Source organism: Vibrio sp. B183 (assembly GCF_000740665.1).
In the GTDB taxonomy this organism is placed as follows: Bacteria; Pseudomonadota; Gammaproteobacteria; order Enterobacterales; family Vibrionaceae; genus Vibrio; species Vibrio coralliilyticus.
In genome coordinates this window covers 230,686-287,490 of the sequence record NZ_JPQB01000010.1, presented here as the reverse complement: position 1 = coordinate 287,490, position 56,805 = coordinate 230,686, and the positions used below count along the sequence as shown (strand labels likewise).

The 56,805-nt window shown below is 45.1% G+C and carries 59 protein-coding genes and 1 pseudogene (2 of these 60 cut by a window edge); 41 read left to right on the top strand and 19 right to left on the bottom strand.

Annotation, left to right across the window (positions count from 1 at the left end; translation table 11 throughout):
• Nucleotides 1-673, bottom strand: the 5' portion of a protein-coding gene (locus IX95_RS12275; RefSeq protein ID WP_038160365.1) for a hypothetical protein. The gene continues 635 nt to the left of window position 1, outside the view; 673 of the gene's 1,308 nt are visible here — the first part of the coding sequence; the start codon lies at nt 671-673; its stop codon lies beyond the left edge, outside the window.
• Between the two features lie 328 nt (nt 674-1,001).
• On the opposite strand from IX95_RS12275, the gene IX95_RS12270 reads away from it, so the two are divergent.
• The 5 genes from IX95_RS12270 (at nt 1,002) to IX95_RS12250 (ending at nt 5,190) form a co-directional block, all read left to right on the top strand.
• Nucleotides 1,002-1,226 carry a ParD-like family protein gene (locus tag IX95_RS12270; RefSeq protein WP_006961764.1) on the top strand — a complete coding sequence of 75 codons (225 nt, stop codon included), beginning with the start codon at nt 1,002-1,004 and terminating at the stop codon, nt 1,224-1,226.
• Nucleotides 1,219-2,001, top strand: a complete 783-nt coding sequence (gene map, locus IX95_RS12265; RefSeq protein WP_200876937.1) for a type I methionyl aminopeptidase — start codon at nt 1,219-1,221, stop codon at nt 1,999-2,001. The genes IX95_RS12270 and map overlap by 8 nt, the downstream gene beginning before the upstream one ends.
• A 179-nt stretch (nt 2,002-2,180) precedes the next feature.
• Nucleotides 2,181-2,879, top strand: a complete 699-nt coding sequence (locus tag IX95_RS12260) for a VC0807 family protein (RefSeq protein ID WP_019276295.1) — start codon at nt 2,181-2,183, stop codon at nt 2,877-2,879.
• A gap of 394 nt (nt 2,880-3,273) precedes the next feature.
• Nucleotides 3,274-4,152: a 6-pyruvoyl trahydropterin synthase family protein gene (locus IX95_RS12255; RefSeq protein ID WP_038160360.1), complete on the top strand. Its 879-nt coding sequence runs from the start codon at nt 3,274-3,276 to the stop codon at nt 4,150-4,152.
• A 357-nt stretch (nt 4,153-4,509) separates the two neighbouring features.
• On the top strand, nt 4,510-5,190 hold the full coding sequence (locus IX95_RS12250; RefSeq protein WP_038160357.1) for a DUF1826 domain-containing protein: 681 nt from the start codon (nt 4,510-4,512) through the stop codon (nt 5,188-5,190).
• Nucleotides 5,191-5,275: 85 nt separating this feature from the next.
• Here the strand turns inward: IX95_RS12250 and IX95_RS12245 are convergent, their stop codons facing one another.
• Nucleotides 5,276-6,835 carry a methyl-accepting chemotaxis protein gene (locus IX95_RS12245; protein WP_038160354.1) on the bottom strand — a complete coding sequence of 520 codons (1,560 nt, stop codon included), beginning with the start codon at nt 6,833-6,835 and terminating at the stop codon, nt 5,276-5,278.
• Nucleotides 6,836-7,156: 321 nt separating this feature from the next.
• On the bottom strand, nt 7,157-7,699 hold the full coding sequence (locus IX95_RS12240) for a nuclear transport factor 2 family protein (RefSeq protein WP_038160351.1): 543 nt from the start codon (nt 7,697-7,699) through the stop codon (nt 7,157-7,159).
• A gap of 149 nt (nt 7,700-7,848) precedes the next feature.
• On the opposite strand from IX95_RS12240, the gene IX95_RS12235 reads away from it, so the two are divergent.
• The gene (locus IX95_RS12235; RefSeq protein WP_038160348.1) at nt 7,849-8,232 is read left to right on the top strand and encodes a winged helix-turn-helix transcriptional regulator; all 384 of its coding nucleotides are present in this window, start codon (nt 7,849-7,851) and stop codon (nt 8,230-8,232) included.
• 52 nt (nt 8,233-8,284) lie between these two features.
• Here the strand turns inward: IX95_RS12235 and IX95_RS12230 are convergent, their stop codons facing one another.
• Entirely contained in the window at nt 8,285-8,956 is a 672-nt protein-coding gene (locus IX95_RS12230) for a type 1 glutamine amidotransferase domain-containing protein (RefSeq protein WP_038160345.1), read from the bottom strand.
• Between the two features lie 117 nt (nt 8,957-9,073).
• On the opposite strand from IX95_RS12230, the gene IX95_RS12225 reads away from it, so the two are divergent.
• Nucleotides 9,074-9,958, top strand: a complete 885-nt coding sequence (locus IX95_RS12225; RefSeq protein ID WP_038160342.1) for a LysR family transcriptional regulator — start codon at nt 9,074-9,076, stop codon at nt 9,956-9,958.
• 656 nt (nt 9,959-10,614) lie between these two features.
• Nucleotides 10,615-11,517: an AraC family transcriptional regulator gene (locus tag IX95_RS12220; protein WP_038160339.1), complete on the top strand. Its 903-nt coding sequence runs from the start codon at nt 10,615-10,617 to the stop codon at nt 11,515-11,517.
• A 76-nt stretch (nt 11,518-11,593) separates the two neighbouring features.
• Here the strand turns inward: IX95_RS12220 and IX95_RS12215 are convergent, their stop codons facing one another.
• Entirely contained in the window at nt 11,594-12,433 is an 840-nt protein-coding gene (locus tag IX95_RS12215) for a class I SAM-dependent methyltransferase (protein WP_038160337.1), read from the bottom strand.
• Between the two features lie 321 nt (nt 12,434-12,754).
• Nucleotides 12,755-13,093, bottom strand: a complete 339-nt coding sequence (locus IX95_RS12210; protein ID WP_038160335.1) for a hypothetical protein — start codon at nt 13,091-13,093, stop codon at nt 12,755-12,757.
• Between the two features lie 546 nt (nt 13,094-13,639).
• Between IX95_RS12210 and cspE the strand changes: the two genes are divergently transcribed.
• From cspE to IX95_RS12200, 3 genes are all read left to right on the top strand, one after another.
• The gene (gene cspE / locus IX95_RS12205) at nt 13,640-13,852 is read left to right on the top strand and encodes a transcription antiterminator/RNA stability regulator CspE (protein ID WP_006958529.1); all 213 of its coding nucleotides are present in this window, start codon (nt 13,640-13,642) and stop codon (nt 13,850-13,852) included.
• A gap of 378 nt (nt 13,853-14,230) precedes the next feature.
• Nucleotides 14,231-14,377, top strand: coding sequence for a hypothetical protein (locus IX95_RS26650; RefSeq protein ID WP_171354889.1), 147 nt, complete (start codon nt 14,231-14,233; stop codon nt 14,375-14,377).
• Between the two features lies 1 nt (nt 14,378).
• Nucleotides 14,379-14,585: a hypothetical protein gene (locus tag IX95_RS12200; protein WP_437114624.1), complete on the top strand. Its 207-nt coding sequence runs from the start codon at nt 14,379-14,381 to the stop codon at nt 14,583-14,585.
• Between the two features lie 138 nt (nt 14,586-14,723).
• On the opposite strand, the gene IX95_RS12195 is transcribed toward IX95_RS12200, so the two are convergent.
• Complete coding sequence (locus tag IX95_RS12195; protein WP_038160334.1) at nt 14,724-15,119, bottom strand: DUF2391 family protein; 396 nt, start codon at nt 15,117-15,119, stop codon at nt 14,724-14,726.
• Between the two features lie 496 nt (nt 15,120-15,615).
• On the opposite strand from IX95_RS12195, the gene IX95_RS12190 reads away from it, so the two are divergent.
• From IX95_RS12190 to IX95_RS25900, 4 genes and pseudogenes are all read left to right on the top strand, one after another.
• Nucleotides 15,616-16,443, top strand: coding sequence for a helix-turn-helix transcriptional regulator (locus IX95_RS12190; protein ID WP_038160332.1), 828 nt, complete (start codon nt 15,616-15,618; stop codon nt 16,441-16,443).
• A 34-nt stretch (nt 16,444-16,477) separates the two neighbouring features.
• Nucleotides 16,478-17,074, top strand: a complete 597-nt coding sequence (locus IX95_RS12185; RefSeq protein ID WP_038160330.1) for a LysE family translocator — start codon at nt 16,478-16,480, stop codon at nt 17,072-17,074.
• Nucleotides 17,075-17,089: 15 nt separating this feature from the next.
• Nucleotides 17,090-17,500 carry a DUF2000 family protein gene (locus tag IX95_RS12180; protein ID WP_038160327.1) on the top strand — a complete coding sequence of 137 codons (411 nt, stop codon included), beginning with the start codon at nt 17,090-17,092 and terminating at the stop codon, nt 17,498-17,500.
• A gap of 148 nt (nt 17,501-17,648) precedes the next feature.
• Nucleotides 17,649-17,999: pseudogene (locus IX95_RS25900) on the top strand (integrase); the annotation flags it as partial.
• Nucleotides 18,000-18,269: 270 nt separating this feature from the next.
• Here IX95_RS25900 and IX95_RS12175 read toward each other — a convergent pair.
• Complete coding sequence (locus IX95_RS12175) at nt 18,270-19,184, bottom strand: LysR family transcriptional regulator (RefSeq protein ID WP_081885432.1); 915 nt, start codon at nt 19,182-19,184, stop codon at nt 18,270-18,272.
• Nucleotides 19,185-19,315: 131 nt separating this feature from the next.
• Between IX95_RS12175 and IX95_RS12170 the strand changes: the two genes are divergently transcribed.
• The 3 genes from IX95_RS12170 to IX95_RS12160 all read left to right on the top strand — a co-directional run bounded on the left by IX95_RS12170 (nt 19,316) and on the right by IX95_RS12160 (nt 20,985).
• Entirely contained in the window at nt 19,316-19,684 is a 369-nt protein-coding gene (locus IX95_RS12170; protein ID WP_038160321.1) for a VOC family protein, read from the top strand.
• 160 nt (nt 19,685-19,844) lie between these two features.
• Nucleotides 19,845-20,396: a GNAT family N-acetyltransferase gene (locus IX95_RS12165; RefSeq protein ID WP_038160519.1), complete on the top strand. Its 552-nt coding sequence runs from the start codon at nt 19,845-19,847 to the stop codon at nt 20,394-20,396.
• 163 nt (nt 20,397-20,559) lie between these two features.
• Complete coding sequence (locus IX95_RS12160) at nt 20,560-20,985, top strand: GNAT family N-acetyltransferase (RefSeq protein WP_038160318.1); 426 nt, start codon at nt 20,560-20,562, stop codon at nt 20,983-20,985.
• A 163-nt stretch (nt 20,986-21,148) separates the two neighbouring features.
• On the opposite strand, the gene IX95_RS12155 is transcribed toward IX95_RS12160, so the two are convergent.
• Both IX95_RS12155 and IX95_RS12150 read right to left on the bottom strand, forming a co-directional pair.
• A complete protein-coding gene (locus tag IX95_RS12155) occupies nt 21,149-21,439 on the bottom strand; it encodes a putative quinol monooxygenase (RefSeq protein WP_038160315.1) in 291 nt (96 codons plus the stop codon).
• A gap of 30 nt (nt 21,440-21,469) precedes the next feature.
• The gene (locus IX95_RS12150) at nt 21,470-22,129 is read right to left on the bottom strand and encodes a nitroreductase family protein (protein WP_038160312.1); all 660 of its coding nucleotides are present in this window, start codon (nt 22,127-22,129) and stop codon (nt 21,470-21,472) included.
• A gap of 236 nt (nt 22,130-22,365) precedes the next feature.
• Between IX95_RS12150 and IX95_RS12145 the strand changes: the two genes are divergently transcribed.
• On the top strand, nt 22,366-22,926 hold the full coding sequence (locus IX95_RS12145; protein ID WP_038160309.1) for an SOS response-associated peptidase: 561 nt from the start codon (nt 22,366-22,368) through the stop codon (nt 22,924-22,926).
• Here the strand turns inward: IX95_RS12145 and IX95_RS12140 are convergent.
• Entirely contained in the window at nt 22,923-23,570 is a 648-nt protein-coding gene (locus tag IX95_RS12140) for a MurR/RpiR family transcriptional regulator (protein WP_038160516.1), read from the bottom strand. The two genes, IX95_RS12145 and IX95_RS12140, sit on opposite strands and share 4 nt — an antisense overlap.
• Before the next feature lie 171 nt (nt 23,571-23,741).
• Here IX95_RS12140 and IX95_RS12135 point away from each other — a divergent pair, with 171 nt between their 5' ends.
• From IX95_RS12135 to IX95_RS12120, 4 genes are all read left to right on the top strand, one after another.
• Nucleotides 23,742-25,145: a PTS fructose transporter subunit IIC gene (locus IX95_RS12135; RefSeq protein WP_038160306.1), complete on the top strand. Its 1,404-nt coding sequence runs from the start codon at nt 23,742-23,744 to the stop codon at nt 25,143-25,145.
• A gap of 80 nt (nt 25,146-25,225) precedes the next feature.
• Entirely contained in the window at nt 25,226-27,847 is a 2,622-nt protein-coding gene (locus IX95_RS12130; RefSeq protein WP_038160303.1) for a glycoside hydrolase family 38 C-terminal domain-containing protein, read from the top strand.
• 15 nt (nt 27,848-27,862) lie between these two features.
• Nucleotides 27,863-29,554: an alpha-amylase family glycosyl hydrolase gene (locus IX95_RS12125; RefSeq protein ID WP_038160300.1), complete on the top strand. Its 1,692-nt coding sequence runs from the start codon at nt 27,863-27,865 to the stop codon at nt 29,552-29,554.
• A 10-nt stretch (nt 29,555-29,564) separates the two neighbouring features.
• A complete protein-coding gene (locus IX95_RS12120) occupies nt 29,565-30,161 on the top strand; it encodes a fructose PTS transporter subunit IIA (protein WP_038160297.1) in 597 nt (198 codons plus the stop codon).
• Between the two features lie 108 nt (nt 30,162-30,269).
• Here IX95_RS12120 and IX95_RS12115 read toward each other — a convergent pair whose 3' ends face one another.
• The gene (locus IX95_RS12115) at nt 30,270-30,827 is read right to left on the bottom strand and encodes a type II secretion system protein (RefSeq protein WP_038160295.1); all 558 of its coding nucleotides are present in this window, start codon (nt 30,825-30,827) and stop codon (nt 30,270-30,272) included.
• Between the two features lie 323 nt (nt 30,828-31,150).
• Here IX95_RS12115 and IX95_RS12110 point away from each other — a divergent pair, with 323 nt between their 5' ends.
• Entirely contained in the window at nt 31,151-31,882 is a 732-nt protein-coding gene (locus IX95_RS12110) for a siderophore ferric iron reductase (RefSeq protein ID WP_038160292.1), read from the top strand.
• On the opposite strand, the gene IX95_RS12105 is transcribed toward IX95_RS12110, so the two are convergent.
• The gene (locus IX95_RS12105; RefSeq protein WP_038160289.1) at nt 31,879-33,084 is read right to left on the bottom strand and encodes an MFS transporter; all 1,206 of its coding nucleotides are present in this window, start codon (nt 33,082-33,084) and stop codon (nt 31,879-31,881) included. The genes IX95_RS12110 and IX95_RS12105 overlap by 4 nt on opposite strands.
• 152 nt (nt 33,085-33,236) lie before the next feature.
• On the opposite strand from IX95_RS12105, the gene IX95_RS12100 reads away from it, so the two are divergent.
• The 8 genes from IX95_RS12100 (at nt 33,237) to IX95_RS12065 (ending at nt 45,266) form a co-directional block, all read left to right on the top strand.
• Nucleotides 33,237-34,004, top strand: a complete 768-nt coding sequence (locus IX95_RS12100) for an ABC transporter ATP-binding protein (protein WP_038160286.1) — start codon at nt 33,237-33,239, stop codon at nt 34,002-34,004.
• A 25-nt stretch (nt 34,005-34,029) separates the two neighbouring features.
• A complete protein-coding gene (locus IX95_RS12095) occupies nt 34,030-34,926 on the top strand; it encodes an ABC transporter substrate-binding protein (protein WP_038160284.1) in 897 nt (298 codons plus the stop codon).
• Between the two features lie 38 nt (nt 34,927-34,964).
• Nucleotides 34,965-36,923 carry a Fe(3+)-hydroxamate ABC transporter permease FhuB gene (gene fhuB / locus IX95_RS12090; protein ID WP_235202630.1) on the top strand — a complete coding sequence of 653 codons (1,959 nt, stop codon included), beginning with the start codon at nt 34,965-34,967 and terminating at the stop codon, nt 36,921-36,923.
• 217 nt (nt 36,924-37,140) lie between these two features.
• Nucleotides 37,141-38,925, top strand: coding sequence for an IucA/IucC family protein (locus IX95_RS12085; protein WP_051912559.1), 1,785 nt, complete (start codon nt 37,141-37,143; stop codon nt 38,923-38,925).
• Nucleotides 38,918-39,838 carry a GNAT family N-acetyltransferase gene (locus IX95_RS12080; RefSeq protein ID WP_038160278.1) on the top strand — a complete coding sequence of 307 codons (921 nt, stop codon included), beginning with the start codon at nt 38,918-38,920 and terminating at the stop codon, nt 39,836-39,838. Before IX95_RS12085 ends, IX95_RS12080 begins: the two co-directional genes overlap by 8 nt.
• A complete protein-coding gene (locus IX95_RS12075; protein WP_038160275.1) occupies nt 39,838-41,622 on the top strand; it encodes an IucA/IucC family protein in 1,785 nt (594 codons plus the stop codon). Before IX95_RS12080 ends, IX95_RS12075 begins: the two co-directional genes overlap by 1 nt.
• Before the next feature lie 52 nt (nt 41,623-41,674).
• Nucleotides 41,675-42,985: a lysine N(6)-hydroxylase/L-ornithine N(5)-oxygenase family protein gene (locus IX95_RS12070; protein ID WP_038160274.1), complete on the top strand. Its 1,311-nt coding sequence runs from the start codon at nt 41,675-41,677 to the stop codon at nt 42,983-42,985.
• A gap of 157 nt (nt 42,986-43,142) precedes the next feature.
• On the top strand, nt 43,143-45,266 hold the full coding sequence (locus IX95_RS12065) for a TonB-dependent receptor (RefSeq protein WP_038160271.1): 2,124 nt from the start codon (nt 43,143-43,145) through the stop codon (nt 45,264-45,266).
• A gap of 55 nt (nt 45,267-45,321) precedes the next feature.
• On the opposite strand, the gene IX95_RS12060 is transcribed toward IX95_RS12065, so the two are convergent.
• Both IX95_RS12060 and IX95_RS12055 read right to left on the bottom strand, forming a co-directional pair.
• Entirely contained in the window at nt 45,322-46,914 is a 1,593-nt protein-coding gene (locus IX95_RS12060; RefSeq protein ID WP_038160269.1) for a BCCT family transporter, read from the bottom strand.
• A gap of 292 nt (nt 46,915-47,206) precedes the next feature.
• Nucleotides 47,207-47,632 (bottom strand): MarR family winged helix-turn-helix transcriptional regulator, encoded by a 426-nt coding sequence (locus tag IX95_RS12055; protein ID WP_019276340.1) that lies wholly within the window; start codon nt 47,630-47,632, stop codon nt 47,207-47,209.
• Nucleotides 47,633-48,031: 399 nt separating this feature from the next.
• Here IX95_RS12055 and IX95_RS12050 point away from each other — a divergent pair, with 399 nt between their 5' ends.
• The 9 genes from IX95_RS12050 to IX95_RS12010 all read left to right on the top strand — a co-directional run bounded on the left by IX95_RS12050 (nt 48,032) and on the right by IX95_RS12010 (nt 54,888).
• Nucleotides 48,032-49,504, top strand: coding sequence for an AMP-binding protein (locus IX95_RS12050; protein ID WP_038160266.1), 1,473 nt, complete (start codon nt 48,032-48,034; stop codon nt 49,502-49,504).
• 9 nt (nt 49,505-49,513) lie between these two features.
• Nucleotides 49,514-49,768 carry an acyl carrier protein gene (locus IX95_RS12045; RefSeq protein WP_038160262.1) on the top strand — a complete coding sequence of 85 codons (255 nt, stop codon included), beginning with the start codon at nt 49,514-49,516 and terminating at the stop codon, nt 49,766-49,768.
• A 50-nt stretch (nt 49,769-49,818) separates the two neighbouring features.
• Nucleotides 49,819-50,196 carry an ectoine synthase gene (locus IX95_RS12040; protein WP_006961648.1) on the top strand — a complete coding sequence of 126 codons (378 nt, stop codon included), beginning with the start codon at nt 49,819-49,821 and terminating at the stop codon, nt 50,194-50,196.
• 36 nt (nt 50,197-50,232) lie between these two features.
• Complete coding sequence (locus IX95_RS12035; RefSeq protein WP_038160259.1) at nt 50,233-52,092, top strand: acyl-CoA dehydrogenase family protein; 1,860 nt, start codon at nt 50,233-50,235, stop codon at nt 52,090-52,092.
• On the top strand, nt 52,089-52,691 hold the full coding sequence (locus IX95_RS12030) for a DsbA family oxidoreductase (protein ID WP_038160256.1): 603 nt from the start codon (nt 52,089-52,091) through the stop codon (nt 52,689-52,691). The genes IX95_RS12035 and IX95_RS12030 overlap by 4 nt, the downstream gene beginning before the upstream one ends.
• Before the next feature lie 67 nt (nt 52,692-52,758).
• Nucleotides 52,759-53,082, top strand: coding sequence for a DMT family transporter (locus IX95_RS12025; RefSeq protein ID WP_200876936.1), 324 nt, complete (start codon nt 52,759-52,761; stop codon nt 53,080-53,082).
• A 49-nt stretch (nt 53,083-53,131) separates the two neighbouring features.
• Nucleotides 53,132-53,527, top strand: coding sequence for a DMT family transporter (locus IX95_RS12020; protein ID WP_006961632.1), 396 nt, complete (start codon nt 53,132-53,134; stop codon nt 53,525-53,527).
• A gap of 93 nt (nt 53,528-53,620) precedes the next feature.
• The gene (locus tag IX95_RS12015; RefSeq protein ID WP_019276346.1) at nt 53,621-54,076 is read left to right on the top strand and encodes a nucleoside deaminase; all 456 of its coding nucleotides are present in this window, start codon (nt 53,621-53,623) and stop codon (nt 54,074-54,076) included.
• The gene (locus tag IX95_RS12010; protein WP_051912557.1) at nt 54,076-54,888 is read left to right on the top strand and encodes a maleate cis-trans isomerase family protein; all 813 of its coding nucleotides are present in this window, start codon (nt 54,076-54,078) and stop codon (nt 54,886-54,888) included. Before IX95_RS12015 ends, IX95_RS12010 begins: the two co-directional genes overlap by 1 nt.
• A 72-nt stretch (nt 54,889-54,960) precedes the next feature.
• Here the strand turns inward: IX95_RS12010 and IX95_RS12005 are convergent, their stop codons facing one another.
• The 4 genes from IX95_RS12005 to fos form a co-directional block, all read right to left on the bottom strand.
• Nucleotides 54,961-55,395: a GNAT family N-acetyltransferase gene (locus IX95_RS12005; protein WP_038160253.1), complete on the bottom strand. Its 435-nt coding sequence runs from the start codon at nt 55,393-55,395 to the stop codon at nt 54,961-54,963.
• Between the two features lie 92 nt (nt 55,396-55,487).
• Nucleotides 55,488-56,252 carry a carbon-nitrogen hydrolase family protein gene (locus tag IX95_RS12000; RefSeq protein ID WP_038160251.1) on the bottom strand — a complete coding sequence of 255 codons (765 nt, stop codon included), beginning with the start codon at nt 56,250-56,252 and terminating at the stop codon, nt 55,488-55,490.
• Nucleotides 56,253-56,290: 38 nt separating this feature from the next.
• Nucleotides 56,291-56,500: a GDCCVxC domain-containing (seleno)protein gene (locus tag IX95_RS27015; RefSeq protein ID WP_081885431.1), complete on the bottom strand. Its 210-nt coding sequence runs from the start codon at nt 56,498-56,500 to the stop codon at nt 56,291-56,293.
• Between the two features lie 50 nt (nt 56,501-56,550).
• Nucleotides 56,551-56,805, bottom strand: the 3' portion of a protein-coding gene (gene fos / locus IX95_RS11995) for a fosfomycin resistance glutathione transferase (RefSeq protein ID WP_019276349.1). It continues 150 nt past the right edge of the window; the window shows 255 of its 405 coding nt (coding positions 151-405); the start codon falls outside the window, past its right edge — the gene reads right to left on this strand; the stop codon is at nt 56,551-56,553.

Sequence of the window (56,805 nt, the reverse complement as noted above, 5' to 3'; positions counted from 1 at the left end):
TCATAATCTTCGAGAAATTGTCTGAGAAATATGCACCTTGACCAAGCATCCCATAGCAACCTGTTTTCGCATTTTTCTTCCCTAGGTCTGGTCTGAACCCTCCACCTGCAATTAAATCACCGATATAAGGTGACGTGCCGTGAAAGAGCATCAACTCGCCATTTCTTCGATTAAGCACCGGTGCACAGAAGTCCGTATATTCTGTGTCATTTTGAAACTTAGACTGGAATTTGGTGGCACCAATTTTATTAGCTGAGTTTTCGCCAAGTGAGTAATTGGTATTGAGAAACGCTTTATATGTCGCTAGCAACTCTTTGTTATAGATGATTTTCAAAGAACGAATCGAGATATTTGCTGACTCTGGAGGTTTAACATCGCCCTTACCTTCTTTCATTCTCCGCGTCATTCTCGAAACGATCATTTCGCTATTTTGAGGGTTGTTTTTCATCTCATAGGCATAGTGCATACGAGCGTTTTCAGCAGTCGGTGAAACAACTTTTCTTGCAGAGATATTTTCGTTAACAAAGTCTTCAACGTGTTTAAGAAAAGGGTGACCACTTGTGAGTTCTAGATAGATATATTTGCCACTTTCTGGCGATTTCCAAGAAGTTTTAATCTCGCCCCAGTAATTTGGAAGCTCAGAGCTTAGATATTTTGCGTAATCGGTAATCATATTCTTCAATACCCCGTCTAGAACTTTACTTTAATCGGTATTTTTTAGATGCGTCTGCTTGCCTAGAGCACCACAGCTGTTGCTCATTTGTCAACCAGTCATTATGTGCGAATACTCCTACACAATATGAACAATAGCGCATTACCAAACCCAGTAAGGAATGAGTGATTCGCTATCAATATCTGGTTAGACCATTAATCCCAAGTAGGAGTATTTTGGTTTGCTATTCAAGGCTCCAAATCCTCTGTTCACCTGATCAGAAATTGGCTTGACGGATTAAGCGAAATATATACAATTAATATACATTTTATATATAAGGCGTATAATATTGGGTATTGTCAAAATTTCAGATGAGCTGCATGAAGAGATCAGAAAAGCCAGCTCCGTGATGTCTCGTTCGATTAACTCTCAGGCAGAGTTTTGGATCAAAATGGGTATGTTGGCAGAGCTACATCCTCAGCTGTCGTTTAATCAAATTATTTCTGACCTGATGAAGTCGGCAGAAGTCTCAGCAGCCAATGTGGCATCAGCGGAAGGGGAAACGGTTGAATAACAGCGTCATCATCAAAACTGCGGCAGAAGCAGAGTTAATGCGTGAATCTGGTCGCCTGCTTGCTGAGGTGTTCCATATGCTGGATAGCTATGTACAACCCGGCGTATCGACAATGGAGATTAACAATAAGGTGGAAGACTTTATTGTTAATGAGTTGAAAGCCCGTCCTACCAGTAAAGGGCAGTATGACTATCAATACGTGTTGAACTCTTCGATCAATGAAGTGGTTTGTCATGGAGTCCCGAAAGCTTCCCAGTTTTTGAAACCTAAAGATATTATCAATCTGGATATCACTTTGGAGAAGAATGGCTTCATTGCGGATTCAAGCAAGATGTACGTGATGCCTGAGGCAACTCCGTTAGCGAGAAAGCTTGTTGAAGTGACCTACATCGCCATGTGGCAGGGAATCAAACAAGTGAAGCCCGGTGCCACTCTGGGGGATATCGGTCATGCGATTCAAAGTTATGCTGAATCCCATGGCTACAGCATTGTTAGAGAATATTGTGGGCATGGCATTGGTCGTGAAATGCATGAAGAGCCTCAAGTGCTTCACTACGGAATCCCCAATCACGGGCTGACTCTAAAAGAGGGCATGGTTTTCACCATTGAACCTATGATCAATCAGGGAACGGCGAGAGTAAAAACAAAGAAAGATGGCTGGACTGTGGTGACCCGTGATAAAAAGTTGTCCGCCCAATCTGAACACACAGTTCTGGTAACCAGTACGGGTTATGAAGTGCTGACGCTGCGAAATGAAGAGAAGTCCTGTGCTTAGCGTTGTGATAGAGTTGACGTGAGTGGGGTTACGTATCATTTGAGTCAATGTATTGGTTGCTTATGTATTTAATAAGTCGTTACACAACTCGACATTTTAGCGCTTTACATCTCGCGCTAAGCAATGAACACTTCCCCCAAAGTAAATAGCAGCCGACATAATAGAGTTAGTAGGAAATTATGAGCAACACGACGGCGAAAAAGTCGAATCCATTATTTGAGATCCTTTTTAACGTATTCATCCCTTCATTCATATTGATGAAGTTTAGTGGTGAAGAGCACCTAGGCACGGCAATGGCGCTTGTGGTCGCTTTGCTTTTCCCTATTGGTTACGGCGGTATGGATCTTATCCGTAATAAGAAGTTCAACTTCATTTCCGCGCTTGGTTTTGTCAGTGTGTTACTGACGGGCGGCATCGGTCTGTTGGAGCTTGATACACGTTGGTTAGCTCTAAAAGAAGCACTGATCCCTGGCCTGATCGGCTTAGCGGTGTTGGGCTCTACTTTCACTCGTTACCCGCTGATGCAGAAGATGCTCTTGAACGACACGGTTTTAAACCTTTCTTTGATCACCAAACGCCTTGAAGAAAACGGTAAATCTCAAGAATTTGAGCGATGCCTGATGTCATCAAACTATCTATTCGCCAGTACCTTTGCGTTTTCTTCTGCGATGAACTATTTCCTTGCAACTTGGATTGTCACCAGCCCTGCAGGCACGCCTGAATTTAACGAAGAGTTGGGCAAGCTCACTTTGTACAGCTATCCAGCCATTGCGATTCCAAGCATGCTGATGATGTTTGGTATTTTTTATTACCTATGGCGTCAAATTCGAGCAATGACTTCCCTGGAAACCGAGCAGATATTCCATACCAACAAGTAGATATCGCATCGGTAGATTCAAGCCGAAGAGCATAGATACCCCCAACAAGCCTGAGCGGATAACCGTTCAGGCTTGTTTTATTTTGGCTGGCGTGAGCAATATTAGAGGTTGAAATATGAGCAGCGAAGTAACAAAGCGGGTTTTCCTCTGATGGCCTAAAATGTAGAGTCTAACCCCGCTTAAGGTGTGGCTGCCTAGAGAATTACATGACTTTTAGCGACTATTGCATAGAGATTGCACTTTTCTTGTGAAAGAGATTCAAAAAAGGTGGACTTCGCAAAGCCGTTGTAACATCCTGCCACTCCAATTCATTCAACCACAAATAATGAGACGAAGTGCCTGCTGAAATGTTAATCAGCCTCCCGTATCTCATTAAAGTAGTAAGGAGTTCAACTTGAACCTATTTGTAAGAGATCTTACCGTTATCGATTCTTCATTCATTTGTGAACACAGAGGCATCGTGGGAGATAGTTGGATTTTAGATGTGACCTTGTCGGGTGAGCTCAATGAAATGAGCATGGTGTTAGACTTTGGCAAGGTAAAGAAACAGATTAAACACCTAGTTGATCTACACGTCGATCACCGCCTGCTGGTGCCGATGAAAAGCGCTGCTGTCGTTCACAACACAAGCAAGCCCGGTTATGCCACACTGGATGTCATGCGTGACAACAAAAGCATCCACCTTCAATGTCCAGACGAAGCTTACTGCTTGATTGATGCAGAAGCGATCACTATCGAAAGTCTGACTGAGCACGTTTATCACATCCTCCGTGATAACCTGCCAAGCAACGTGACGGGACTAGAAATCACACTTCGCCACGAAAATATTACCGGCGCGTTTTATCACTACACTCATGGCCTTAAAAAGCACGATGGTAACTGCCAGCGCATTGCGCATGGTCACCGATCTCCGGTTGAAATATTGGTGGATGGACAACGTGATAATGAGAAAGAAGCGGCGTTCGCAAAACGTTGGGAAGATATCTATTTAGGTTCTGTCGAAGATCAGGTATCTGTAACTAAGCTGAATTTGAGCTCAAGTGCCCAAATTATCTCAGACGAGAGCCATTATGGGTTCCGCTATACTGCGCCACAGGGCGAATTTGAGTTAGCTATCGCGAAGAGTGAAACAGAAATTCTGCCAACTGATACCACAGTAGAACTGTTAGCTGGCTACATCGCTGATCAAGTAAAGCCAAGCCTAGAGTCTAATCAGTCCTTGCAGATCATCGCTTATGAAGGCGTAGGCAAGGGTGCCATGGCGTTCCGCTAGTCGAACTAAGTCGCTTATAGCCCGCTTCGCGTTTCATTTATTACAGCGCATACTCGCTCAACGTTCTCTGGAGAGAAGGTTGAGCATCTCATCTGGCGGGCTTACCTATCTCTCTTCTTGAAGACTAGTGATTGGTTTTCATGCTAATGCCTTTCAAACTCAATGAGTTGCACTCGGCGCCTGCCACCTTTATTTAAAGCTTATACATTCATCTCGGTAAATCTTGGGCCGCAAGCTGTTTTTGTTTTTCTATTTGTTATGTTATAACATTTCAATTGTTATCCTTGCTGCTATCAATCGATAGCAGGCAAGGTTGTAAAAGGAATACGATACGTTTGCCGCATAGGAGGTCATTCAATGAATGCAGTTGTCGCTGAACCGATGGTCATCAGTACCCAAGATACGTCAATTGAGGTGCCCAGTTTCAGTTTAGGGGAGCAACCGACTGTGTTGGGGGACATCTATCAGGACGAGGTCAACATAGCGATTTGGCGACGTCACTTTGATCAGGCATTTGTTGATGATGTAAGCCAATTTGTAGCTGCAAATCCGAATCTCAGCAAATCTCTGACTCTATCGCCAGAATCAGCTTATGAAGCGCTAGATTACGCGACAGATGGCACTGCGTCTAAAAAGCTGTTAGAGAACATGGCCGAGCTGGTTGATATGTTTTGTTATCTGTTCGACATAGAGCAGGCAGGCCTGCGTTTAGCGACACTAAGCGGCGCAATGTGCCCACGTTTTCATGTTGACCAAGTGCCTTGTCGCTTAGTGACCACATACCATGGTGTTGCGACTCAATGGTTACCCAACCACGTACTCGATCGCACAAAATTAGGACGTGGCGCAAACGGACAGCCGGATTCAGTCTCTGGTTTATATCGTCAGGAGTCGGACATTCAGCAGCTTGTTTGCGGTGATGTTGCGTTGCTAAAGGGTGGGAGATGGGAAGGCAATGAAGAGACAGGCTTAGTACACCGCTCGCCTTCGAATGTGTCTGAACAGCCAAGATTACTGATGACGTTGGACTTCGGTTAAGCCGCTTGACGGCAAGCAAATAAAAAAGCCAGTAACGGTGGTTACTGGCTTTTTCGACAGTATCTAGTCGACGGTATGGCGCGGATTAGATTTTGAATGAACCCACATGGCTGTCGAGCACTTGTGAAAGCTCTGCGAGTTGCTGACTGGATTGCTCAAGCTGTTCGCTGGCACTAAGGCCATGTTTCACTGAGTTGCTCACTGTGTCCATGTTCATGTTGATCTCATTGGCCACGGTAGATTGCTGCTCTGTGGCGGTTGCTACTTGCGTATTGATATCCAAAATGGTCATCACTTGGGTGGTGATTTCTTCCAGTGATTGTCGTGCCAATTGAGTTTGTGACGTACCCTGATCAATCAAGGTTTTACTATTGTTCATTGAGCTCACTGCACTTTGAGCTTCGGTTTGCAGTCGATTAATCATCGCATCAATCTCATCGGTCGACTGAGCGGTTTTGGTTGCTAGATTACGTACTTCATCAGCAACAACAGCAAACCCTCGACCAGCTTCACCGGCGCGAGCAGCTTCGATAGCAGCGTTCAAAGCTAATAAGTTGGTTTGCTCAGAAATCCCTCTAATCACATCGAGAATAGAACCAATCGACTGAGTATTATCGGCCAAACTCACGATGATATTCGACGTGCTGTTCATCTCGGTTTCTAAGTTGGTAATAGCTGTGGTCGTGCTCTCGATAGTTTTGTGGCCCTCTTGAGCCTCATTTGTTGCTGTGCTCGCGGCATTTGCGGCGCCAGCGGCATTGGATGCGATTTCATTGACCGTCGCGATCATCTCGTTCATTGATGTCACAACCAGCATGGTTTGTTCGTTTTGCTCTTGTCCTCTGGCAAGTGCATGTTGAGATTGTTGCCGAAGAGCGGTCGCTGAGTTGTTAAGTTCTGCACCAGTACTGACCACTTGAGAAATGATCTCATGGACTTTGTTGACAAAGACGTTGAATGCAGAAGAAATCTGAGCGACTTCGTCATTCCCTTTAATAGGTAGGCGAACCGTCAAGTCACCGTTCCCTTGAGAGATATCATGCAGAGCATTTTTCAGTACCGAAAGAGGTTGCATCAACTTGCCCAGCAGAAGGAAGAGCAGCGCCACACAAATCACAAAGATCACCACCATAGATGTCAACTGATACGCCACAATGCCGTTGGTTGCCTGACTGACTTCGGTAATGGGAATACCAATGTCAAAGGTGCCGTATAGCTTACCGTCGACATAGATTGGCGCCATAATGTCGTACACCCAGACTTGTTGTACATCCGCATACCATTTCGAGTATTGCTGAACGCCTTTCGTTGCCCCATCTACGGTATAGCTGTCTTCATAGGTCTTATTGAGCTTTTGTTTGTCACTGTGAGCAACAGCGGTGACATTGCTATCGATAACAATCGCATAGCTAACATCAGAGCGTTGTTTCAGTTTGCTGACTAACGCTTGCAGGTCTTTAAGGGGTTGTTGTGAATTTTCAAGAATGTAGCCTGCATTGCCAGCCAGGAATTCGGCTTGGACTTGTGATTTATGGAGTATGATCTCATCGATTTTTTGGCTCGATATGAGGTAGGTTGAGATCATGCTGGCGGCCACCGCAATGCCAAACATGATACAAACCGCGATTAGGATTATTTTCTTCATTCTGAACGTCTCTATGCAAATCTGCTTAATAATGTTTGTTGATGCCCTACAACAAGTAAGCAACAACATTAATATCTAGTAGTTTGTCTGCACAATTTTCAATAACTTTAGTAAGTAGAGTTTAAACTCAAGCTAGTCGTCACATTTTTATTACTTTGAAGGACGTGCAGCCTAATAGCTGAGCGAAGCAACGAATTGGATAGGCATCTTTGGGCGGGTGATAGACGTAGATGAAAGCGTATCTTCAGCAGGTGGGGGACATCTCAGAAATGGCAAAGGGCGATGATCGCCCTTTGTATATGCTCAGGTGTGCTGGGGGATTTAGAACACGCCATTAGCGTTTTCGATATCACCGCCACTAAGCAGAGAATAAAGTCTCATCGAGAAGTCGAGCGCTTGGATTGAATCCCAGTGTTCAACGATTCTGCCGTCTTCGATTCGCCACGTATCGATGATATTCATGCCTTTCTCATCATTTCCTCGGTCTTCTTTGTCCAAAGTGGCATGTGAATGGAAAATCACGTAGTCACCATCCACATAGATGTGTTTTACGTCGTAGGTGTAATCAGGGTAATCCTCTACGAACTCTTTCAGGAAGCCAACCAAGCCTGTCACTTTGTCAGGCAAGTTACGGTTGTGTTGTGTATAGGCGCTGTCGTTGTAGTGCTCCAGAACATAATCAAAGTTATGGTCATTCATTAAGTTCTGCACAAAATCGGTAATCAATTCGGCGTTGGCCAGTTCTTGTTCAGTCCAGTTTGGTTTCTGCAACTCTTGTAGGTTAATTGTTATGTTGTCTGATGATTGTGCATAACTCGTTGTACTTATTAGCAAAAGTATGGCGGATGTGATTAGTTTTAGCATAGCTCTCTCCAAGGTACTTATTGTTGTTTAGGTATACATTGATCATTATAGTAATTAATAGTAACCTACATAACAAGAAGGCACTTTCGCGTTCGCTAGGCACATTTTGGTAACCTATGCGGCGCTCAGGGTTGGATAAAGGGTAAAGAATGGCTGAACAAGCTAAAGCTGAAAGACGAGTTTTTCATAACAATGAAGATTGCGCAGTACGCAATGTGGTTTCGCAAATCGGTGACAAGTGGTCGCTCTTGATTTTGTTTGCGTTGGTGGATGGGGAAGATCGGTTCAACTCTTTAAAATCAAGGATTGAAGGTATATCTCAACGGATGCTGACTCAAACATTGAGAGATTTAGAGCGAGAGGGCTATGTGAATAGAACGGTCTACCCCGAAGTACCGGTAAAAGTAGAATACTGCTTGACGGAGATGGGAGGAGAGCTAGTTAAGCCTCTTTATCAATTAGTCTCGTGGGCTGATGACCATAGGCAGGATATTGAACGTGCACGCAAAGCTTACGACGAGAGAAATGCATAAAAGAGCTGGCACCAAGGCAGGCTGTGGAATTTATGCCTTGATGCCAAATCTATTAAGCTAAAATTTCCACCAACTTCTGGCCTACACCGTGTGCACTGGTTGGGTTTTGGCCTGTAATGACACGTTCGTCGACAATGACAAGCTCTTGCCAAGGTTGAACCTTGCTAAAGCGTGCTGCACTTCGTGCTAGTGACTCTTCCAGTAAGAATGGAATATCGTTAATGGTGCCGAAGTCGATTTCTTCTTCTCGGGTGAAGCCTGTGACCGACTTAGAAGCCAATAGCTTCTCGCCATTGCTTAGTGTAATTGGCAGCAGCGCCGCAGGGCCATGACATACCGATGCTAAAACACCACCATCTTCATAATGTTTAGCGGCGATCATGGCAAAGTCTTTATTGACGGCAAGATCAGACAGCAAGCCAAAACCACCCGGATAGAAAATGGCATCGTAATCGTCACTGTTTATCTGAGATACCGGAATCGTGTTGTTGATTCGATTTAGGAAATCATCATCTGACAAAATCTCCGCATTAATGTTATCTCCTTCGATATCTGTCCCGTATAACGGTGCTTTACCACCTTTGATCGAAGCAATATCGTATTCAATACCAGCGTTGATTAACTCTTTAAGCACGTGAGTGAGTTCTGGCGCGTATGTGCCATTTGCTTGCTCTGTGCTGCCTAGTGTGGCGTGATTAGTGACAGGTATTAGTACTTTTTTCATGATTCTATCCTTTCTCGCTGACTCATATTTTTAGTTCACCCACATACTAATTGTGAATCATTTGATTGATAATATGGGTAATCTGCAAAACATTATTGCCATATAGCAAAGGTGAGTATGGACAGTTTCGAAGGGATCAATGAGTTTGTTGCGGTAGCGGAGAGCCAAGGGTTTTCATCTGCGGCGAAGCAGCTGGGATGCAGTACGAGTCACGTTAGCCGGCAAGTCTCCCGACTTGAAGCGCGTGTTGGGGTGGCGTTGCTTGCCCGATCGACGCGTATGGTGTCATTGACGGATGCCGGGCAAATTTACTATCGCCAATGCAAAGAGCTGGTAAACGGGCTTCAGCATGCGAATGAGCAGCTTTCCTCACAGCACATTCAGCTCAGTGGTACGCTGCGAGTGAGCGCCGCAGGGGCATTTGCGGAGAATTATGTAGCGCCGGCTTTGATGGCGTTTGCAAAGAAGTACCCAGATTTGACGGTGGAACTCGATTTCAATACTCGCATGGTCAATTTCATTGAAGACGGTATCGACTTTGCTATTCGCTATGGTCGGCTTAATGACTCAGGATTAGTGGCAAGAAAATTGGCAGACAGGCCTATGGCCGCCGCGGCAAGTCGTGACTATCTCGAACAATTTGGGCAACCGACCCATCCTGAGCAGTTAAAGCAACATAGCTGTATTATTGCCAACAATGATCATTGGCTGTTCGAACATGAAGGTAAACCACTGAATGCAGTCCGTGTTCATGGTCGATGGCGCAGCAACAACTCCACAGCCGTGATTGAAGCTTGTGAGCAAGGCCTCGGTATCGCGTATTTACCCAAAAGCAGTTTTAACCATGCGATTGAAGAAGGGAAACTGATTCCAGTTCTGGAACCATTTTGGGGAAAAGGCTCAAGCAGTTGGATTGTGTATCAGAATCGACGGTTTTTACCTCAGAAAGCGAGAATGGCGATAGATTACTTGGTCTCTTATTTTGCTGATTGGCAAGAGTAAATACCATTAATGAATTGATTCCCGCAAAAAGAGATAGCAGTCTTTTCGAGTATAAGAATTTTAACTCTTGCTGAGCGCAACTTTCTGTCAATGACGAATGTTTTCTGCTCGATATTCAGATGGTGATGAAAGACAAATTGGTGAACAAATCTATTGTGCCAGAATCGTTCGAGTAGATGTTCAGAGCACGTTTACTCAGTTAAGTATCAGTGCGATTCTTGATGTTGTTTTTTGTAATACTATCTACGTCGGATGCTTTGCAACATCCACCTCCTTTTAGAGGCTTGCGGGAAAACATAACGCCAATAGCGAGCATAGCCATGAAGCTCAGAAAAATCATGATTGTCAGAAATAAAGTCATAAACTATCTCCTGTTTGCAGCTCATAAGTCCATATTCCTCTTTTTGATTTTCTTTACAATGGTCATTTTGTAACCACTCATGATCTACTAAACACAACTCTCTGTATATCAGTCAGATACCTACTATTACTGTTATATCACCCTCCAGCCTGCTATGTGCGGCTTCCAAGTGTTGACAGTTGTTCTTGTCTGAGGCGAATTGTCGAGACACGCTATACATTTATCCAATCATAGCTTTGAAGCGAGCGTGCTGTGGGGTAGGCTTTTCTGCAAATTAAGCAAGGATGAACCAAGAATGCGCGTTGATTACAAAAAACGGCTAACTCCAGTCATTCGCTATCTGGAAAAACATTTTAACCAACCTTTAAACCTGCCAGAAGTCGCCGCCTTGGCTAACTTATCGCCATATCATTTTCATCGCACGTTTAAAGCGGTACAGGGTGAGACTCTGGCTGACTACATTCGCCGCCTGAGACTAGCCGCCGCTGCTGATGATCTGTTCAAGTCTAAGCAACCAATACTCAACATTGCACTTGAGTACGGTTTTTCCTCTTCGCAGAGTCTGGCAAAGGCATTCAAGCAGCACTATGGCGTAACACCAACTGCGTTTAGAGATTGTGAAAACTATCAAGAATTTTCCAAACTGGCGCGAAACAGCAAGATTGGACACACGTTGCGCAAGAATGGAAACGAAGGCGAGAGTGGCGATCCATATACTGGCTCGGAACCAACGATGTGGAGCAAGACAATGGAAATTCAAAAGTTTGAAGCAACAAAACTAGCCTATGTTCGAGTTACTGGTCCTTATGGCGAAGGCTATCAGAAACCATCAAGTCGCCTTTATCAGTGGGCTGGAATGAAGGGACTGGCAGAAAATACCTGCATCTTTATTTTTCACGACAACCCGGAAATTACCCCAAATGATAAGTGCCGTACCGATATCTGCTTAATGGTGCCAGAGGGCACGGAAGTACCGGGCAATATAGAACTGCAGGACTTTCCGGGTGGCGATTACGCGGTTATGCGTCAGAAGATTACCGAGCCTACTCAGTACTCAAAAGCATGGGATGATCTAATGAGTAACGTGATTAATTCTGGAATGGAAAACGATGATCGACCTTGTTTCGAGCTTTACCACAGTTATGACCCAGTGACTCAACACTCCGATGTGAGCTTTTGTACTGCGATTAAGCAGTAACGGTTCAAGGTAGCGGACCCCGAAAGCCGTTAATGTAAAAAGAGGGCGCAATGCCCTCTTTTAGTCAAGTACCAAGCTATTTGTGGCCAATAACTAGTGCCATCTCATCACCATCAACAAATGGTGTACCCTTTAGATCGCTGTAAGCTCGTTTAATCTCTAAGCCGTGAGCATCGAGTTCCTGATTTAGAGCTTCAACAGTAAAGTGCTGAAGCCAGTTGAACACAGTCCAATCTTTGTCTTCCTGAGAGATCGCATAGAGATCCAAAGTAACCTTCTCATCCTCATATTTGAAAGAGGACTGAATGCACCAATAATCCTTGTTACTCCAGAAACCATTCATAGAGTTCTTTTCAAGGTTTAGAGATTCATTTTGATTGGCAAATCTTGTTTCCGTATAAACATCGAGTGCAATCGAGCCGTTTGGAGCAAGTAGTGACTTAAATTTGCCATAAAGCTTTGAACGTTGTTTTGGGCTCAAAGCACACAGATCGCACATAACTAAGGTGATCAAATCGAACTTTCGTGAATCACTATATTCAAGATAGTTCCCATAGTTGTACTCAATATCAAGGCCTGCTTGTTCAGCCTGTGTTGTCGCATGCTTCAATGAGTTCTTGGAAAAATCTAAACCAACTACTGTGCCGATATTTTTCGCTTTAAGTCGATGAGTATAAAGCCCTGGACCACAACCAAAATCAATGACCTTGGAGGTTTCGTTTAACTTAAATTCAGAAACCAGCCATGCAACAGATTCGTCAATGAAAGGCGACGTTCTAGAGGCAAGGCTTAAAGCAGGATTTAGATGAAACTCCAGCATTTGCTTTGCTATGTGACTGTCAGTCCATAGGACATCCGCTGTATATTTTGACCAAACAGCAGGTTTAGCCGTTGCATTGTTAATTTTTTCAAACATTTTGTAATTCCGACAATGATTAAATTGCCATCCTCACAACAAACTACAGGGCCGATGTTGTCCCTAAAATGCAGTAAGGATGCGTTAAAGAAGTAATGTTTTTATTGTTAATCATTGAAAGTGCCTCCTTTTAGATGAAGTAAAAATCACGCTGAGACTATAGCAAGTTTAGAGCGGGGTCAATTTGGGTAGCTAATAGTTTCATAAAGCAGGGGTGGATGGGGGTATCACTCGTTTAGAGTCAACCTAGCAAAGCTACTGGCGAATTGATGCCCCAATCCTTACTAGGCAATTCGCCTATTTCAACTTACTTAATAGGTTTCAGCCCATTCGGGTAATAAAGGTTTGCTCGTCATCCACAAAAGCGACAAAGCCGCCGTGGTAGATAAACACTCGACCACGTCCCTCAACTAGGCACGCAAGCTGTGGATTTAAATCTTCATCGTTATCAGGGCTTTGAAAAGTGCCGGTATCAGCGATTACGCCGTCGAGTGAAGGCAAATATCCATAAGCGCGCTTGGCTTGATCAATCAGGCTCAATGCGCTGGCGGCAGAGAAGCAAGAGGGGATCGCACCAGCTTCTTCAATAAATAGAGGTTTCAGTTCTTCAAAGGCGGTAATCACCAGCCAGTCGATGCCATTAACATGATGGATAAACATAGAGTTTCTCGGTAATTCTGATGCGGGGATTGTATCACTATCAGGGGAGAGCAGAGTAGAGAATTAGTGGCTAAAGGCGCTGTTTCTGCGCCATTTCCTGACAATTACTAGGCCAACTTGAAATACGTTTATATTCAACACCGAGCTAGCTAATAATGCTAACTTACTTTTGCCCCAAAGTTTGTTGGAAAGTGTTACTAAGTCACTTATTTCATTGAACCGTTTATCTATATCGGTGGCCTATATCTCTATTTACTAATAACGAGTATATGTTGAAATTTCAAATAGGTATAGTGAGCGAATATTTGTTAACTATTTGATTTGTATTGAAAATAAAAATATAAGAAGAAATATGTATCTATTTAGTTCATACCGTGTATAGTAGTATCCAGCTCAAACAGTGAGCTATTGATAACTTATTAAGTTCAAGTTCTTCTCAGTACTCTATTGATTTGATTCATCATCTCTATCCTGCCCTGTGATACCTTTTTCTTCATTCCTTATTTAGTAGCTCTCTTATTTTATTAATCAATCATCGAGATATACATGTCAAATAAAACAACTGGCTCAGTAAAGTGGTTCAACGAAACAAAAGGCTTTGGATTTATTGCGCCAGATAATGGCACTGCTGACGTATTTGTTCATTTCAGATCAATTGCTAGTGATGGCTTTAAAACACTAGCAGAAGGCCAAAAAGTTGCCTTTAACGTAGAGCAAGGTGGCAAAGGCCCGCAAGCAGCTGACGTTACTGTATTGTAAGTATTCTGCTGAGATCTTGCTGACTCCTAGTTACGGTAAGATCTCTTCATTGGAGCACTAGTTAAGGAGTAATATGACTCGAAGAACCAACCGAAAAAAATATTGGTACTATGTTTTGCGTGAGAAAAAGAACCTTGAGAGTAAAAGTTAATTGTACCAAATTAAATATTATCTTTATCACAACAATATTTCATGGTTAGCAACCATCCAACAGCTAAATAGCGATGTTTTGAAACGTCATATCCTTTCCAGATCAAATACTCACTGCTTAAACTTAAATTTTTCGTTTTGTGAATCTAAAAATACTGGGGAAATACGAGACTCACTAGATAGAGTCTTGGGACACTTTTATATCTGGCAAGAAGAGGAAATTAGTCTTTGAAAAAAACAGTGGGTCGTAAGTTGAAAGCAAAAATCGTCGAGAGTAATGAAAGCGGTGATCGTAAAGAAACCATTCATGAGATTAGAAAGAAGATCGAGAATATTCTATTAGAGCGTGAGCAGAAAAAATTATGGGATCTATGAAATGAAAATGAGAAAAGTTGCTAAAAAATCAAGTAAGAAAATCCAAAAGAGTAATTTTGAAGAGAAATTTTCTCTTATGGTGGCTGAATACAATAAAGCTAAAGAAATTCTTGATGCTTTGGTGGAAGGTACTCCCGAGCACACCAAGCAGAAAAAAAACTGCGATAGGCTGTTTGCAAGCGCTGAACGATTCATAAACGCCAATTAACCCCTGCACTCCATGAACACTCCCAGCATGCGGTATCTTCCCACACTATCGGACAGTTCCTTTAGCTAACCTTCGAGTGTACTCGTTCGTATTAACCAATAGCTCCGGCTGTAAGAAAACTTACTCATTTCTTATCAGCTACTCCTTATCAAAGCTATCCACAACAATCGCTCCCATTGAAGCTGGCATGGAAATAATGATGACTCGTTTTAGCGCAACTAGCGGGTCTGAAAATAGAGGAAATTTATTGATGCAGAACAGAACCAGCATAACCACTAAAGTTGTGATGAGATAGGCGACAACGATACGCAGTATCAAAACAAATTTGCGATTGATGATATTACGCTGAAAGACACTTTCAAAAGTGTATAAGGTAAGAAAAACCAGCGACAGTAAGAACAACATGAATAAGTTTTGTAACGGCAATGTTTCGCCTAGGCGCCAAGCTTCTTCTGAAAAAGAGATTGGGACAGCGAGCGCGAACGCCCCAACAAATATTTGACTAGCGTCTTCGAAATTAAAGCTGTATTTCACAATAGTCTCCCGACTTTTTCGAGGCTGAGGACAACAGGTCAGGGGTGCTGACCTCTGAGTCAGTATGAAATTAAGTTTAGCCGCAATAATAAACGAAATCTCACTCAGGAAAAAAAGCGTCACTTTCAAGTTAGAAAGGCCGCAGATTAGCTCGAACTTTCTCATCCACATTAGACGCTGCGAAAAGAGTGGCCAGTTAACGATCAAACCGTCACACTGTGTACTTGAGTTTGTTGATTAAAAAACACCTAATGTAATGCGCAAATGGAACATTCACATTTCTAACTAAAGTCCGAAGAATATCAATTTAGAAAACTAGCAGACTCGTTTGTGTCCAGAACCCTTTCACTCGGCCCTTTCTAGACCGAAAGTACCCCAAAGTTTTCTAGATAAGAAAAAGCAACGGTTATGCATTGAGCAATTTTGTTCTATCTTCACCATCACTTGCTCTCTATACTTTCCTTATGTTTCCACCAAATAGATAGAGTCTGTCAGAATGCAAGAACAATTTAGTTATCAAAAAAGTGCGCATACTCTAGGGCTGTGTTCATTTTCGGCAAAGATGAGAGACTTTAGTTACGGTAAACATGCTCATGAAGAGTTCAGTATTGGTGTGACTTGCCGTGGTCGACAGGACTTTTTTAGCAATGGCGCTTTTCATAAAAGTCAGGCAGGAAACGTTGTCTTTTTTAATCCAGAGCAGGTTCATGATGGGCATGCTGGAGGTGGAAAAGATATGGAGTATGAAATGCTCTACATACCTGAATCAACAATGATGAGTTTGATGCAAAGCATAGGGAGTGTGTCTAAGGATCAGTCTCGATTGAAAGCGTCATCCTTTCATGATGCGGTGTTGCAACGCCAGATCATTTCATTTGCCCGCTCTATGAACTTAGAACGGCCGCTTTCTTCACTAGAAGAAGAGCACCTCTTACTGGGCATTGCGCACTCGATTGTTCGCCTGGGCGATGGCTCGTTTATTGAGAAGGTGGCGTATGGGCGAACAGACAAACTATTGGAGCAAGCAAAAGAGTTTATTCACTTCAACCTAAATCGAAAACTAGGGATTGAAGAGATTTCAAACGCTGCCAATATGTCTAAATATCATTTCATTCGACTGTTTAACAAACAGTTTGGTATGACGCCACATCAGTATGTACTTAGCTATAAAATCAACCGTGTAAAACGCGAGTTAGAGCTAGGTGATAGTGCAGCGAATATAGCGTTTAAGTACGGCTTTTCTGATTTGAGTCATCTAAATCGTAACTTCAAAAATACGTTTGGCATCACGCCAACCCAATATCAAAAACAGCTCTCGCTTTAGCCTCAACTAAAGCATAGACCAAAAGATCAACGCTATGCTGGACATAATTATTTATGCTCTAGGGGTCATGTACACCCCGGGGCCAGTCAACGCTATCTGCTTAAACAGTGGCATACAGAAACAAAGTTCAATATTTGGCTTTAGCCTCGGTGTCTCAATCGCCATGCTTGCATTATTCAGCGCGGTTTCGCTGATTGGCGAGACATTAATGAATGATGCTTTCTTACAATGGACCGCAATACTGGGGGCTCTCTATATTCTTTGGTTGGCATACAAAATATTCGTAAGCCAAGTGGGTAAGGTTGAATTCAAGTCTCGCCAAAACATGAATTTGCGAGATGGTTTGATGCTTCAGCTGCTTAATCCGAAAGGCATTACGGTTGCATTACCTATTGCAATCGTTCAATTTCCCTCTGCAGGGATTACGGGCGGGTACATCTTTGTGTGGTGCGCTATTTTGGCACTACTTGCGTTTGGCGCTCCTACGGTTTACTACATTGCAGGGCGTCTTATTGGCAAAAAGATAAACGAAACTGACTACTTAGTTGTCATGAATAAGCTAATGGCCGTGTTGTTAATGTTTGTTGGCTTAAAGATGGGCGTCTCGCCCGTCATTGATTTAGTGTTCTGATTAATAAGAGGTTATATGCAATTTAATTCTAAGTTTGTCATTGTTGTGGCGGAGGATTTACCAGTATGGCAAAAATTAAATGTTGTCAGTTTTTTATCCGGTGGCATCACTTCAACATCCGCGGTTCAGACTGGAGAACGATATGTAGATGGGAGTGACAACACCTACCTACCGCTTTGTATTCAGCCAACAATTGTCCTTAAAGTGAAGAGAAGTAAACTGCCAACTTTTATCCAACGCGCTCATCGTGCAAACACAGAAACGGCCATATTTATCGATGATATGTTCGCAACAGGTCATGATGAAGCGAATCGAGGCACCGTTCGTTCCTATGATACGGAGCACTTACCCTTGGTCGGGATTGCGCTATGTGCAGAGAAAAAGCTCGTGGATAAAATCGTTAAAGGCGCAAAGCTTCATGATTAGGGTTGACCTGTAATAACCCAAATCTAGGATAACGAGCCAGAGAAAAGTCTGGCTCAATTTTGTCCACCAACGTTTGAGGTCTTTCTGAGCCCTACTAAATGTGACTGCCAAACTTCATGTTGACCAAAAACACTGAGAGGAGGTCATCATTAAAAAGTCATCTTATGGAAAATGCAGTGGTATAAAAAGGCCATTTAAGCTTGAAAAGATCTGGCGGATAAGAATGAGGCTGGAGATTGAAAGCGATTTTATGCAGCTCGTGCTACTGAACCTGGCTATTATAGATGGCAAGTTAAGATCGAGTGATTTGCTAAAGCTACACGTTTACAATGTTTCTTTGTAAGGGGTTATCTATGACAGGGTTCAGTGCATCCAGCAAAAAACGGGCACCGATGTCCACTATGATATTACACCAAGAACACAGCAAAGTATTAGCTGATGGATTCTTGCAGCACCCCTAGAGGCAAGCAGTTTTCTATTTCCGAGTAGAAGATGCTCTGAGGTTGTCTGAGCAAACCGACTGCTGACAGGAGCTGAAACAGGCTTTTCTTCTGAAAAGCCTGTGCCCCAAAGCTTGTTAGAATCGATAATCTACATATTTTAATGGATAGATACCATAAGAAATATAATCCGAATTCTGTGGCTTTTCGTTGCCAAATTTATACTTGATCCTATAACAATCAATGTGTGATTGTTGTTTCGCAAGTGGTAGCTTTTCCTATAAAGACAACCGAATAAATTCACCCTTCTTGGCTACATTCAATCCACCTTAAAAATAAGAACGTTTGTTACTTAACGTGTCGATTATTAATTTCTTTATTACCTGCAGCTTCTTTGAATTTCTAACATCGACATGATTGATGACCCATAATTCCCATTTAGGGTAGTCTGAATCATAGTCCATGAGCTTGGTGACTGCTGATTCAGAAACTAATTGTGGTAAGTAGCAAGGCATAAGAGCAACACCAACACCAGATTTAACCGCCTCATACATCCCTTCAATATCATCAACTCGTAAAGCTATGTGGCATAAATTAAAACTTGAAGTAGCCCAATCAGGTATATCGACTTCATCTGCCCAGACGATCAGCCCAGTAGAGCTTTCTTGATTAATTGAAAGGTTTTCAATCCCATATATTGCATGGCTGAGAGAAGCGATCTTTACCCCAATAGCATCAATAGGAGGCGAGGTTGTAAACCTTATAGCTAAATCAGATTCTCTTGACGATAGATCATGAAGGTCGTCCGTTAAGCTGATGTTTAATAGTATACTAGGGTGGTCTTTCAGAAACGCAGCGATTGCATCAGACAAGAGATATTTGTAAATATCACTTGGCATAGTTATTTTGACGGAGCCGAATAGATTGTGATCGGTTCCTTGTAACTTTCGGGATATGCGGTTTGCCGTATCTTGAAGGGTCTCTATATCACCGATAATTGCCCTTCCTTCTTCTGTTAGTACAAGCCCCTTCGGTGTTTGTGTTAAAAGCTTAACACCAATCAAGCATTCTAGAGCCGACACTCTTCTCGCAACAGTAGTGTGATTGACTTTAAGTATTTTCGCGGCAGCAGAGTAACTGCCAGTATTGACCACTTGTAAAACAAAGCGCATATCATCCCAGCAGAACATATGATCCTTATCTGTGCGTTTTTGCAGAATTGTAGGGCAATTTTGTGCATTCATAAAGATGTGAATTATTCATATACTGAAAAAATGTTTAGGGATTTGTTGATAGATTGAATGATTCCTATATCGAGCGAGCGAAGTCTAAGCTTTGCTTTTTTCCGGAATAATAGTGTTTAAGGGGTTGTAGCATGCTTGGATATGTTACTGTCGGTACTAATGATTTAGAAACTAGTAGCAAGTTTTATGATTCTGTTTTTGAAGAGATTGGAGCGACTAGGTTTTGGGTAGAAGAGCGTTTCATCGTATGGGCTACAGAGCCAGACAAATCTAAATTTTGTCTAATAAAGCCATATAATGAGGAACCTGCAACCGTCGGTAATGGTGTCATGGTGGCATTTGAAGTTTCAACCCCATTAATCGTTGACGCAATGCACTCTAAGGCCCTAGAACTTGGTGGTAATGATGAGGGTGCTCCAGGAGATAGAGGTGGACACTTTTACGGTGCATATGTTCGAGACTTGGATGGTAATAAATTGTATTTCTTCTGTGCAATATAAATAGAACTGTAGAACATTGTCTATTTAACCAATCAATCAGAGCCATTCGTACTTCGTTTTGTAGTACCTAGTAATAGTGACTCGCCTAAAGTGAGTCACATTACTAGGCCAACTCTAAGAACAGATTGCTTGACCACTTATGAACTTGCTAACGAATATTGTGAAAGAAAATAGAACTAACATTAGGGCCGCTAAGGCAAATGAATTAGAAGATGTTTACGCTTTGATTACCTCCAATGATGAATGGACGAAGTTTAATGGGCCTTATTACCCTTATCGTCACCCTTCCTTAGAAGAATTTAGAGAATCTTCATTTCAACGACTATTAACTGGTGAAGATATGCAGTTGATTACGTGTGACGACATTCCAGTAGGGACAGTGAGTTGTTACTGGGAATGTGAAGAAACTCGTTGGCTTGAAGCTGGTGTCGTTGTTTACAATAAAGACTTTTGGGGTAGAGGAATAGCAGCATTAGCCCTCCCTTTATGGATTTCGTATCTGTTTAAGCATTATGAAATTGATAGAGTTGGTTTAACTACATGGTCAGGTAATCCTAGAATGATGTCATTGGCATTGAAATTAGGCTTTCAGCAAGAAGCTAGACTAAGGAGAGTACGCTATTACAAAGGGAAGTATTATGACTCTCTGAAGTATGGAGTGTTAAGAGCAGAATGGTTATGCAATGAAACAGAAAATTTGGTTCAAGGTTAGAAAGTTTGTAATAAATGCCTCAAGCTAGCCGTCAAAAGATAAATAGATAATACAACTGAAGTCATATTGTGTATGAACGTTTTAAGAGCAAACTGAATAGTTACGTTCTAGCCTCATGAGAACATGAAAGAAACGAGCGTGTCCTAAATGACTATGAGGAAATATGATTCGATTATTATGCCCTGAAGACATAGAAACAACTGCATCTATTTGGCTTGATGCAGCAATCAAATCTCACCATTTTATTTCTGAGGAATATTGGGTATCTCAACAACAAAATATGCGAGATATATACCTAACACATAGTGAGTCGTGGGTATATGAAGATAGTCGTGGCATTCTTGGTTTTGTTTCTTATCATAAAGGAAGTATCCCTGCGATTTTTGTAGAGCCTTATTCACAATCTCGTGGTATCGGTACGCAATTATTGGAAGTGCTGAAAAGAAAATATTCTGAGTTGGATCTCTGCGTTTACCTGAATAATGACAAAGCACGCCAGTTTTATCTTCGACACGGTTTTCGTGACTGGGGGCAAAGTCTTTGCGAGTATACAGGCTATAAAAAAGTAGACATGTATTGGCAAAGGTAGCGCCTTGCGAGAATTTCGATTTAGTATCTATGTGCAAACTTATAAGGATTTATAAGCTCTGTTGAGGCTCTCCTATCGTTTCTTCAACGTCGGACTAGTTACCAAGACCTCCACATACAAAAAAGCCGCTTAATGCGGCTTTTTTATCCCGATAACGATGCGTTTAGGCAATATGCGTCATGCGGTTGATTGTGAATGTCTCTACCGTGCCGTCAACAGCTGCGACGTAGTCAGCGATATGCGTGCTGGCGAGATGCTTATCCAGCGCGACTTCTGACGTCCAGTTTTCATGGAAAACGAAATGCGCTGGGTTGTCGTTGTCTTGATGCAGATCGTAGTTGATGCAGCCATCTTCAGCGCGTGTTTTGTCGATCAACTTGATCAGCTCAGCTTTAACCAACTCAACCTGGCCTTCTTTGGCAATGATATTCGCGATAATCGTTAACTTGCTCATGTGCTTACCTTTTCGTCAATTTCTGATGTTTTACAGTGTCGTGATGACATCTTCTAGAGGTAGACGTGCTTTTGGCAGACCGTGGTTATAATCCTCACCGTCTTTGTGATAACCCAAGGCTAGCGCAAAATCACATACAAAGCCTTCCAGTTCTTCTTTGAACTCTTCACCGATTAGCTCTGGGTCTACCCCTTCCATTGGTGTAGAAGCGATGCCCATGCGTGCCAACGTGTGTAGCGTGTTACCCAGTGCGATATAGGTTTGAGCTTTTGTCCAATTACCGTTGAAACCTGTCTCATCTGTGTTGAGTTCCGCAAAGCCGAACGCACCGTTTAACATGTCATTGTATCGCTCTGCTGGCAGGTGGCCTGAGGCCACTTCTGCATCGACCACTTTTTTGTAGTTGTCTTTGGTAAAGCGAGGGTTGTGAGCAAACAAAATCGTATGAGACGCTTCTTTGGCATGCGGTTGGTTGAACTGGTGCATGTTGGCAAACGTGTTGTGGAAACGTTGTTTTGCTTCGTCACTTTCAAGAACGATGAACTTCCAAGGTTGCGAGTTGATAGAAGAAGCAGATAAACGAATCGCTTCTTTAATGACTTCCATATCTTCAGCAGAGATGCGCTTACTTGCGTCGTATTTTTTTGCTGTGTAACGAGTGTTTAGATCTTTGATGATTGGGTGAGTCATGTTGGCTCCTAGTTGAATTTAGATAATTGCATTAGGTCTCACGAACCGCTCGGACGATGTTGAACCCTTATTTCAAGTAAACGAACAAGCTCAAAAACTCGAAGACTTCGATATGAACAATGTCGATGGGCGTAGATTAACGACATTAAAGAAGGGGAAAAATAGCGAAAACTTCCAATCATTATGGAAATAATTGTCCATAATTAAACAGAGTGCTCGACAAGAGGTGGAGCAAGATGTGCGGATGCTTGAATGTAACGGATGATCCACTGGCAAGAGTGGTTTCCCAACTGGTGGGGATCGACTTCTTCCCTCAGATGAACCTTGACTTGAAACCGACTGAAAATGTCTCTGTGGTGGCGTTTGAAGCACAGGCGTATTGTCAGAAAGATATCAAGTGGGGAACTCGGCCTGAATGGGCTAAGCGATTGATTATTAACGCTCAGTCAGAAACGGTGGCCACTAAGCCCACATTTCGTAACGGATTTATCCGCAGGCGTGTCATTGTGCCTTGTAACGGTTGGTATGAGTGGTGGGAGAGTGGAGGAAAAAAGAACAAATTCTTGTTTACCAAGCCAGATGGCATGCCTCTGTATATGGCCGGAATTCTGGCGGATGATGGCAATTTGGTCATCCTGACTACAAGCCCGAACACACAATGCTTACCATACCATCATCGTATGCCATTTCTTGTCCCTGATATTGGTGTTGAGCAGTGGATAATGGCAACGCCGCAACAGGCACAAAGTTACCTTGAGTTAGGTTGGAGCGATGAACTTTTAATTACTGCGGCTTAGTGCGTCAATAACTCGCGGCCAATGGCATCGACCAATTCTAGAATATGGATTTGCGATTCGCGGCTGTATGGTGAGATACCATCGACTTGCTCAGCAAGATCTAAGTTGGTGCTGGCAATCCCCGCGAGCGTTGACCCTGTATGGCTGATCGCGAATACCTTCAAGCCTTTGCGTTTCGCATTGTGGGCCATATCCACCACAGACTGCGTTTCTCCCGACTTGCTGATCAGCATAACCGTACCACTTTCGGCGCGGGCCAATTGGTGGATATCTGTGATCACTAAGTGAGGAACATTCGCCAAAGAGAGAAATCGTGAAAGGTAAGAGACACTGACAATCGAGGCACCACGGGAATAGAGGTACACCACAGGTGACTGATTTAATGACTGAGCGATTTTTTCGATGCGTTGAATCTGGTCATCTTCTTCAATCACAGACTGCGTCTGCTTTTTCAGATCAGCGGCAAGCTTGTACCTGAGCTCAGTGTAACTGGCGTAGCCCATCTTTTTACACACACGATTGACTGAAGTCGTCGTCGTGAGTGCTTTGTTCGCAATGGTTTTCGCAGAGATCTCAGCCAGCTCACTCGCGTGGCTGATCAAGTACTCATAGATGACACGCTCAATGCCTTTAAATGTATTCATCGCATACAATTTTAGTAATGAAATTGTCATTATTAGGCGCTAACTGGCAAATATTTTCCTTGATTGCTATCACAAAAGTATCGTCATACGTGGGTTGTATCAGGAAACTGTACCTTGGTACGTGGACGCTAAATATACTTGGCGGAGTTGATAAGAATACGGTGAACAACCATGAGTAAGAAAAAACTCGTTGCAGTGACCGCTTGCCCTACCGGCATTGCACACACATTTATGGCAGCGAAAAAAATTCAGGCATGGGCTGAGAAGCAGGGCTACGAAGTCAAAGTGGAAACCCAGGGCAGTGATGGTGTTAAGAACAAGCTGACAGCGCATGATATTGCGACAGCAGACGGCGTCGTTCTGGCTGTCGATGTACCTATCATGGACATGGAACGTTTTGACAATGCCAACCCGCTGAAAGTTCGCACTCAGGAATTGATTAAGCGCGTAGATGAACTGCTGCCAACCGTCTTCCTACGCGGTAAAGAGAAGTCTGACGCCGATATTGAAGTGGCAGAAGAAAAACGTTCAGCGTATCAGGTGGCAATCGGCCACATCATGACGGGCATCAGCTACATGTTGCCAGTGGTAGTACTTGGTGGCCTGCTAATGGCAGTCGCGAAGATCACGGGTGAATTTGTTGATATCTCCGGCACGCCAATCGAAACGCTCGATAAGCTTGGTTTTATGACCATCAAGTTTATGTACCCAATCTTTGCTGCGTATCTGGCGTATTCGATTGCGGGTAAACCGGCTCTGATTCCAGCCTTTATTGGCGGCATCATGAGTGATGAGGTCTACAAGCGCTTCTTTGACCTTGAAGGCTGGGCGCCATCGGGCTTCTTTGGCGCTATTGCGATTGGTTTCCTTGTCGGTTATCTGGTTCGTTACCTCAATGATGTGATCAAAGTGAAGTCAGAGCTCACCACGCTCAAGACTATGCTGTTGGTTCCAGCAGTCACGGGCGTGGTGATGGTGCTGACCATGGAATACGTGATCAACCCATTCTTTGGTGCCTTGAACATCGCTATGATTGAACTGTTCACTCAGGCAGGCGATGCAGGTCGCGGTATCTATTCAATGGTTATTGCTGCTGGTACTGTGTTTGACCTTGGTGGTCCGATCAACAAAGCTGCTGGCTCGGTTGCACTTGGCCTGAACGGTATGGGCGAAGGCTTTGACTTGATTGCTCGCGAGCTGGGTATCGTTATTCCGCCGATTGGTGTTGGTCTGGCAGCGATTCTGGATGGCAAGTTCCGCAAACGTGTCTTTACTCCGGAAGAGCAGACGGTGGGTAAAACCTCACTGATGCTAGGTATGATCGGTATTTCAGAAGGCGCAATCCCATTCATTCTGAAGAATCCGAAGATGATTCCAATCATGATTCTGGGTTCTATCATAGGCACACAGCTCGCGGTTGTACTGGATGTATGGCAAAGCCTGCCACTACCAGCTGTATGGGGTTGGTTCCTATCTTCAGACCCAATCAGCTACACCATTTCCGTCTTCGCTGGCTCTATGTTTATCGCAGTAGCACTACTGCTGTGTACTAAGCCACAAAGCGCTAACGCCTAACACGTCACATACCAGAGGCTCTGCTCTCCAAAATTGAGCCTCTGGTAACAAGAATCAGAATTTAGATTAGAGAAACTCCCATGACTAAAGTACATGTCATTCCACATACTCACTGGGATCGTGAGTGGTATTTTACTCAGCAAGACAGTGACGTTTTAGCGACTTACAACTTCACCAAAGTGATTGAAACTTTGGAAAGTCAGGCGGATTACAGCTGCTATCACCTAGATGGTCAGTCTGCGATTGTTGAAGATTACCTGAAGGTTCTGCCGCATATGCGTGAGCGTATGGCACAGCTGGTGGCAGACAAAAAGCTCTTCATTGGCCCTTGGTACACCCAGACCGATACTTACAACGTAGCGGGTGAGTCCATCATCCGTAACCTGAAATACGGCATGCACATCGCAGAAGAGTTGGGCCACAGCATGAAAGTCGGCTACCTGCCTGACACATTTGGTCATAACGCGCAAATGCCAACGCTATTCCGCGGTATGGGTATCGACAACATCGTCTTCTGGCGCGGTATTGATTATGACCAACATGTCAGCAAATCCCATTTCATGTGGCAATCTCACGGTGGCGATGAGATATACGCTTACAACCTAGTTCATGGTTACGGTGCAGCGAAGAACATCGTGCCGGATGCTGAGCATCTGGATAAGAAAATCTTCCCAATGATTGAGAAGATCAAGTCGTTGTCAGGCCTTGATGAAGTATTGATTCCATCGGGTGGTGATCAGGTCAATATCGACCCGAATTTGCCAGCCACGCTAGCGGCAGCGTCTGAGCGTTCTCCATCTGGCGATGTGTATTCTATTTCTTCGATGGAAAACTTCGTCGATTTTCTACGCCGCAATAGTGAAGGGTTTGAGACTTACTATGGTGAGTTCAAAACACCGCGCTACACACGTATTCACAAGACCATTGGTTCTGTGCGTTACGACATCAAAAAGCTTAACTTTGAGATCGAACAGTTCTTGATCAAGAAACTGGAAGTGGTGATTGCGATTGCCAAAGCACAGGGCATGACGGTACACACTGAGCTGGTGGACTTGGCATGGAAGAAGATCCTTGAGTGCCATGCGCACGACAGCATGGGTGGTTGCAATAGCGATGCCACCAACGCTGATATCATGCATCGTCTTAAGCAGGCGGAAGAAATCTGTCATGGCTTGTACAACTTGGTGGTCAAAGAAATTGCCACCAATGCCTGTGATGATTCGGAAGTGATGATCTTCAACGGCCAGAAGACGCCATTTAGCGGCATTACCCGTGTTGTTGCGTTTTCCAAGCATGAATCCATCGCGCTAAGTGATGGCGAGAAAACCCTTCGCAGTGAAGTGGTCACTCGTGAAACACTGGATGGCGGTAAAGTCATCGAAGTGACTAAAGATGGCGAAAAAGAAGTGCCTGTTCCTCCTTATTACCGATTTGAGCTCAATGTTGATGTGGCAGATCTACCAGCAATGGGTTATCAGGTATTTCAGGTAGTGGAAACAGATTGCGATACCCAAGTGCAGGTATCTGTTGCAACTCAGATTGAAAACAGCCAACTAGCGCTTTGGTTGGAAGATGGTCAGCTTAAGCTTAAAGATAAACGTTCAGAGCGTATTATTGAGCAGCTTATCCGCTTTGAAGAGCAGGCCGATGACGGCGATTCTTATGACTTCTCACCGCTGGAAGGCGATACGCCACTGTACACTAGTGGGCTGAGCTGGGTTGAATCTCATGTGGGTGAAAGCCAGCAGTCGATGATCCTGAAAGCAAGTCTTGAGCTTCCGGAAAACCTAGAAGCTCGCCAGAATGGTGAAAAATCTGTTCAAGCGGAATTTATCGTTCGCCTGACGCTTACTGAAGGTAAACAATCGCTGGAAGTAGAGATCGATACGCTTAATCAGGTTGATGATCACCGTGTACGCGTTTTGATTAATTCAGATGTTCAGACCGACACATCCATCAGCACTCAGCCATTTGCGTTGATGACTCGTCCGGTGGCACCAAATGTTGATGGCTGGCGTGACAGCTTCCGCGAATGTCCGGTAGATATTGAAACCACCGATGGCGCGGTTGCGGTAGCGGCAGAGGATCGAGCTTTGATTGTTAACGGTCGTGGTTTGAAAGAGTTCCAGATCCTGAAAGGTGACACCAGTGACTTGATTGCTCTGACCTTGTTTAAGGCAACGGGCAAGCTCGGTAAAGATGACCTGTTATGGCGACCTGGCCGCGCCTCTGGCATCAACAACACCGTTGTGTACACGCCAGACGCTCAGTTACAGAAATCCATGCAGTTCAGCTTTGCTATTGCGTTGGCGGACAACGCTGAGCATCAGACAATCCGAGAGCTGGAAAGTGAATATCTTGATAGCCCATTCAGCTACCAGAAGCAGTCGCTCAACAGTTTTGAGAATCGTCTCGAACGTTTTCAGGTTCGATTCGATAGCCGCGAAGCTGAGAAAAAATTCAGCCTGTTTGAACTGAATCAGCCGTTGGTTTTATCCAGCGTTGGCCATTCATTCTATCAAGACAATGCGGTCATTGTGCGCCTATTTAATGCGACGGACAGTGAGCAGCAACTTGATGTCACTGCGTTCGCTCATTTCGCTGATGTTGAGCGTGTCAATCACCGAGAGCAGAGTGTCGAGCAGAATTGGACAGTCAAACCAAACAATGCCATTGACCTGCGCGTTAGTTTCAAGATTTAACAGGTTGGAATCACAATGAAAGAGAAGATTTTTAATAAAGTTGCCAAGCTGTACGGTGAAGAGCTAGCACCATCACTGACACAGGACATTTTAGCACTGGTTGATAAGTGGCGTGGTCATGCGCCGTCTTATCAGAACTGGGTCGACGAATCGACGGCGTACCTCATCACATACGGCGACAGTATTCGCCGCGAGGGAGAGCCGACGCTGAATACCATGAAGTACTTTGCCGATAAGTACTTGCGTGGCGCGATCAGCAATATCCATATTCTACCTATGTTCCCATACACTTCGGATGACGGCTTCAGCGTAGTGGATTACCGCAAGGTTGACCCGAACTTGGGTGACTGGAAAGAGCTGAATGAGCTGGCGGAACATTTTGACCTGATGTACGACTGCGTGATTAACCACATCTCTAAGAGCAGCGACTGGTTCCAGCGCTATCTCGCGGGCGATGAGGCTTATCAGGATTATTTTGTAGAGTCTGACCCGAGCCTTGATTATTCGAGCGTTACGCGTCCCCGCGCACTACCGCTCCTGACGCCGTTTACCAAGGCTTCGGGTGAGACGACACATGTCTGGACAACGTTCTCAGACGATCAGATCGACATTAACTTTAAAAGCCCGAAAGTGCTGTTGGAAAGCATCGATATTCTGCTGATGTACGCAGCGAATGGTGGTCGTTCTATTCGTCTTGATGCCATCGGCTTTATCTGGAAAGTGCTGAATACAACTTGTATTCACCTTGAGGAAGCCCATGAAATCATCAAGCTATGGCGTATCGTTCTCGATGACGTTATGCCGGGCTCTCTGTTGATTACAGAAACCAATGTGCCGCATAAAGAGAATATCTCTTACTTTGGTCAGGGTGATGAAGCTCATATGGTGTATCAGTTCCCACTGCCACCTTTAACGCTGCATGCTTTCCTAAGCCAGGACAGCAGTGTGTTGACCGAATGGGCGAAGGGACTAACAAGCGAAGCCATGGCATCGTTGCAAGCTGGAAGCAAAACGACTTACTTTAACTTCCTTGCCAGCCATGATGGTATTGGTGTACGTCCGACGGAAGGTATTCTTAGCGACGACGATCGCCACATGATGTGTCAGCAGGTTGAGCGTAAGGGTGGTCGAGTCAACTACAAGAACAATGGGGATGGTACTCAGTCACCGTACGAGCTCAACATTAACTATTTGAGTGCCATTACTGAGCCTGAAGATGACACACAGACGAAAGCGGCGAAGTTTCTCGCAGCGCAGTCAATCTTGCTCTCTTTCATTGGTGTGCCTGCGGTCTACTACCACAGCTTCCTTGGCAGTGAGAACGATGTGGCCGGAATGGAAGAGTCTGGCATCAATCGTCGTATCAACCGCAAAAAGTTCTCAGTCGAATCGCTCGAAGCCGAGTTGGCTGAGCAAGGCTCACTGCGCAATAACGTCTACAGTGAAATGGTACGCTTGCTAAACGTACGCCAGCAGCAATCTGCTTTCTCACCAAGTTCATCTCAGCAGGTATTAGAGCTGGGTGATGGCCTGTTTGGCTTACAGCGTGGCGAAGGTGACAAAGCGATTCGCTTCGTCGTCAATTTGTCTCAGCAGACACAATCCGTCACGCTGAGCTCTGGTGGTAAGGATCTGGTCAGCGATCAGAGCTTTGATAAACAGTTTACTCTTAATCCGTATCAATTTGTCTGGCTGACAGAGCAATAGGAGCCACACTATGAAACTTGCGAACCTCACCTCTGAAAATCTGATCATGCTTGATGCGGCGTTTGATGACCGAATTGCTGCTATTCATGCTCTTACAGACAAAATCGAGCAAGAAGGAAAACTGACGGATAAGAGTCAGTTTCTAGAAGCGGTATTGAAGCGTGAAGACGAGGGACCGACAGCACTGGGTGAATATCTTGCTGTGCCGCATGGTAAATCTGCTGCTGTCACGGAACCCGTATTTGCCTGTGCATTCGTTAAAGATGAAATGATGTGGAAAGGTCTGGATGGTGATGAGCCTGTGACCATGATCTTTTTGCTCGCCATTCCGCCAGCAGAAGCTGGTTCAACACATATGGAAGTGCTGACTACGCTCACTTCCTCTTTGGTGGATGACGATTTCCGTGACCAGTTGGTGGCAGCGAAATCGAGTAAAGAAGTCATGCAGCTGTTTGGCGCTGAAGAAGAAGTGTCAACAGAAGCAGCCCCTGAACCGGAAGTAGAGCAAGAGCAACCCGAAATGGCAAAGGATATCAGTCGTCATGCGTATCCACTTGTCTTGGGGGCGGGTGTTCTGATTTCTGCTTTCTTGTTCTTATTGCTTTAAGACGATAAGTCTTAGGGATTTTTCTCTCTGTTTTGCCCGGCATGACCGGGCTTTTTTGTGCTGAAAGTAAGCAAAACGGATTTGCTTAGATGGGAAGGCGACTTTGATTTAACAGTTGGTATTTTCAACCCGTACGGTACAGACACAGCCCTCTGCTGGGCAGGTGCCAGAAGATCTTCCTCCAAAGGAATCATAGATGACATAACAACCCTGCGGCAGAGTGGTGATGTTGCTACTGTTAAGCTCAGTGTCAGAAAAAGAGTGTTCAAAGCCTATCACAGTATGCCGATTGCCAATGGCTGTTGTGAGATCATCGGTTGTACCCAGCGTCATAAAATCGAGCATGGTCAATGCATCTCCCGATTCGCCCTCACTCTCTGGGCATAGAGCCCCCCAATCGACTTCAACAGTTCCGATACCGAAATCCAAGATATAGTCCTGCTGATTACCTGGGTTAGAGGTGCTAGGTGTCAATCCGTTAACATAAGCTTTGGCGCTCACTTGACTCACAACGCCTTCCATCGCGTTTGCAATACCTTCTATGGTTGCTTCACGAGCAGATTTTTGAATACTGAGAAATTTAGGTGCAGCCACGACGGCCAGAGTGCCTAGAATTACCACTACAGTAACTAGTTCAATGAGTGTAAAACCTGCTTTTCTTTTCAAACTTCAATACGCCTATTATCTATGCACATGTTGGCTACAACCACGTACCAGAACCATCCAATAGGGGCAATTATGGAGACAACAAATAACTATAATTACTGAGAGGTATTTTATAAATAACCGAGATTAATGAATTGAGAGCGGAAAAGCTACTTGAACTTTGTTAATGTCGCAACGCTGCCTTTGAAAGCGAGTCCGTAAACTGAATCAGTTTTGATTTCGAATCTTGTTATTTGGTACTTTGGTTAATAATAATCAATTGCATTAACTTCGTGTTATCACTATCCTAACAAGCTGATTTTGATTCTATAAATATCGCCACTATGAGCTCAGACGCTTTCTTCGAGCACCTCTTCGAATACGCGCAACAAGTAACGCCTTATCTGGCTGGTGTGATTTCACCGATCCCCGAAGATGCGCCTCAGCAAGACATTCTCCACGTCGATCATCCTTGCAGTGAAAATATCCAAGACCTGTATGAACGCCTGAAGGCGGCTCACCCGGAAGCCGGCTCTGCCTATTGGTTAACCCGAACGTGGGATCTGATTTGTTGGCAACCCGTCTACCTTTCATTCATATCCATTTATGCATTACATGGTTTGCCTGATCTCACTCGCATTGGACAAAAAGTGCAGTCGGAGTTTGTAGCAGGCTTTCAATTCGAATCGACAGAGCATGTTCATGGCACAGAGGCGGAGTTAGTAGCAAAAGCAGGCGTTCAACTGCAGGCGTTGTTTGCTTTTTTCCGTGAAGAGATGAGCCAGTGGACGCGGATTCGTCCGGGCTTTACCAACCACTTGTTCGCTGATGGTGTGCTGGGTTGTCTGGTTAAGCTGAGTAAGTTTGCCCCGCATATTCCCAATGACTATCTGCTTGAACAGGCTTCACTTTGGTTGGATGCGTGTGGGCTGCCCGCTAAATTGGCTAAAACACTGACCGTGGATGAACAAAGTGGAGAGCTGAAACTGGTACGTACCAGTTGTTGCTTGGTATACAAATGTCACGGACGTAAACTCTGCGAGGATTGTCCGCGACATCCGGATAATAAAGTCTAGCTCTGTGTTTCTAACGTTCCGGTGCTACGTTGTTTAAGCGCGATGACGAAAATGATCGCGGAAAAGCCAATACAAATGTAGATCGGGTAAATCGGATTGATGGTTGCACTAAAAGCCAGTAGCGAAGCGAGCCCATATCCGAGCGTGTGTGACATTGAAATATACCCCGAAATCGCACCAGGTGAGCTTTTGTCTGTTTCCGTGGCTTTCGCCGTATAAGCAGGGACCAAGAGTGCAGCGCCACTGGCTGCAATCGCCATTGCAACGCCGAATAGCCAGATGTTGGGTATAAGGAACAAAACAAACCCAGTCAGCATTGCCAGCCCGCCTAACTGATACATTGCCGTCGGCGTCAGCTTTTTCTTTTTGATAACCAGTATCTGAGTGCTCAGAGTCATGGCGGCACTGATTGTCAGAAGAATGCCGATAGCATTACTGATTTGGTCAGTCGGCCATTCTGTGACGCTAAAAATCAGTGGAGAGAAACTGTATTGCAGCAATGCGATGACCGCACACAGTAGTAAACCAGAAAACAGAAATGGCATCAGTGGAGTGTTGGGTATCCAAGAAAGGCGAGGTTTCTCTTCACCTGCACATGGTTTGTCCAATGGCGGGGAAGGGAGCCAGTAAGCTCCCATTAACGCTAAGACAGGGAACAGCACCATCACCATTAATGGGGCGAAAGGCGAGAACTTCAGTAGCACAATAGAAAGCAAAGGCCCAAGTAGACGCCCTGTACTGAGGCCGATACTCACTGAGGTAATGGCCTGAATCCGGTTTTGCTCACCACAAAGGAGAATCGCCCAATGCTGGCTGGCGGGAACCATGCCGGCGACGGTACAACCGTAGATGATTCGCGCAAATACGAGCCCCGCTAGGCACCACCCGATCCATTGCTGACCTTGATCACTGAGTATTGCAAACACCAGCAATAGCAAGAAGCTCACTGCCATTCCCAGCAGTGCTTGAATGACGACTCGTTTCGGACCAAATTGATCGCTGTGGCGTCCCCAGTAAGGGGCGGCGGGGAGAAACAGAAAACTACCAACGGCAATTAAGATTGACCACGTTGGCAAGGCAAAGGCGGAGTGCTCAACCAGAAAGGGCAATGACACCAAAAGCCCATTTTGACCAATGCCCATCAAGGCGGCGATTAAACCAATCACACTGAGTTGGATACGTGTATTTTTTACAACTGACATGAGAAAGCACCGTTTGTCGGTTTCTTATTGATCTTGGTGATGAAAATGCATCGAAATAACGTGATATTTAATGATTATGAAAATAATTATCATTAACCTTGCGGTGTGATAAAGTTAACCGCTGGTGCCAAATAAAACAACTCTTCATTTTCATGTTTCAATTACTGGATGCTTCGTTTGCAATCGAAGATAAAACCATCTTACATCCGACAAATCTGACCTTTAACAAAGGGGCGGTGACGACTTTGCTCGGTCACAATGGCTGCGGTAAATCGACGCTAATTAAATTGCTCAGCCGACAGAATCAACCCGCCAGTGGTCAAGTCCTTTTCAGTGACAAGGCGGTGTCTTCCTACACCAGCCAAGATTTTGCGCTGAACGTTGCTTATTTGCCTCAGCATCCTCCAATGACGGATGGCGTAACGGTGCGTGAATTAGTGTGCTTCGGACGTTATCCGTGGAAAGGTGCTTTTGGTCGCTACAGTAAAGAAGATTACGCGTTAGTGGACGAAGCGATTGAGAAGGTCGGGTTAACCCAGTTTAGCGATCGTTTTGTTGCTACTTTGTCTGGTGGTGAGAGGCAGCGCGCGTGGGTGGCTATGTTACTTGCCCAACAAAGTCAGTGCATCTTGCTGGATGAACCGACCTCAGCGCTGGATGTAGCGCATCAATATGAGTTGTTGGCGCTGATTCGAGAGTTGAATCAAAGCTTGGGGCTGACGGTTATCATGGTGCTGCATGACGTGAACATGGCGGCCAAGTTCAGTGATGAGCTGGTGGCTTTGCACTCGGGTCAAGTCATCGCCAAGGGCACGCCACAAGAGTTGATGACACCTGACACTCTCATGAAGATCTACGGTATGGAGCTGGCTTTGTTCCCGCATCCGGATACCGGCCACCCTATCAGTTACATCCCATAATTTTTGATCGTTGAGGAATCCGCTTGTGAAACGAATCATCATACTTTTGACCTCTTTTCTAGCCTTTGCCGCGAGTGCATTCGAAATCAAACACGAGCTCGGGGTTGCCTCTTTTGATCAGGCACCAAAGAAGGTTGTCGCGCTTGATTGGGCATTAACTGAAACCGTATTAAGCCTTGGTGTTATGCCACAAGGTATTGCCGATGTGGCAGGGTACAATACATGGGTGGCACAACCCGAGCTGAATAAAAATGTCATTGATGTTGGTTCTCGCCGCGAGCCAAATCTGGAACTGATTGCTGACCTTAAACCTGATGTGATCCTAATTAGTGAGCACATTGCCCCTGCCTACAAGCAGCTAGAGCAGATTGCACCAGTTCTGGTTTATACCGTCTACAGCGATGCAAAAACACCGCTTGCATCGGCGGAGCGCATCACACGTTCTCTTGGCAAGCTTTTCAACAAAGAGCAGCAAGCACAAAAGGTAATTGAGCAAACCACGGCTCGTCTTAAAACCAATGGTGACAAGATAAAAGCGGCAAATGCGGATCTGAAACCTTTGATGTTCATCCGCTTTATTAACGATAAAACGCTACGAATTCATAGTGATGGCTCGCTTGCACAGTCGACGATTACAAAGATGGGTCTGAAGAACGACTGGCACGAAGCAACCAATATGTGGGGCTTTACTACCGCGGGGACTGAAAAGTTAGCTGAGCATCAGAAAACCAACCTAATGATCTTTGGGCCGTTAAAAGACAATGAGCGCAAGCAACTGACTCAATCTCCGCTGTGGCAGGCGATGGAATTCACTCGTACCGATTCCGTGTATGAGCTACCGGCTATCTGGACTTTCGGCGGCCTGATTGCTGCACAAAGGTTCAGTGACCACATCACAGAACAATTGACCAGCGATAAATAATGAACGTGACACAAACGCAGACTGAACGTCGTACTGCGATGAATCTAAAAACGCCTTTAGTGGCGTTTTTGTTATTGGCGGCCCTTGTTTGGTTAGTACAGATCACCGCCCCTTACTCACAAGGCTGGCCTCTGCTGTGGAATACGGTATTTCACTATGATGCGGCAAACTATCAACATCTGATCACTCATCTGACTTATTTGCCGCGTTTGGCGATTGCGGTCATTTGCGGTTTTGCACTGGCGATAGCAGGTTGTGTAATGCAGTTTGTGTTGCGTAACCCGATTGCCTCACCCACTACGTTAGGCGTTGCGGCAGGCGCAGAACTGGGCATGGTGCTGGGAATACTCCTTTTACCTGCGGGTATGAGTGTCGCTGGTTTTATTCCTGCATTTCTTGGTGGCTGTCTGGCGACGTTTCTGGTGTTTGCTTTGAGTGCGAAGCGAGGCTTTTCGCCCGTTCATATGGTGTTGGCGGGTATGGTCGTCAGTCTGTTCTTTGGGGCGCTCAACACCATGCTATTGCTGTTACACGAGCAGCAGCTCACCAGCGTATTTGTCTGGGGCGCGGGCACCTTGAATCAGAATGATTGGTCGAGTGTCACGACTTTATTGCCTTTAGTGATTATTCCAACCCTGTTGTTGCTTGTCTTGCAACGACCATTATCAGCATTGCAGTTCGGCGATGGCGTTGCTTCGTCACTGGGTGTGAACGTCAAACAAATCAAAGTAGCGTGCCTGACTCTGGCTATCTTTGTGACAGCGGCGGTTGTCAGTGAAGTCGGTTTGATTGGTTTTGTCGGTATCGTCGCTCCAGCACTGGCAAGAATGTTAGGCGCGAGAGCGCTGCACTGGCAGATTCTGATCAGCGGTTTAGTCGGCGCGACCATGTTGTTACTCGCCGACCTGAGTATTCAGCCTTTCTCTGGAGTAGGTGGCGAGCTACTGCCAACCGGGGCGATGACTGCGTTATTGGGGGCGCCTTTCCTGCTTTGGTTACTGCAACGTAAATCCTTGCAATCGGACCTTAAGGCACGCGATGAGGTGGTTGAACAATATCGCCATCGTAGCTTACTCAAAGTCGTCTCAGGATTGGTGGTTACGCTTGTTATAGCGGTTGTGGTGGGGATATTTGTCGGTAAGAATCAGACGGGTTGGTCGATTGCTGATTCGATGGCGGTGCTTGAACTCCGCCTGCCACGCGTGTTTGTTGCCTTACTTGCAGGTATTGGTTTGGCGTTTGCGGGAACCATCATTCAGCGCGTATCAAACAACCCAATGGCGAGCCCTGAGATTCTCGGTATCAGCTCGGGCGCAGCCTTAGCACTCGTTCTCGGAGCAATGCTGGGTTTTGCGGTTGAGCGCCATGAGCAAATGCTACTTGGTACAAGCGGCGCATTGCTGGTGACTTGGCTGGTGTGGTTGTTCGGTCGCAAACACAATTTTGCGCCTACTCAGACCTTGCTGACTGGTATTGCACTCAGTGCTGGCTTGGATGCTTTTTTGCGCGTCGCAATGACGTCAGGGCAGGACAATGTCCGCGCGCTACTTACCTGGCTTTCCGGCTCTACTTATTTGGTTTCAAGTTACGATATTGGCCTGTTGCTCGTGGGTGTGACTGTACTTGGCGGAGCGGCATTACTGGCTCAACGCTGGATTGAGCTGATTGGCCTTGGTGAAACTACCGCCAGCAGCATTGGTATTGATTGTCGCAAGGTTCGCTTACTGCTGCTGATCTTAGTCGCGGCTATTACTACGCTATGTACGATTGTTATTGGCCCGCTAAGTTTTATTGGCTTGTTGGCGCCGCATATGGCGAGATCACTCAATCAATATCAAGCCAAGAATCAACTAATTACCGCTGCGCTTATCGGTGCAGTGGTGATGGTGATGGCGGACTGGATCGGTCGAACGCTGTGGTTCCCATGGCAATTCCCCGCAGGCTTACTAGCCTCGATTTTAGGCGGAGCCTACTTCCTATATCTGATGAGAAAGTAATGCTGTTGGTGCGAGTGGTTTAGTTTGTTCAAACCACTCGCTAAGCCTTACTGGACTAAAGCTGTGCCAACTTTGTAATGAGTATACGGTACAGATTTTTTTGATATTTTTATATTAATGAGGTGGCTATTTTAATTATTTAGTTAATTTTATTTGTTAACGAAAATAAGAATTCTTATCGTTCTCGATGTCAGTTATATGGAAATCGAGATATCTAATGAATCGTTTAAACGATCAGATCCCCCCTTTCGAAGCAGTTAATGATGTTCCCGCTGCATGCTTTCTTAATGCCCTTGCGCGCGAAAGTGAGCTTATTCAGTTTGAGCATAACTCCTCTGTTACCTTGTACAACATTCCCTTGTCCGGTGAACGAAGTATTTCAATTAAGCTCAGTCACTTTTCTTCACTTGGAGGTCACGAATACCTCTTTCCAGCCATGTTGAATGACCAGGCAACCGATGTTTCTCAACCTATTAGGTTTTCTCAGTTGCTTGCGTTAGTGCTTGATGAGCCTGCCTTAGTTGGGCTGCTCAGCAAAGAGCAAAAAGCGATATTCACCCAGCGTGTGACTGAGAGCTACCACAATACTTATCTGGCTGCGCAGCATCATCCGTATGGAGCTAAATTGTTTGAACAGCGGCTGGACTTTACTCAAGCAGAGCAGAGTCTTTTGGTTGGTCACTCGTTCCACCCAGCACCAAAGAGTCGTGAACAATTTAGTTTTGAAGACGCGAAGCAGTTCTCTCCTGAGTTTGGTGGTCATTTTGCTTTAGTTTGGTTGGCGGTTAACGAAGATGTGCTGATTGGCGATAGCTCTGCTGATTCTACGTTGTCGCAGCGATTGCAGGCGTTAGTCTCACAAGATGGAGCTTTGTGCCATGGGCTTGAAGGTCGACTGAATGATGGCGAGACGCTGTTGCCTGCTCACCCTTGGCAGTGGCAAGTGATGCAAGAACTGCCAAGCATTCAGAATTATTTGCAGCTGGGCAAAATTCGTCAACTAGGCCAGTTGGGCGCACAATGGTATCCAACATCGTCGACACGTTCGCTGTATTCCCAGTCGTTACCATACATGCTGAAGTTTTCTCTCAGTGTCAAACTGACTAACTCCATTCGCAATTTGTCACTCAAAGAAGTCGTACGTGGTACGCGATTGAATGATCTTTTCCAGCACTCGTCACTGCAGGAAACACTTGGCGATGGGGTGGGTTTCCAGCTAATGCAGGAGCCTGCATTCCTTGGTTTAGTTGATCAAAACGGTGAAGTGATTGATGAAAGCCTTGTCGCATTGCGTGATAACCCGTTAGCAACCCAGCCCGCTCAAGAAGCCGTCGTACTGGCAACCTTGACCCAACAAAACCCGTATGGTGGGGCAAGTCTTTTGGCTAACCGCGTTAGTGAATATGCCCGCACACAAAACGTTGACGTGAAACATGCAGCAATAGATTGGTTTGACGCTTACTGCCGACACACAGTGGTGCCCCTGTTTAACCTGCAAGCTAACTTTGGTGTCGTGTTTCTCGCCCATCAGCAGAACATAGTCATGCAGTTGGAGAGTGGTTTTCCAATCGGAATGTACTACCGAGACTGCCAAGGAACAGGCTATACCGATCTTGCTTTTGAACTTTTTGGTGAGCAGCTAAAAGAAGCCAAGCGAGATGTTGAGAATTATTGGGATCAGGGCAAGGTAAGACGCTATTTCGCCTACTATCTGATCATTAATTCCTCGTACAACGTCATCAGCAACTTAGCCGCCCAATGTGGAGTTGAGGAGTTGGAACTCGTGGCAATCTTACATAAACATCTCCGTCGGTTGTTAGATACTGGGGTTCGAGATGATCAGTGTTTGCGCTATGTACTGGAAAGCCAGTCCTTATGCTGTAAGGGCAATTTCTTCTGTTACCTGCAGAATTTCAATGAAAACTCTATTCCCGATCCTGCGGTGATCTATTTCGATTTACCTAACCCGTTAGTTCGCGTTAAGGAGACCAGCCATGCATGAGTTTCGCACTGTAACCTATCAGCCTGATAACCTGCCTAAAGTCACTATCGCTATACAAGATAGTGACTTAAACCAAGCTGATCTATTGTCTTTGATGGTGGATGAGCTGGATGCTTTGTTTAGCCAGCATGTTGAGCTGTTGGCTGTTGAGATCGAATGTCAGGACATCAATGTCTGGCACAAAGTTAAGCAGAAGTTGCCTATCTTTACTGACTGTACGTTAAAGCGCGCCGCATTCTATCAGAGCCAATTTAACTGGCTAAAGCACAAGCCTTCCGATCGCTATCCATTGCTTCAGGTCCAGACGGATAGCCGATATCGCCATCACCCGCAGAGGCCACCGATGCCGGAAGGTTTGGTTTACCAGCGTTATGACGCTAAGTCTGAATTAACAGTGAGTTTTCGTGTTTTTACGTTGGAGAAAGACCTCGATAACTTTACGATTTGGATGAACGATCCGCGTGTGGCCGAATTTTGGGAGCAAGCATGGAGTCGAGAGAAACTGGCTGAGTTTGTTCAGCAGCGACTCGCTGATCCGCATATTGTGCCTTTGATAGGGGAGTTTAACGGTCAGCCTTTTGGTTACATTGAAGCTTACTGGGTCGCTGAAGATCGATTGAGCCCGTATTATCCGGTCGAAAATTTTGACCGCGGTATCCACTTGTTGGTCGGTGAAGAAAGTTTTCGTGGGCCTAAGTATTTTGATTGCTGGATGAGAGCAATCAGTCACTATCTCTTTATTGATGACGCCAGAACTCAGCGTATTGTTCTTGAACCTCGCCACGACAATCAGAGGCTATTCAAGCGCATTTTGCCGCTTGGCTATGACAAATGTATGGAATTCAATTTTCCTCACAAACGTTCCGCGTTGTTAATGCTCAATCGTGATCGATTCTTTGAGGAGCAATGGTGATGACACAATCCGCACTTCACAAGTATTGGCACATTGCGAACCTCAAAATGGTCGCCAAGCTCATCAGTGAATTTGGTTACGAGCAGGCGTTTTCGATCCACCGTGTAGAGCAAGGTTTCGTGCTTGAGCTTGATAACGGCACTACCTATCAATTTGATGGAAAGGAAAACATTTGGGGCCAAATCGTGATTGAGTCGCAATCACTGGTTCGCACGTCACTCAATGATGAACAAGAACCGCTCAGTGCAGCACTGTTTATGCGCGACATTCAGGCTTTGCTTGAGATGCCAGATGAAGCCATGGCAGAGCACCTTGAAGACCTCAATGCAACTTTGTGGAGTGATTGTCAGTTAATGGCGCGCAAGGCATCGATAACGGCTAAAGGTTTGAGTCTAATGTCGTGTGAAGAGCAGCAATCTTATTTCGATGGCCACCCAAAATTTGCATTTAACAAAGGTAGAAGAGGCTGGGGGAGTGAGGACTTGCTGCGCTATGCACCTGAATCCCATCAAGCCTTTCAGCTAGGCTGGGTCGCTGTACACAACGATATTCTTCAAGTATCGACCAATCAAGAAGTCAATTGGGGCCAACTGGTGGAAAGCGCAGTCAACAAGGCTGACATTGACCAAATGCAAACGGTGATTTCCGGATTGGATCAAGATATTGCCGATTACCATTTTGTGCCTGTCCACCCTTGGCAATGGCGCAACAAACTTGCTTTGCTGTTTACTCGTGAACAGGCCTGCAAGCAGTTGATTTATCTGGGTGAGTTTGGTGATCATTTTCTTCCTCAGCTGTCCTTGCGTACGTTAAGCAATGTCACTCGTCCGCAGAATTTCGATATTAAACTGCCGCTAACGGTGATGAATACTTCTTGCTATCGCGGTATTCCGGGGCGTTATATTCTAGTGGGCCCTACCGCTTCTGATTGGATCCATTCTGTTTTCCAAAGCGACCCAATACTGCTAGAAAAGCAAGCCGAAGTATTGCAAGAGCCTGCAGCGGCATTTGCCGCTCAACATGATTACGCACAGTTGCAACACGCGCCTTATCGTTATCATGAGTTGCTTGGTGTGATCTGGCGAGAGTCGGCAATCTCTAAGCTCAAAGATGGTGAAAGCGCGATACTAATGGCTGCCTTGATGGAGACTGACTGCCATGGGACGTCATTGATTAGTGAGTACATTCTCGCATCGGGTGTGTCTATCGAGTCATGGCTTGGCCAGCTGTTCGATGCTGTCGTGATCCCTTACTACCACCTGCTGTGCAAGTATGGCGTCTCTCTGATTGCACATGGTCAGAACGTCACTTTGGTAATGGAAGACTCCCTACCCAAGCGAATCCTTCTTAAAGACTTTCAAGGTGATATGCGTTTGGTCGACAAGCATTACCCTGAACAGGACTCACTGTCTGACTCAGTAAAAGAAGTCACGGTGCGATTACCCGAAGAGCTGATCATTCATGATCTTCAAACCGGACATTTCGTTACTGTCTTGCGCTTTATCTCTCCGCTGGTGGAGCAAATCGGTGTCAGCGAGGAAACCTTCTACCAGATACTTGGAAACCGCATTCGCAGTTATTCAGAAGCGCTTCCTGAGCTGGAAGAGCGCTTCCGATCCTTTGATCTATTTAAGCCCAGAATTCTTCGAATTGGCCTTAACCTCGCCAAGTTCAGACACAACACGGATTCGAGCTCATCAAGGATGCTGCCGGATATGGACGACCAGCTCGATAATCCGCTTTATCTGTCAGCAAATAAAGAAGCAGCCACAGAGCTGCAATAAGGTTTAACGCTTATTTAAGCCTTGATTTAATAACAACTAAGGAACGTTCATTATGGAACGCACTAACGACACCATACTTGATTTGGCTGGCATTGGAGCTGGCCCATTTAATCTCAGTGTTGCCGCACTATTGGCTCAGAAAAACCATATCAATGCCCGATTCTTTGAAAGTAGGGAGCATTTTTCGTGGCACCCTGGGTTGTTGCTTGATAACACTAATATGCAGACCATGTTCCTCAAGGACCTAGTCAGCGCGGTATGCCCAGAAAACCCTTACTCGTTTCTGTCCTATTTAGTTAAAAACAAGAAGTTCTACCGTTTTCTATCTGCGGAGTTGAGCTGCATTAGTCGTCACGAATTTTCTGATTATCTCGCATGGGTGGCCCATCAGTTAGATAACGTGCAGTTCTCTTCTCGTATCGAACATGTTGAGTTCACGGGTGACCATTTTGAACTACACACCAGTAAGGGCAAAGTGGCGGCGAAGAACCTATGCATTGGGACTGGCAAGGTGCCGTTTATTCCAGATTGTGCGACAGCCTATATTGGTGAGCGTGTGTTCCATGCGGCTGAAATTGGCCTGCGCCAACGTGACTTTGCTGGTAAGCGCGTTGCCATTGTAGGAGGTGGTCAGAGTGGGGCAGACATTTTCCTTAATGTACTAAGAGGTAAGTGGGGTAAGGTCGCGTCGCTTGACTGGATCTCACGACGATCAAATTTCCAACCTCTGGATGAAGCGGCGTTTACCAATGAGTTTTTTACCCCAGATTACGTTGATGCTTTTGTCGGCTTAGCACCTGAAGTGAGGCAAGCAGAAGTACAGGCGCAAAAGCTTACGTCTGATGGCGTAACGCAGAAATCCTTGTTAGAGATTTATCAGGAGCTCTACTACAGGTTTGATGTTTTAAAAGAAGATAAGTGGGTGCGCCTATTACCTCACCGTACGCTTAACAGAATGTACGAACTGCAATCAAGCTTTGAATTGGAGACAGCCAATGCGCTTAGCTCGCAATCCGAAGCCCACGATGCTGATATTGTGATTTTGGCGACCGGTTTTCAGTCACCTTATCCCGCCTGTCTCGATGCGATTCTGCCATTGTTGGAACTTGACGAGCAGCAGCGCTACAAGATGAGTCCTGATTTTGAACTCAAGTGGAGCGGTTCTGCGAACAACAAGATTTTCGCCGTCAATGCGGGAATGCATAGTCACGGCATTGCGGAGCCTCAGTTGAGCCTAATGGCGTGGAGAAGCGCAAGAATAATTAACTGCTTAGCTCAAGAGCCCCTCTACGATCTTGATGCTGGAAAGGGCATGATTGAATGGACGACACCTTCGAAAGTCCATGAATTGCTCTCGGTGTGAGAAGAGAGCATAGCAGTATTGATAACTTCTATATATCTGATTTATATAAATAATTATACCAATAATAGTTTTATATAAAGGTGGAAATGAAAGTGTTAGTGAGTACTATTCTCGTTCTTATAACGCTTTTGATTTAATTATAAACAGAGTGATAAACATGAAACTCAATAAAGGGGCATTCCCGTTTAGCCTTGTTGCAATTGCAGTGGCAGCAGCAACATCAACCGTTGCTTCAGCAGCAAACGCTGAAGAATACACTACGACCCAAGAAAAAATGGTGGTGGTATCCAGCAGAACACCAAAAGCGATCAGTGAGATCCCAGGTACTGTTTGGTATATCGATGCTGAGCAAATCGAGCAAGAGTATCGCGGTGGTAAAAGCTTGGACGAAATCCTAGCGGCGACGATTCCTTCACTCGATGTTAGCAGCGGTGGTCGTACTCACTCAGGCCAAAACTTACGTGGCCGCAGTATCATGGTGATGATTGACGGTGTGTCTCTACAGTCTGTTCGCTCGATCAGCCGCCAGTTGGATTCAATTGACCCGTTTAATATTGAGCGAATCGAAGTGTTATCAGGTGCAAGTTCAATTTACGGTGCTGGTGCTAGCGGTGGTGTAATCAACATCATCACCAAAAAAGCGCAGGGCGAAGAACCGGAGTTTGAGACTTTTGTTGGTGGCACATCTGGTCTGAATTCAAGTGAAGATTTCGACTACAAACTGGCGCAATCCGTCGCAGGCGGGAACGAGAAAGTGCAAGGCAGAGCATCGGTTGCCTACACCAAAACTCAAGGCTACTTTGACGCTGATGGTACAATCGTGACGCCAGACATTTCCCAAGGTTCGACTCAGTTTAATGAGACGATTGACCTACTGGGTACGTTGCAGGTCAATCTTGCAGAAGACCAAAACCTGAACTTGCTAGCGCAGTACTACGACAGCCAGCAAGATTCGCCATACGGTTTGTATTTTGAAAAGGATAGTGATGATAACTATCAATTCGTAGACGTTCGCAAAGGTTACGCAGCCGATCGTCAGCAAGGTACAGAGCGTATTATGCTGAGTGCCCAATACAGCCATGCTAACTTCCTTAATCATCAGTTGATTGCAGAAGTTTCTTACCGTAAAGAAGACCACACGTTTACGCCATACACGGCGGGTGGCGGTTCTGAATTGGTACTGAGTTCATCGACCCAAAACACCGACATCCTGTCTATCAAAACTGCACTGAATAAGTCTTTTGGTGAGCTCAATCTGACTTACGGGGTTGATGGATTTATCGATCGTTTTGACAGTGATAATGCTATCTACGATCAAACCACGACTGAAAACAGCGGCGGTATGATTAACGTGATCGATACCATTGAAGGCCGTTATCCGGGGGTAGATACCGATGCGCTTGCGGGCTTTATTCAAGCAGAATACGCATTAACTCCGGATTGGGTGCTTCAAGGTGGTTATCGCTATCAATATCTAAACACTAAGATCTCTGATTTCCAGAAGAATGCTAGCTCTGACTTCGTTCCTGGCGGTGAGACGGATTACGCAGAAAGCTTGTTCAATATTGGTACTATCTATCACCTAACGCCGTCGTCTCAAGTATGGGCTAACTTCTCGCAAGGCTTTGATCTTGCTAACCCAGCGAAGTATTACGGTAAAGACGCTTCGGTAAATGTAAACGATACTAAACTGGAAGGCATTAAGACCGACAGCTACGAGGTAGGTTATCGCAGCGATTGGGATAGTGTTTCTCTGCAAACAGCAGCGTACTACTCATACTCAGATGGCTCAATTGAATACGCTGACGACCAGAGTATCAGTGGCGTTTCTGATCCAAAACGTGTTTATGGTCTTGAAGCACAAGTTAGCTACTGGGCGATGGATAACCTTCAGATAGGTAGCTCTGGGCACTATGTTGTTTCGGAAATCAAAGCAGATTCAGGCTGGGAAGATTACGAAGCCATGGAAGCCAGCACTTCAAAAGCAAGCGCATGGGTTGGCTGGTATGAATACGACTACAACGTAAAGCTGCAAAGCTTGACCACGTTTGATTACACCGATGCTGACAATCGCAAACTTGACGGTTACACCGTGGTTGACCTCGTGGGTAACTATCAGCTTCCTGTTGGTAGCCTTGGTTTCGGTATTAAAAACCTACTGAACGAAGATTACCTAACTACTTGGAGTCAGCGTGCTATCCATTGGTACGGCAACTCTCCAATGTACGAATACAAAGGCCGCGGCCGCACGTACACTTTGAACTATCAAGTTAAGTTCTAAGTGTTGCATTAAGTAAAAAGGCCGCTCACTGAGCGGCCTTTTTTATTGGTATCACTTACGCGTAGCTGAGCTTGTGATGTTGAAGTTCTGTACGCATACCCATCAATAGGCTGACACACATGGTCAGCAGAATCACAGTAAATGGTAAGCCAGTTGAGATGGTTCCTGCTTGCAGGGCTTGAATGGCTTCTGTACCACCAATCCAAAGCAACATTGCTGCGATAGCACCTTCTACCGATGCCCAGAAAATACGTTGTGGGATAGGTGCATCGACTTTACCGCCTGACGTAATACTGTCGACAACAAGTGACGCCGAGTCAGATGAGGTAATAAAGAACACCATGATCAACACAATAGAGATAACGGAAAGCAGTGTCCCCATTGGCATGGCGTCAAAGGCGTAGAACAGTGACATAGTAATATCAGTCAGACCGTTCTGACCCAGTTCACCGACTTGATTGACGACTTGTTCAATCGCGATACCACCAAATGCGGACATCCAAACTAGGGTGATGGCAGTTGGAATCAGGATAACCGCAGAAAGGAATTCGCGTACGGTACGGCCTTTTGAAATACGGGCGATAAACATACCGACACATGGTGACCAAGATACCCACCAAGCCCAGTAGAATACCGTCCAACCTTGCATCCAAGCTTCGTCTTCACGGCCATATGGGTTACTCAGTGGGAGCATATTTTCCACATAGCCAGTCAGTGTTGTTGGAATGGTACCCAGCGCCGTCGCCAGACCTGCAATGATCACAAACATCAATAGAGCGAAGGCCACAATCAGGTTGGTGTTACTCAACACTTTGACCCCGCCATCAATACCACGGACAACAGACACAACAGCAAGGCTGGTGACAAATGCAATTACTCCCAGCTGCAACCCGAGACCACCATCAATACCAAACACATGACTGATACCGCTCGCGGCTTGCTGAGCGCCTAGACCCAATGAGGTTGCAAGACCAAATAGTGTCGCTAGCACTGCAAGGATATCGATGATATGACCAAACCAACCCCAAGTGCGATCACCCAGAATAGGATAAAACACCGAGCGAATAGAAAGTGGCAGACCTTTATTGAAGGCAAAGAAGGCCATCGCTAACGCGACCACGGCGTAAATCGCCCATGGGTGCAGACCCCAGTGGAACATGGTTGCACCGAGAGCCACTTTTGCTGCTTCTTCAGTGTATGGCTCGACACCTAGTGGTGTTTCAAACCAACCAGTGAAGTAAGCAACTGGCTCAGCAACACCCCAGAACATCAAGCCGATACCCATGCCAGCGGCAAATAGCATGGCGATCCATGAAAGGTTGGAGTGCTCAGGTTTGGCATCGACGCCACCGATACGAATTTTACCAAACGGCGATAAAACCAGACCAATACAGAAAATCAGGAACACGTTTCCTGACCACATAAACAGCGTGTCAAATGACTCGATGATTTGCAGTTTTACGCCATCAATAGTGGATTTTGCAACGGTAGGATCGGCGATAAGAAGGGCGACAAGAAAAACAATGATCAGGCCCGCACTCGCACCAAAAACTGGATTGTGAACGTCAAAACCCCATTTCTGAACGTTGTCCTGACCGACGGTATAATCGGTATTTTCAATACTATACCTATCCTTAGTACTACTCATTAATCCTCGCTAATTGTTTAGAGTTCGAAATAAATTTTCTGGAGAAGGGTAACAGAATGCCAGTTAAAACGAAAGTGAGTCTGGTTTACTAACAATAATTGAGTAAATAATGGAAGGAAGATTAAGTAGAGGTCTAATGAAATGTGTCAGGCCTCAATGGTGATTTGCTCTCCTCATTAGAGAGGCTAACGCTGTATAAGCAGAGTATTTTATGGGCAGGCAGCGATCCTTGCTTTTGTCGGTGCTGCCATAACCTTCGAGAGGGTAAAAGAGGGGGGATATTTCAGTGTCGCTATAGTTGGATCATCTCGCGCAAACTTTGCACTATATCCGCATTGTCTTCGATCAGAGCTGCTTCGCTCAGTGCATTGTTGAGGAATTCAGCATACTCTTTTTCTGCTGAGGTTTGAGCTTCCCGGCCTTTGCCAGTTAATACGGTGTACACGCCTCGCTTATCTTTTGGGCACAAGTCGCGGATAGTGTGGCCACCTTTTTCTAGTCTTTCTACGAGTCTGGTGACGGAACTTTGATTCAATCCTAAGCATTTAGCGAGCTCTTGCATTCTTAGTTCTGAATCAGGAGCCTCAATTAACAAACTTAGCGCTCGGTACTCTGTAATACCTAACCCATGTTTTTGTTGTAGTTCTTTCGCTATCTGGGCTTCAACGCTGTCGATGACAATTTTCAGTTTTTGCCAGAGAAGAAATTGCGTTTTCATTTGAGGACCTCTTCGTCGTTGGTGAGGCGTCACCCTTACCGATTTGTTGTTATTTGCTTATATAAATATGTACATGCATTTAATTTGTAAGACCGAATTATAGCAGTAGAACAGATTATTGTGAAACTCTTCACATATTTAGTGTTTTATAAAGTTCTCATTTTAGGCGTTTCATTGCATCGATTTATTTTATTAAATTCAAAATAATCATTATAAAGAACTGTTTCATATAACCTATTTATATATATTTGTCGCTTAACCTCTTGTTCTAGTAATAAAAACACATAATTTTCATTCTAAATATCAAACATGTTGTATGTGCAAGCATGTTGACATGATTATCGCTGACCAATAATATGCTTGCACATGCAAGTTAATGTTATTGGACAAGGAAGAGTCATGAAACTGGCGAGGGTTGTGTCAGCGCTATCGGAAAAAGTGAAAAAAGATCCAGAAAGCACGGCATTTGTTACTGAAGATAAAACATGGAGTTACCGCCAATTTGATCAGCTTGTTCAGCATGCCGAACAAGAATTGGTCCGACTGAAGGTCCCTAGTCAGGTAACTGTTGCTGTGTCTGCGGTAAAGTCTGTTGCAAATGTGGCTTTGTGCGTGGCTCTTGGTCAAAAGGGCTGCACTCCATTACTGATTTCTAAAGATTTGGGTAGTGAAGTTAAACCTCACATTTATCAAAAAGCCGCTGTCTGCTGTGAGCTGGTGATAAGTGAAGTCGAAGGCAAGGTTTCAGTTGTTGGGTCCTGGGATTTTGAGCGAGCGCCTCATGCTGAGGACGATAAAGATGTGGCACTAATGCTCACAACATCAGGGTCAACCGGTGTTCCTAAGGTTGTTCGCTTAACTCAAAGCGGAATCGATGCATTTGTTAACTGGTCAGAAGAATTCTTTAGCCTTGGCAACGAGTCCAAGGTTTTGAGTTACGCACCACTGAACTTTGATTTGAGCCTATTGGAAGTATGGGCGCCACTGATGATCGGGGCTTGTGTGATTATAGTGAGTCAGGAAAAAGCAACGCAGGCTTCTTATCTCAAAGCCTTAGTTTCTCGAACTCAACCAAACCTTATACAAGGTGTACCTATGCTTTATACGTTGCTTTGCCAGGATAGTGAGGCAGAGTCAAGCGTGTATTCACCTGAACATATTGTGTTCACGGGGGACGTCACGACGAAATCATTGAGAGAGCAAGTCGCGGCATACTATCCCTCTTCCCGCTTTCACAATATTTATGGTTGTACGGAAACCAATGACTCATTTGTTTTTAGTGCTGAAGCTATAGAAATCAATCAGCTAGAAGTACTTCCTTTGGGAATTCCTATTCAAGGCTCAACTTTTAAGATCGTTGATGATGAAGGTTTTGAGCTTATCGGTGCAGGTGAAGGGGAGCTGCATACCTCGACGCCTTTCATGTCCCTTGGTTATACCGAGTCAGACAAAACGAGCCAGGCTTTCTATTTTGATGAAGCCAATAACCGATGGTTCTACAAATCGGGTGATCGGGTTTCCGTCAGTGACCGTGGCGAGATTTCATTGATTGGTCGAACTGATTTTATCGTAAAGGTTCGAGGCGTGCGCACTAATTTAAAGGATATCGAACATGTCATTAACCTTTCGCAACAGGTCAAAGAGTCTCTTGTATTGGCGGTAAGGGATGAGATTGCTGGCTCGGTACTTCACGCCGTTGTTCACTGTAATTCAGAACAGGATTTTGATGGGATGTCCCTGCGTCTACTGTGCGCCAAGCATCTACCCAGAACGTCTATTCCATCTCGTTTTCACGTTAGTAAAACTTCCCTGCCTAGAACATCTACAGGGAAGCCGGACCGAACCAAAATTGTTCACACATTAAACCTATAGGAGGAAAACATGAACTACCGTACCGAGATTAAAAACTACATCTGCGGGGAGCTAGCCCCTGATATCGCTGCTGAGACATTGCCTGAAGACTGCGATCTTCTTATGACAGGCGTCATTGATAGCTTGTCTCTTGTTCGACTTGTGGCCTGGCTGGAAGAAGAGTTTGAGATACCAACCGGTGATATTGAAATCGCACCTGAAGACTTCAGTTCGATCGAATGCATTGAACAATTTATTCATGAACATGCACCGCTAACAGCTTAGCTTTGCATTAAACGCTAAATCCAAACAACACGTATTTGAAGGAGCAAAAAATGATACATCGAAACAAAAAGGAACTTGAAGGTGTTCAGTGGGGCAATGGTTCAAGCTTTCGACTACTCACTGAGAAAGATGGGATGGGTTTTACGGTTTGTCACACCGTTGTAGAGGCGGGTAGTGAGTCTCGTCTTCAGTATCGTCGCCACTTAGAAGCTTGTTATTGCATCAGCGGCAAGGGGCAAGTGATTTCAGCCGATGGCAGCACAATCTATGATATTGAACCGGGTGCAATCTACGCACTTGATGAAAATGACCCACATATCCTGATTGCTGACGAAAGTGACGACTTGCATCTAGTCAGCGTATTCAACCCTCCATTAACTGGCCAAGAGAAACATCAGCTAAGTGCCGATGGATTTTCACAGTACTAATTTGATTGTCCAATAACAGTTTCTAAAGGACGCAAAATGCAACGTCAGGATAAAAATATAAAAAAGCGTGCGAGAAGTTTCATCGATGCCGCGATACATGAATTAGAAAATGAAGCCAGTAGCGGGCGGTTCCCGCGTGATAAATGGGAATCAATTGCCAGAACTGGGATATTTGAGCGAGCAGTCAGTAGTGATATCGACAAGCGTGAATCCGTGCTCTCGACCTTATACGGCTTAGAACGGCTGGGAGAAATATGTAAAGACTCCGGCCTGAGCTTCTCGGTGGCTACGCATTTAGCGAGCACGATTACCGCTCTGAATAAGTTTGGCTCGCAGGAACTTAAACATGAGTTTATGGAATCGTTAGTCAAAGGTCGTCTGATTGGTGCTCATGCCATCAGCGAACCGCAAGCTGGATCGGATGCGCTCAGTATGACGACAACGGCGAGAGAAGAGGATGATGACTATGTGCTCAACGGGCATAAAGCTTTTGTCACTAACGGAAGCATCGCTGACGTTATCGTCGTTTATGCAAAAACCAGTGAATCGAGTACAGCAGACTGTGTTTCCGCATTTTTAGTGGATACCAAAACTCAAGGTGTACGCCTTGGGCAAGAGATGGAGAAAGTGGGCTTACATACTTCTCCGCTATGTGAACTGACACTGGAAGAGTGTCGTGTTCCCAAAGCCAATATGATTGGCCGACGTGGGGCTGGTTTTTTCGTTCTCAGTCATGTGATGCAAAGAGAAATTCTCTTTGCCTTTATGCTCAATGTGGGGGAGATGAAACGTCGCTTAGATCGCTGTGTCAGCTACGTGAACTCGCGTCATCAATTTGATAGCCCTATTGGTTCGTTTCAATCGGTCTCCAACCGAATTGCAGACATGAAAATCCGCTATGAACTGAGTCGTCAGTGGCTTTACCACGTTGCTGAAAAAATGATTGATAACAAGGACATTACGAGTGAAGTGGCTATCGCTAAAGTGTTCGTCAGCGAAAACGCTTTGGCGACATCGGTCGATGCACTTCACATCCATGGTGGATACGGCTATGTCGCCTCAAATGGCTTTGGCGAGGAGGTGTGTAACGCTCTATCAGGGCCAATCTATTCGGGAACAAATGATATCCAACGAGGGCGAATCGCAGCGATGTTGGGGGTAGCAACTCAAAGTAAAAAGCGATCAGAGAGCAACCAGATTCGCGTGCCGAATGTTAAGAAAGCCCCCAAAGTAGCTGAACATTTTGAGAGTGAGGCCGTGTTTGATTATCAGCATCCTGATGTGCAGTCATTTGTGCAAAAAGCGTTAGGTTCAGAGAAACTCAACAAGCGAGAGACCGCGGTCAAACTCTACTATGCAGTGCGAGACAAAATTGCGTACATGGTGTTCAACACAGACATCAGTGAGAAGGGTCTCCGAGCGAGCTCTATTGTCAAAGCAGGTATAGGTTTTTGTTTACATAAGGCGATCCTTTACGCCGCCACTTGTCATTCTCAAGGTATTGAATGTCGTATCGTCGCCAATCGGGTGAACAACCATATCTCAACGCCTGAGCTGCAGGACCTAGTCGGTGGAGAAGTATTCTTACATTGGTACAACGAAGTCAAAATTGACGGTAAGTGGCTTAAAGTTTCCCCGGTGTTTAATAGCTTACTGTGCAAGTTGTATGGGTTAGAAACACTTGAGTTTGATGGCTTTAGCGATGCGCTTGCGCAGCCATATAGCGACGGCGGCACCATGAATTACATCGGTGAACCGATTCGGTTTGAACAGCCAAACTACCAGCAATTGATCGATTTAGTTGATGCCCACCACCCGAACATGGTGACGGAGTCAGGTACGGTTCCGCAGGCTAGAAAACCAAAGTCTTCTAATGAGAACAGGTCGATTTTATGAAAAAGCAAATTCAGATTTATACCGACTACGTCTGCCCGTACTGCTTGCTTGCAGATCACGTGATTAACAAGGTCATTCAGGGATTAGATGTTGAAATCAAGTGGCGTCCTTTTGAATTAAGGCCCGCTCCAGTACCGACACTAAGAACGGAAGACCGATATTTGCCAGAAATTTGGGAGCGTTCTGTGTACCCAATGGCAGCGAAGTTAGGAGTAGCGTTGAAACTCCCAGAAATTTCTCCTCAACCGAGAACAGACAAAGCTTTTCAAGTGTTTGCACTGGCAGAGCAAGTGGGTCTAGGGGACGAATTTTCAGTTGCCGTTATGAAGGCTTTTTTTCAACAGGAAAGAGATATTGGTGAGCCAGATGTTCTTGCCGATATTGCCAGCCAGATTGGCATAGAGAGAGATGAGGTTCTTGAAGCTTTATCAAATGGAACCTACTTAGAGCACCACCAAACGGCGCTGAAACATGCGGTTGAAGAGGCTCGTATCTCTTCTGTTCCAACCATTTATGTTGGTTCACGAAAGTTCTCAGGCGTCCCAGACCCGACAGAGCTAAGACTCGCGATAGAAGCGTTTGACGAAATACAGGCTTAAAAAGGCATTAAAAGTGTGGCTTAGGGAAACTGAGTCACAACAATCATAAACACTAGGAGATATTAATATGATCAGTTGGCTTTACCTCGGCACGGCAGTGCTATTTGAAATCGCAGTGGCTATCTCTGCTGGCAATGCGAATGGCTTCACTAACCCAAAGTGGACCGCAGCGACATTGATTAGTGGTGCGATAGCTACTTTCTTCCTAAGCCTCGCTCTACTCAGTTTTGATGTCGGGGTGGGTTATTCAATTTGGACTTCTGCAGCTGGTGTCGGAGTTGTCATCTTAGGCGCTTTGTTCTTTGGTGAACGTCTGAGCTTACAAAAGCTGTCAGGCATTGTTCTGGTTATTGGTGGAGTGATTGGTCTGAGAATGAGTGGCGCTGCATAAACCACGTCGGTAAATCATAAAAATTATTAAAAAATAAGAGGTTAATAACATGGCAACAACTAAACAGAACAAAGCAAGTACAAAACAGGCTTGGATAATGCTGCTGCTGGCAGGCGTATTTGAAATCGGCTATGCATTGAGTGTGGCGGGAAGTGAAGCATTCACCGTTTTAAAATGGTCTGTATCCGCCGTCATTTTCTTTTTGCTGACACTTTATGCACTCAGTGTGGCCCTTAAAGAAATCGATGTTGGTATTGGTTATGCGGTTTGGGCTGGTATCGGGGCAATTGGTGCTGCGGTATTTGGCGCTATTGTCTTTGACCAAACGCTGACTCTGTATCAAGCATTTTGGCTAAGTGTCATTATCGCTGGTGTTATATGGCTCAAGTTGGCGAGTAGTGAAAAGCTTCAATCTTCTGACCAAGTATTAGCTTCAAACCAATGATCGATTGAGGTGTAAGTGGTGCTGAAAATACCCACTTACACCCAGATTTTAATTCTATGCGAGGTGAATATGTGTAAGAGCAAGATCGAAAATATGGATACGCTTTTAGATGGTCTGGTGAATTACTCAGTCGATCATGTGCATCAGGGCGGCATCCCTTTCACGGCTTATGTTGTTAATTCAAAAGGAGAGGTCCTTGGCAAAGGGGTTAATAGAGTACTGGAAAACCATGATCCTACAGCCCATGCAGAGGTGGAAGCGATTCGTGATGCATGCCGAAATACCAAGTCTTCTCATCTCAGAGGTTTAACGCTGCTCGCCTCAGGTGAACCATGTGCCATGTGCTACTTGAATGCACTATTCGCTGGTATTAGTGAGGTGGTTTATGTCGCTGATAGAGATGAAGCCGCACGTCATGGTTTTGATTATCGCAACTCATACTCGGCATTGGCAGGGTTCCCCGAAAACTGGGGAATGCTGGTTCGTAAACAATCAACGGAAAATGCGCTTGAACCATTCAAGCTATTGCAAAGTAAAAGGAAATTTTAATGAGTAAGCTGGAACTGGAAGTTCAGAACACACAATCAATTGAACATTTATTCGAGCCAGATGGCTGGAACAGAACGGCTCGAATTGGTGTTGTGGTACCGCATGCTGATGTTGGCCCAGAAGCCGAAATTGGCGCCATGGCAGGAGATCATGCAACGGTTCACGGCAGTCGTATCTTTTTTTCAGCGATGAGAGCGGGTGGTGAGATGGATGACAAAATTCCTCATGCTCCTGTGGAATCTTTTGTGCAGGCACCTTATCTGGATGAGGCTGTAGAGGCAGTTTGTCAGTCACCAATTGATTGTGTGGGTTTAGCCTTTACCAGTTCAGCTTATAAACATGGACCGGATGGAGAAAGAGCGCTGATTGAACGCCTTAAACCAGTAGCAAGAGAGATACCTATTGTTTCAACTTGTCTTTCTGCAGAGCGTGCACTTAAGAAACTGGGTACTCAAAAGCTAGCAGTAGTGAACCCTGCGTGGTTTGACTATGATCTAAGCGCACAAGGCGCAAGCTACTTTGAAAAAGCGGGATTCAATGTCGTTCATCATAGTTCTTGTGGTATTCAAAGTGGGCAAAAGTATGTTACTCCTCAAGCACTTTACACTTGGATAAAAGACGTTGTTTTGGACTCAGGTGCTGACACTGTTTTTGTCGGTGGTAACGGACAAAGATCTGTTGGCATTATCAAAGCGGTTGAAGAAACTTTAGGTGTTACCATGATCACTGGAAATCAGCTAATTTTGTGGGATGCATTACGTTCAATTGGCTCAGATGCCAAGATCGAACGTTATGGCAGGCTTTTCAGCTAGAGCATCCTTTGAGGCAGTTGGCATGGGGTAACTGCCTTTGTTCTAGCCTAAGGTTTTCGACTAGCTGATTATTCAGACGTTGGAATTACTAGAAGAATTATACGAATACATCCTGATGTTATCTCTAGGGAACCAACCCAGTTTCTCATAGAATTTTTGGGCATTGAGGTTGTCGTCGTAGACAAACAGGTGAGTTTTAGGAATACCAATATTGGCTAGTGCGTTAATGGATTGGCTGATCAACTGATAGCCAATTCTCTGACCACGAAACTGAGGTAAGACCGCTAGGTGTTGCAGATAGCCCCTCCTGCCATCGGTTCCAACTAGGACGGCGCCGATAATGTTACTTTCACTGATCGCTACGAAGCTTAAATCGGGGTTTCTGTCGAGGTAGAGCGCAATGTTCTCACGAGAATCGGCATCCCTTACGGACATGCCTTCAGTCTGAAGCCACAACCGGATTACGGCGTCGTAATCTTCGATTGCCATTGGGCGGATGGTCACCACTTTAGCCTCCTTGCTATGCCGGTGATTGTTGGACGTAACAATGTTTTAAATCAATACCTATCAATAAGTTACCGATTTGTCAAAATTGGTGATCAAGAGCCGCTTTCCTGAAGAGAATGAAACTGTGCTGAAAGGTGGTTTTTACTAATCGTACAAATAAGTAGACCTTGCTGAGCATTGTCGGATGTAGCTGCTAATTCCCCTTGAGCATTCCAAACACTGTTCTTGCCGCAAGTATCCCATCCACCTGTTTTCGATATGTGATTGCAAAGGAGGACTGGGAACGCATGGTTACGAGCAATGCCAGACAAAATATTAGCATCAGGGGTGAAACCAGTTGGTGAGATCAGGGCACTAACAAGATAAAGGTCTGCTTTGTTGTCGGCTGCGCCTTGGGCGTGCTCAGGTTCAGTAAAATCAGCACATACGGCAAGCGCAATGCGCTTATTATTAATGTTGAGCACGTAATTGGTTTTTCCTGCAGCGCAATAAGTGCCTTCACCGTCATGTAGGTACTGTTTGGAGTAGAACTCGATCTCTCCGTTTGGAAAGCAAATAACCGCGGCAATATGTGGTTTTGAGTCTGGCACTGCAAGCGGACAGCCCGCAATGACCGTAATATTATGCGCAGTAGCTGCGGACGAAAGTGTATTAATCGCAGGAGTTGATAGGTCAAAGGCAAGTTCGTCGGCTAGAGCCAGCTCGTACCCTGTTAAAGACAGTTCGGGAAACACGACGAGATTTGCACCAAGCTGAGAAGATTGCTCTACATACATAAGGTGAGTGTGCAAATTGGCTTCAATGTCTCCTCGCTTGGCTGGAGCCTGAGCCAAACCAATGATAAGTGTTTGTTCCATCTTTAGTTATGCCTTTCCTTTAATGGCTTGCCGCTAGGCTACTGGCAGCATTTTCCTGAAATCTGAATGGGTGGGCAGGGAATCGTGCCATAGGAGCAAAATACACAGCAGTCTCCTGCCAGTGGCTTAAGTAGTTCGCCACAGCTTTTACATTCATAGAAGTAAACGCAGGCGTTATCTGGCATAGATTCTAGACTCGAAAAACCGCATTTAGGGCAAGTCAGTTTGGATACTGTTACTACTGCCATGGTTGCATCTCCACCATGTGCACTATTTAAGCATAGGTGCGAATATCAGACTAGGGTTTCAACCACTTTAAACCATGGTAAGGTTTTGATTTTAAGCTTTGTAAGCGACTTTCCAAACTTCCACAGTGAATCTCTAGTTTATGCCCATCGGGATCGAGAATATACACAGAGGAACCTTCACTTTGGTTACTTTTCCATTGCTCAGCTTTGTGCTTTTCTAGGTGTTCACATAATGTAGTAAAGTCTTCCTCAGCGACATTAAATGCAATATGACTGTAATCGGTTTTAGGGCAAGGTGAGTCTAG

What these genes read in the sequence shown, in the direction of transcription:
- IX95_RS12000 (WP_038160251.1), bottom strand. Translation starts at nt 56,252, where the DNA reads ATGGAACAAACACTTATCATTGGTTTGGCTCAGGCTCCAGCCAAGCGA.
- IX95_RS12010 (WP_051912557.1), top strand. Translation starts at nt 54,076, where the DNA reads ATGAGTAAGCTGGAACTGGAAGTTCAGAACACACAATCAATTGAACAT.
- IX95_RS12245 (WP_038160354.1), bottom strand. Translation starts at nt 6,835, where the DNA reads ATGAAGAAAATAATCCTAATCGCGGTTTGTATCATGTTTGGCATTGCG.
- IX95_RS12260 (WP_019276295.1), top strand. Translation starts at nt 2,181, where the DNA reads ATGAGCAACACGACGGCGAAAAAGTCGAATCCATTATTTGAGATCCTT.
- IX95_RS12040 (WP_006961648.1), top strand. Translation starts at nt 49,819, where the DNA reads ATGATACATCGAAACAAAAAGGAACTTGAAGGTGTTCAGTGGGGCAAT.
- IX95_RS12080 (WP_038160278.1), top strand. Translation starts at nt 38,918, where the DNA reads ATGCATGAGTTTCGCACTGTAACCTATCAGCCTGATAACCTGCCTAAA.
- fhuB (WP_235202630.1), top strand. Translation starts at nt 34,965, where the DNA reads ATGAATCTAAAAACGCCTTTAGTGGCGTTTTTGTTATTGGCGGCCCTT.
- IX95_RS12125 (WP_038160300.1), top strand. Translation starts at nt 27,863, where the DNA reads ATGAAAGAGAAGATTTTTAATAAAGTTGCCAAGCTGTACGGTGAAGAG.
- IX95_RS12185 (WP_038160330.1), top strand. Translation starts at nt 16,478, where the DNA reads ATGCTGGACATAATTATTTATGCTCTAGGGGTCATGTACACCCCGGGG.
- IX95_RS12110 (WP_038160292.1), top strand. Translation starts at nt 31,151, where the DNA reads ATGAGCTCAGACGCTTTCTTCGAGCACCTCTTCGAATACGCGCAACAA.
- IX95_RS12015 (WP_019276346.1), top strand. Translation starts at nt 53,621, where the DNA reads ATGGATACGCTTTTAGATGGTCTGGTGAATTACTCAGTCGATCATGTG.
- IX95_RS12020 (WP_006961632.1), top strand. Translation starts at nt 53,132, where the DNA reads ATGGCAACAACTAAACAGAACAAAGCAAGTACAAAACAGGCTTGGATA.
- IX95_RS12050 (WP_038160266.1), top strand. Translation starts at nt 48,032, where the DNA reads ATGAAACTGGCGAGGGTTGTGTCAGCGCTATCGGAAAAAGTGAAAAAA.
- IX95_RS12045 (WP_038160262.1), top strand. Translation starts at nt 49,514, where the DNA reads ATGAACTACCGTACCGAGATTAAAAACTACATCTGCGGGGAGCTAGCC.
- IX95_RS12135 (WP_038160306.1), top strand. Translation starts at nt 23,742, where the DNA reads ATGAGTAAGAAAAAACTCGTTGCAGTGACCGCTTGCCCTACCGGCATT.
- IX95_RS12100 (WP_038160286.1), top strand. Translation starts at nt 33,237, where the DNA reads ATGTTTCAATTACTGGATGCTTCGTTTGCAATCGAAGATAAAACCATC.
- IX95_RS12160 (WP_038160318.1), top strand. Translation starts at nt 20,560, where the DNA reads ATGATTCGATTATTATGCCCTGAAGACATAGAAACAACTGCATCTATT.
- IX95_RS12075 (WP_038160275.1), top strand. Translation starts at nt 39,838, where the DNA reads ATGACACAATCCGCACTTCACAAGTATTGGCACATTGCGAACCTCAAA.
- cspE (WP_006958529.1), top strand. Translation starts at nt 13,640, where the DNA reads ATGTCAAATAAAACAACTGGCTCAGTAAAGTGGTTCAACGAAACAAAA.
- IX95_RS12220 (WP_038160339.1), top strand. Translation starts at nt 10,615, where the DNA reads ATGCGCGTTGATTACAAAAAACGGCTAACTCCAGTCATTCGCTATCTG.
- IX95_RS12105 (WP_038160289.1), bottom strand. Translation starts at nt 33,084, where the DNA reads ATGTCAGTTGTAAAAAATACACGTATCCAACTCAGTGTGATTGGTTTA.
- IX95_RS12085 (WP_051912559.1), top strand. Translation starts at nt 37,141, where the DNA reads ATGAATCGTTTAAACGATCAGATCCCCCCTTTCGAAGCAGTTAATGAT.
- IX95_RS12180 (WP_038160327.1), top strand. Translation starts at nt 17,090, where the DNA reads ATGCAATTTAATTCTAAGTTTGTCATTGTTGTGGCGGAGGATTTACCA.
- IX95_RS12250 (WP_038160357.1), top strand. Translation starts at nt 4,510, where the DNA reads ATGAATGCAGTTGTCGCTGAACCGATGGTCATCAGTACCCAAGATACG.
- IX95_RS12060 (WP_038160269.1), bottom strand. Translation starts at nt 46,914, where the DNA reads ATGAGTAGTACTAAGGATAGGTATAGTATTGAAAATACCGATTATACC.
- IX95_RS12240 (WP_038160351.1), bottom strand. Translation starts at nt 7,699, where the DNA reads ATGCTAAAACTAATCACATCCGCCATACTTTTGCTAATAAGTACAACG.
- IX95_RS12120 (WP_038160297.1), top strand. Translation starts at nt 29,565, where the DNA reads ATGAAACTTGCGAACCTCACCTCTGAAAATCTGATCATGCTTGATGCG.
- IX95_RS12030 (WP_038160256.1), top strand. Translation starts at nt 52,089, where the DNA reads ATGAAAAAGCAAATTCAGATTTATACCGACTACGTCTGCCCGTACTGC.
- IX95_RS12190 (WP_038160332.1), top strand. Translation starts at nt 15,616, where the DNA reads ATGCAAGAACAATTTAGTTATCAAAAAAGTGCGCATACTCTAGGGCTG.
- IX95_RS12065 (WP_038160271.1), top strand. Translation starts at nt 43,143, where the DNA reads ATGAAACTCAATAAAGGGGCATTCCCGTTTAGCCTTGTTGCAATTGCA.
- IX95_RS12170 (WP_038160321.1), top strand. Translation starts at nt 19,316, where the DNA reads ATGCTTGGATATGTTACTGTCGGTACTAATGATTTAGAAACTAGTAGC.
- IX95_RS27015 (WP_081885431.1), bottom strand. Translation starts at nt 56,500, where the DNA reads ATGGCAGTAGTAACAGTATCCAAACTGACTTGCCCTAAATGCGGTTTT.
- IX95_RS12055 (WP_019276340.1), bottom strand. Translation starts at nt 47,632, where the DNA reads ATGAAAACGCAATTTCTTCTCTGGCAAAAACTGAAAATTGTCATCGAC.
- IX95_RS12130 (WP_038160303.1), top strand. Translation starts at nt 25,226, where the DNA reads ATGACTAAAGTACATGTCATTCCACATACTCACTGGGATCGTGAGTGG.
- IX95_RS12155 (WP_038160315.1), bottom strand. Translation starts at nt 21,439, where the DNA reads ATGAGCAAGTTAACGATTATCGCGAATATCATTGCCAAAGAAGGCCAG.
- IX95_RS12175 (WP_081885432.1), bottom strand. Translation starts at nt 19,184, where the DNA reads ATGAATGCACAAAATTGCCCTACAATTCTGCAAAAACGCACAGATAAG.
- IX95_RS12025 (WP_200876936.1), top strand. Translation starts at nt 52,759, where the DNA reads ATGATCAGTTGGCTTTACCTCGGCACGGCAGTGCTATTTGAAATCGCA.
- IX95_RS12070 (WP_038160274.1), top strand. Translation starts at nt 41,675, where the DNA reads ATGGAACGCACTAACGACACCATACTTGATTTGGCTGGCATTGGAGCT.
- IX95_RS12140 (WP_038160516.1), bottom strand. Translation starts at nt 23,570, where the DNA reads ATGAATACATTTAAAGGCATTGAGCGTGTCATCTATGAGTACTTGATC.
- IX95_RS12225 (WP_038160342.1), top strand. Translation starts at nt 9,074, where the DNA reads ATGGACAGTTTCGAAGGGATCAATGAGTTTGTTGCGGTAGCGGAGAGC.
- IX95_RS12200 (WP_437114624.1), top strand. Translation starts at nt 14,379, where the DNA reads ATGAAAATGAGAAAAGTTGCTAAAAAATCAAGTAAGAAAATCCAAAAG.
- IX95_RS12215 (WP_038160337.1), bottom strand. Translation starts at nt 12,433, where the DNA reads ATGTTTGAAAAAATTAACAATGCAACGGCTAAACCTGCTGTTTGGTCA.
- IX95_RS12235 (WP_038160348.1), top strand. Translation starts at nt 7,849, where the DNA reads ATGGCTGAACAAGCTAAAGCTGAAAGACGAGTTTTTCATAACAATGAA.
- IX95_RS12035 (WP_038160259.1), top strand. Translation starts at nt 50,233, where the DNA reads ATGCAACGTCAGGATAAAAATATAAAAAAGCGTGCGAGAAGTTTCATC.
- IX95_RS12210 (WP_038160335.1), bottom strand. Translation starts at nt 13,093, where the DNA reads ATGTTTATCCATCATGTTAATGGCATCGACTGGCTGGTGATTACCGCC.
- IX95_RS12145 (WP_038160309.1), top strand. Translation starts at nt 22,366, where the DNA reads ATGTGCGGATGCTTGAATGTAACGGATGATCCACTGGCAAGAGTGGTT.
- IX95_RS12150 (WP_038160312.1), bottom strand. Translation starts at nt 22,129, where the DNA reads ATGACTCACCCAATCATCAAAGATCTAAACACTCGTTACACAGCAAAA.
- IX95_RS12230 (WP_038160345.1), bottom strand. Translation starts at nt 8,956, where the DNA reads ATGAAAAAAGTACTAATACCTGTCACTAATCACGCCACACTAGGCAGC.